The organism is Pseudomonas sp. KB_15 (genome assembly GCF_052114525.1).
Classification (GTDB): Bacteria; Pseudomonadota; Gammaproteobacteria; order Pseudomonadales; family Pseudomonadaceae; genus Aquipseudomonas.
Map to the genome: position 1 here is coordinate 57672 of NZ_JBFREX010000020.1, position 56674 is coordinate 114345.

Below are 56674 nucleotides of genomic sequence, written 5' to 3' on the forward strand. Positions count from 1 at the left end.
TGCCACAGGCCCAGGTACACCAGAATATTCCAGGGCAAGAAGGCCTGGGGCAGTTTGACCAGGTAGTAATAGTACGGCTCGTGATGCCCCGCCTCGACGAAGGAACCGCTGAAGCGACCGACGCTGTTGGTCAATAACACTTCGGTCACGGCATGGGCGCCGCCGCGCTGGTAAAGCATCGCAAGCCAGATCATCAGCGGTACCAGCCCCAGTAGCGTCAGCAGGCCTGGCCGCAGCCAGCCCGCGACGTTCAGGCGTTTGTCCATCAGGCTGGTGGCCAGCAGGTACGCGAAGATCACCACTCCCGGCATGGCCAGGCCCAGCACACCCTTGCTTAAGGTCGCGATGGTGATCCCCGCCACAAATAGCAATCCGTTGCCGATGCTGGCTTGTCGTTGTCCTGCAAGGAACGCCAGCAGCGCTGCGCTCACCCCGAGGGCGAGCAACGCATCCTCACCGACACCGCGCACGTTGCTCCAGTAGCTGGCCATGGTCGCCAGCAGAATCGCCGCTGTCCACGCGACAGTAACGGGCCGGCCGAGCCGGCGCAGCATGGCGTACAACAGCATCACACTGAACAGCCCGGCGAATGCAGACGTCAGGCGAACGGCCCACGGCGTACCGCCAAATGCGCGAATCGCCCCGGCACCGAGCCACAGGCTCAGGGGCGGTTTTTCCAGAAACGGTTCGCTGAAAAGTCGCGGCGTCACCCAGTCATTATCCAGGTGCATTTCCATGGCAATTCCGGCGACCCGCGCTTCGGTGGAGCCTTGTAATTGGTGGTTGCCCAGGGCGAAGAAAAACAGCAGGCAACACAGTGCAAACAGCAGTGGGACAGGGCGCGACATGACTTCTGGTTACCGGTAAAGGACGGCTGAAAAAAATCAGGCAGAAAAAAGTATACGGAACGATTTCTTAACGAAGCATGAACAACTGTTGTGATCTATTGGGGGGGAAGGTCGACCTTCATTTCGCCAGCCAATCTGACATTCGATGCCCGGTGAGTCCCTGATTGAATCGCACAAATTCCCCCTCGACATTTGTAAAACGCCTGGTGCTCCGGAGGGTCGTGCTCGGCTCAAGCATTGCCTTCGCTCTACTGCTGACCGCGGGCAGTTACTGGCTGCTCACGCCGCCTTCACCCTATGTTCCGCTGAGCGGCCTGGACCCCGCGTCGGTGTCGTTGATCGCCGTGGGCGATCAAGGCAGCGGTGACTTGCAACAGTGGCGAGTGGGGCAAGCCATGGAGCGCGTCGCGACCCGAGAGGGGCGCCTGGACATGGTGGTATTCCTGGGCGACAACTTCTACGGCAAGCCATTGACCAGTACCCACGATTTCCACTGGGAAACCCGATTCGAGCGTGTCTATTGGGGACGCTGGCTCAGCCATGTGCCGTTTTACGCGGTGCTGGGTAACCACGATTACCCGGTGTCGCAAAAATACGAGATTGAGTACGGCCAACAGCACAAGGGGTCAGGTCGCTGGCAGATGCCGGCGAATTTCTACGTCAGGGATTTCGGTAATGCTGACGGGCGGCCATTGGTGCGGATGGTGTTCCTCGACACCTCGGCGCCACGTGAACGTTTGCAGCAGCAAATCGACTTTATCGATCAGGCGTTCCAGGCACCCGGGCCGGCTCCGGTATGGCGAATAGCCGCGTCCCATCACCCGGTGCGCAATCAAGGCGAGCATGGCGAGGAGTCGGATCTGGTCACCCGGCTCTTGCCAGTGCTGGAACGCAACCACGTCGATATGCTTTTGTCAGGTCATGATCACAACCAGCAATTGCTGTTACGTGCAGGTGAACCCGCGTGGGTCATTTCCGGGGCGGGTGGCCAGAGGCTGAGTGCTCTGAACGAGCCAACACCGGATAGCACGTTTACTGCCTCGCGGGCTGGTTTTGCCAAACTCGACCTGAGTGCCACTCAACTCAGGCTGGGGTATTACAACGACCGAGGCGAGCTGGAATCCGGTTATCGCTGGGCCAGAGACTGCCAGTGGATGGCCAAAGGCTGTTTGCTGCCCGAGCAGTCGCAAGGGAGCGTCGTGCAGTCGGCACAGTGATGGACGGTGTCGGCCAGATACAACCAGCGGTGGTCGTCAGGCAAATTCGCAGGCAAAAAAGGTTCTTCACGCAATCCCGGGAAACTGTAGGAGCCAGCCTGCTGGCGATGGACTCAAGTGCGCCGCGTTCATCCAGTTCATACGCGTTATCGTTAACGACCATCGCCAGCAGGCTGGCTCCTACAAGGGGCCGTGCCCATGCTTAAACCCGTGCCTGCAATCGACCCTTGCGACAGGCTTGCTGGAATCGCTCGAAATCGCGCTCGTTCTGCTCGGTATAACCCCGGGCATATTTATAGAGCGCGTCGGCCAGTGCCTCGCTCTTGCCGATGTAGCCGCTGATCACCGCCGCGCGCCCGGAAGACTTGGCATGGGCACGAGCCAGGGCCCGGCCGCAGAGCCGGCCATAGGCCGCGAATGCGTCGCCATCGAAAGTCTCGAGTTCGGCGGAGATTTTCATATCGCGCAATTGCCGCACATAGAAATGCCGCCCGCTGGGGCCGGTGGTCCAGCCGAGGAACAGGTCGCTGGCCGATTGCATCAACCGCTGACCGTCGACCACCCGCTGCCCTTCATGCCGCACTCGTGACTTGGCTTTCACGTAGCCTGCGAGCACCGAGCGCCGCGCTTCCTTGAATTGCAGGAATAACGGGAACTCCTGATCGTCGGTCAACAGTGCCACCAGACAACGGGTGCCGACACTGCCGACGCCCACCACTTTGAACGCCATGTCCTGAACATGAAACCGCGACACCAGATCGCGGCGGTCCGCTTGCAGGGTGCCGCGATAGTCGCGCATGAAGGTGTCGTAGAGCGGGCGCCAGTCCGAGAGGCGCAACCAGTCATCATCGGCGTCCAGCAGCGTGGTGTTTTTGTGCAGGTGGAAAATTTCCGGTAGGTCATCGCGAATGATCAGACGACCATGGGCGTCGCGTTCGCTGATTTTTGGCAGCAGTTCGGCATGGGTGCGACGCTCGGCTTTTTCGATGGCCCGTTCCACGTGTTCCAGGGTGCTTTTGTTGGCCTGCGCCAGCAGGTCGTCATAGCTGATGGACTCGTACCAGGTTTCCAGCGCACTTTGTTCGGCGCATTCGAGCATGGTTTTCTGATAGGCGCCCACGACCTGATGGCAAACCGTTTCTTCAACCGTTTCCCCATGACGCAGATCGCGAGCCGCCACCAGGAAACTTGCCACCAGACGTTTCAAGTCCCACTCCCACGGCCCGGGATGGGCTTCGTCGAAGTCGTTGACGCTGAACAGCAAATTGCGTTCAGGCGTTGCGAAACCACCGAAATTCATCAGGTGGCTATCACCGCAAATCGGCGAATCAAACCCCATGTTCGAGGTGCCCGCCAGGTCGTGGGCCTGCAGCAGCGCATTGCCGCGATAGAAGGTGAAAGGTGACACCAGCATTCGCCCGTAGCGCAACTCCACCAGCGATTTGACGCGTCCTTCACTCGACGCCTTGATCAGCGCTATCGGGTCGCGGGCGACATTTCCCAAGGAGGCTTGCGAACTGCGCGAACACTTCTTGCGCGCATCCTTGCCTTGCTTCAAGCGATCGGTGAGGGTGGTCATGAGGGCCTATTCGACAGGTGTTGTAGGGCATATGCGGATTGAGTGTAGAAGGGCTTTACGGGGGCATCCCAAGTGTTTGCGCAACGGCTAGTCTCTCTCTCAGGCATCGGCGCGATGTCACTGACCGGAAACAGGGAGGCCTGTGCTTTCACTGCTCATTTCGCTGGTGTTGGCGTTCCTTGTCGGCTGGGTGTCCCAACGCATGGGCATGTGTCTGGTCAACGCCATGGGGCTGCTGCTCAAGCGCCGGCCGACCCTGTTCGTGTCGTTGGTCAGTTGCGGTTTGTTCGGCCTGTTGCTCGCGCCGTTCTACGCCTTGTTTGGCGTCAGTCAGCCGTTGTTCATTCCCGAGGTCGGCTACATGTCGCTGGTCGGTGGCGGGCTGTTGTTCGGCCTCGCCTCGGTGCTCAATGACGGATGCAGCGTCGGCACCCTGACCAAACTCGCCAGCGGCAACCTGAACAAGGTCTTCACCATCCTCGGCTGGGTGCTGGGCATCGTGCTGTGGCATCACTTGAACATGCTGACCGAACACCGGGCTCTGCAAATGCCGATGATTTCCAGCCGTCATTACTGGCTGGTCATCGGCATCGTGCTGCTGATTTTGCTGTTTTTAATCCGGATCCACGGCGACAAACACCTGGTGCTGTCGAGCCTGTTGCTGGGCGCGCTGACCAGCGCCCTCTACACCTTCGAACCGCAGTGGACGCCCAGCGTGTTCTTTTACGATCTCTCGCAAATGTTCTGGTTACCGGGCGAAAACATGCTGACCCAGCAACGTGTCGCGGTGTTCAGCCTGTTGCTGGTGGGCATGCTCTGTTACACATTGCATCGTCGTACGTTCAACTATCAGCGGTTCGAAGCGATGACGGCGGGCAGGCATTTACTGGCTGGCGTACTCATGGGGACCGGTGCCTCGATGATGCTGGGCGGGAATGACTCGCAGATATTGTTGGTGTTTCCGACACTGACCTGGGTAGGCGCTGTGCCGTTGGTGTCGATTGTGTTGGGGATATTGGTGGGGGTTGGGGCGAGGCGGTTGCGTGGTTGAGTGATAGCGGCTCTGAGTTGGACGATCTCAATGAGACCGTCCATGTTCAAGGATCAAACCTGCATCTGCAACCGCCGCCCAACCACATCCAGCAAATCGCAACCATCGCGCAGGGAAGTGACCAGCACCCGCGCCTGTTCGCTGTAAACGCCTTCGTCAGCCGCGAAGCTCTCCAGCAATTGCGTCGCGGTTCGAATGCGATAGGCCGCTGTTTCGTGCAGCACATCCAGCGGTGCCTCGGTGTCGATCAGCAGCGAAGCAATAGTGCAGTCGATACCGGTCATCGGCATGTATCGATCCATCTCAAGCCTCCACTTCATCGAGTGGCGCGATGTTGTCCAGCGCCCGGTTCACCAGTAATTCAGCCAACACTGCCAGTTGCTGGATCGCCAACGCGATGTTGCGACGTGAGCTCTCAAGCTCACAGGCCAGGTCAGTGCTCATGACGTTGAGCGAGGCGAGGGTTTCGCTGGCGTGGGTGAGCAGGGACGGTGTGTCGATGTTGGGGCGGATGGTGAAGACGTGGCTGATGGGGTCGAGGTGGTTGGGGTTGCGGAAGCGGGCGCTGATGGCGGGTTCGGTGGTTTCGGAGAGTTTGGATAAGTCGGGTGTTTTGTTGGTTGGATCAGATGAAGAGTTTTGTGGAGTGGGGCTGTGTTGTTTCATGATGGAGATTCTGGTCTATTCATAGGAGCTGCCCCGGTTTTCAGTCTGTCAAAACTGATCGCTGATGTTCAGCGACCCCAGAAGGCTATCTTCGAGAATCAGCGTCCGCCAGTTCATGAAAGGCGATGCGTCTTGCGGGAAATTTCCTAGGAAGTGAGGGAGATGTCGAGATAGGTAACTGCCTGGGTGCTGAGTCAAATCGATTTGCAGTAATGTCCTGTATGCAATACATCTGGCCACCAATGTCACGGTAACCGAACATGGATCAATCACTTCTATTGTCCCGCCTCGGGCGTCAAATACTTGAAGCGCGTAAGAATCACGGTCTGACGCAAGCAAGAGTTGCCGAGCTTTCCGGATTGCCACGACAGAAAGTCATTGCGGTGGAACAGGGGGCTTCCACCGTTGCCATGGTCGCGTATGCCCGAGTCTTGTGCGCGTTGGATTGTGAACTTTCGGTCATTCCTGCTGCATTGCCGACGCTTGAAGAGCTAGGCGAATTGTTCGAGTGATACGACTTCTTTAGCGTGAATAAAACAGCTTACAAATCCACCAATTTTACCGTGTGCTTGAAATGATGCTCCCAAAGCCTGACCCCCAACCCGCCCGTCCGGTCCAGCGACGACCCCACCGTCAAATCCGTAATCAACGTCGGCTGCAAACCCGCATCAAACAGCGCAAACCCTGCCGCCAGGCAGCAGGTCTCCGTCTGAAGGCCGCAGACCAATACCCGGTCCACCTTCAGGCTTTTTAGGTACTCGATGGTCTCGGGCGACGGCGCGTATCCGTGCTTGATGAAGATGCGGTCAGCCTGGATCAGACAGTCGTCGTCCGGGGCGGGGTGCCAGCCGAGCTGTTTCTGGAAGGGGGTTTTGGATTCGTCGTGGCGTTCGACGGTGGCGACGCTGGGCAGGGTGCCGATGAGTGTCTGGATGCCATCGATGAGCCATTGGGGTGGGGCGAAACTGGGCTGGAGGTCGATGATCAGGAGGGCTTGGCGCATGGGCGTCTCCGGGGTAGGTCGCGGTGACGGTGGCTTCTGTGGCCGCTGGGTATTTGTGTTGATCTGGCTGGCCTCTTCGCGGGCAAGCCCGCTCCCACAGGGGGGAGGTGTGGCATGGATTGTAGAGTCCCGGATGCAACAAAACCCGCACTTGGCGGGTTTTGTTTTGCTTCGTATTTGGTGGAGCCGGGGGGATTTGAACCCCCGTCCGCCAGTACTCCGCTGTCGGTACTACATGCGTAGCCGTGTCTATTAAGTTAACCCTCAGCGACCCGACGGGCAGGGTGCTTTGGGCGAGTTGTGTAAGTTTTAGCCGCTTCGTCCACAACGTACTGCACGGCGATTCTGTTCTATATGACAATCACTTTGGGTTTACAGACATCCCCTGATGATTGCTGGACCCGAAGGTACCAGGAGGGAAGGGCTAAGGCTGCTTACGCAGCGAGAGCGTATTCCCCGTAGGTTTCGTCATTGGCAACTATAGGAAGTTGCAACAGTGGATTTACGAGTTCTGTTACCAACTCGGCATGCACCTAAAGTTTCGCAACCGGCGTCGAATCCTAAACGGCCCCGAGCCTGATGCTCTGTGAATCAAGTGAGCAACAAGCCTGTACAGTGTACGTCAACGTGACTCAGAAGGCCAACCCGAAGGTTGGCCACCACAAATTATGGGTTGGGCTCGTTGCTCTGTCTGTCAGCGAGTGCCAATGCCTGGGTGGCCTCGGTGACGCATTTTTTGTCGTCTCCGGAGGCTTGTGAGGCTTCGGCGCTGGACATCAGTCTTTTGATCTCCATTGTGGTGTTTCCGGAGGTCGCCGGCAGCGCATTCACTTTGCCTTTGAGCTCTTGCAGCTTGCTCGTACAGAGGTTGTTGTCCACAGCAAATACAGGAGTGGCCAGCATTGCAGCAGAAATGAACAGGCCAGCGAGTGCGGTACGTTTCATGGATATCTCCTGGATCGGATGGTCTCGGTGCTGACGTATGAGCGGGCGGCCAGGCCGAGCCCGAAAAACAGCCACGATTGATGGGGCCTGTCTAAAAGACTACGACGTAACGCAAGAATTCGGTTTTTTCAGAAAACGTGTCGAGCTTTTTCCAGAGATGCGCACGGTTACACATTTCCAGACCCCGGATGCAACAAAACCCGCAACTGGCGGGTTTTGGTTTGCTGCGTATCGGACGCAGCCGGGCTTTGAACTCCCGGCTGCCAGTACTTCGTTGTTGATTTACGCCAACAAGGCCCAGGAGGCCAACCCGAAGGCTGGCCCTGAGTTGAGAGTTACTTCCCGCCTTTGCTCGCGTTCTTGAGGTCCTGGATGGTTTGGTTGGTCTCGGCGACGCAATCATCAATACCTTTTTTGGTGCCTTTTGCATGGTCGGCTTGGGCTTTCTCGACAGAGTCCGCTACTTGCTCAGCCATTTCGGGAGGAATCTGTGCCTTTGCGTTTTCGATGGTTTTCAGATTGACCGCGCATTGATCTTTTTCGGCGGCAAACGAGGGGGAGGCCAGCATTGAGGCAGTAACGAACAGACCAAACAGTACAGAACGTTTCATGAGTATCTCCTTGAACTGAGTGGCCAGGCATCGCTGACCATCAGGACGGGCTGCCGAGTTTTGGAAAGGTCCCACGTTTGCAGGACTTGATCTGTGGACTGCGGCGGCACGTCAGGGTTCTATTTATTGCTGTAATGCTGTCGGTTCTGGCAGGAAGCACTAAAAAAGGCGCATGAATGCGCCTTTCGTGAGGTTCTGCTCAGGTCGCCCTAGCCTGGGTAACGCGGTCCACCAGATAGACTAGTCCGTGGTAGTCAATGCCGCCATGTTGCGTTAGCCCGATCTCACAGGTGCGGCTGGTAGATATCCCTTCGCTGCATTGTTGCACCGCGTCCTTGAGCGTGCGCAGCGAATGGGCGTTCAACTCGGGCGTGGTGAAGCCCTTGTCACCGGCAAACCCGCAACAGTGAATGCCTTCAGGAATGACCACGTTTTTGCTGCATTTGCGCGCCAGGTCGATCAGCGCCTGACTTTCGCCAAGGTGCTGAGTGCTGCAAGTGACGTGTACCGCAATCGGCGCTTCCTGCGGTGTGAAGTCGAGGCGATCCACCAAGTGCGTGCGGATGAAACGCACCGGGTCGTAGAGGTCCAGTCGAACTTCGCCAAGGTCTTGAGTGAGCCGTAACGTACACGGGCTGGTGTCGCAATAAATCGGGTCGAGCCCGCCGCGACTGGCGTGCAGCAAGGCGCCGATCAGTTCCTGGCGTTTGTGTTCGGCTTGTTCGGCGTAGCCTTTGGAGGCGAATGGCTGGCCGCAGCACAGGTTGTCCAGATTGTCCGGGAAGACCACCTGGTAACCGGCCTTTTCCAGCAGCCCGCGGGTTTTGTCGTACAACGACACCTGCTCCTTATCTCCCGCCGTTGGCCCCATGACCCGCGACACACACGCCGCCAGGTACACTACCCGAGGGCGTTCGTCCGACACGGCGGGACTGAAGCGGATGGCTTTTTCCGGCTGCGGCATGGCGTTGGTCCATTGCGGGACCTGACCTTTGGACAGCTTCGTCAGCGCCGCCGAGAGTTTTGCCAGGCGTGGCGCGCCCAACAACATCCGTGCGCCATTGGCGACGTGCAGGGTGAACCGCGCCCCTTGTAGCGCCGTGGCGAAATTTCCTTCAAGCCAGTTGGCGGTTTTCGTATGGGTTGCCGTGCGGCTACGGAGTTTTTTCACCAGCTCGCCGGTGTTGATGCCGACCGGGCAACGTTGCGCGCACAGGCCGGTGGCGGCGCAGGTATCGATGCCCTGATATTCGTACGCGGCTTCGAGTTCGGTGGTATCGATGCCGGCGCGTTTTCGCGCCTGAATGTCGCGCCAGATCACGATGCGTTGGCGTGGACTCAGGGTCAGGCCCTTCGACGGGCAGACCGGTTCGCAGAAGCCGCACTCGATGCACTTGTCCACAATCTCGTCGGCGGCCGGCAAGGGCTTGAGGTGCTTGAGGTGGATCTGCGGATCTTCGCTGAGCACCACGTCCGGATTGAGAATGCCGTTGGGATCGAGCAGACGCTTGAGCTGCCACATCAACTGGTAAGCATCGCTGCCCCATTCCAGCTCGACGAACGGCGCCATGTTGCGCCCGGTGCCGTGTTCGGCCTTCAGTGAACCGCCAAATTCCACCGCCACCAGTTGCGCCACGTCATCCATGAACGCCTGGTAGCGTGCGACTTCTTGCGCGTTGTTGAAGCCTTGGGTGAAGACAAAGTGCAGATTGCCTTCCAGCGCGTGTCCGAAAAGGATTGCTTCGTCGTAGTGATGTTTGTCGAACAGCTCGATCAGGCGGTTGACGCCGATGGCCAGTTGTTCGACCGGGAAGGTGACGTCTTCGATGATCACTGTGGTGCCGGTCTTGCGCACCGCGCCGACGGCCGGGAAGGTGTCTTTGCGGATTGCCCAGAGACGGGCGTTTTCCTGAGGGTCTTCAGTGAAATCGACCTGCTTCTCCACCGGGAACGCCTTCAGCGACGCCATGATCTGCGCCAGTTGCTCGTGCAGCAATGTGGGCGATGCGGCGCGGGATTCGATCAGCAAGGCGCAGACATTGTTCGACAGATGCTGTACGAAAGGCGGCATGCCGGGTTTGTTCTGCACTGAACGCAGGCTGCGTCGGTCCAACAGTTCCACGGCCGACACCGGTTGGCTTTTCAACACGGTGACCGCGTTGCAGCAGGTCTCGACATCCGGGAACACAATCAGGGCCGAGGCCTTGTTCGGGTGGTCGATCACCGTGTCATAGGTCACGGCACTGATGAACCCGAGCGTGCCCTCGGAGCCCACCAGCAAGTGGCTCAAGATATCCACAGGCTCGTCGAAATCCACCAGGGCATTGAGCGACAGGCCGGTGGTATTTTTCAGACGGTATTTGTGGCGGATTCTCGCAGCCAGCTCAGCGTTTGCCCGGGTCTCACGACCAAGAGTCGCCAAGCGCTCCAGCAGGGGGGCGTGGCTTTGGCGAAACGCCGCAACGCTGGCGGCGTCTTCAGTGTCGAGACGACTGCCGTCGGCCAGCACCAGACGAATGCCGGCCAGGGTGTGATAGGTGTTTTGTGCCGTGCCGCAGCACATCCCACTGGCATTGTTGGCGACGATTCCGCCGATCTTGCAGGCGTTGATCGAGGCCGGGTCCGGGCCGATCTTGCGTCCGAACGGCGCCAGCCAGGCATTTGCCTGGGCGCCGATCACCCCCGGTTGCAGGCGGATTTGCGCGCCTTGCCCGCGGATTTCGCGACCGTTCCAGTTATCCCCCAGCACGATCAGCACCGAATCGCTGATCGCCTGGCCAGACAGGCTGGTGCCGGCGGCGCGGAAGGTCACCGGCACCCGATCGCGTTGCGCCAGTTGCAGCAGTGCCACCACTTCGTCTTCGGACTCGACGCGAATCACCAGTTGCGGAATCAATCGATAGAAACTGGCATCGGTGCCGAAGGCCAGGGTCGACAGCGGGTCGTCGAAACGTCGTTCTTGAGGAATCAGTTGTTGTGCATCGCGCAGAAAAGCGGCCGGTAGACTCATTGGTCCTCCAGGATCAGCACCACCAGGTCTTTCGGACCGTGGGCGCCGTACGCCAGGACTTGTTCGATGTCGGCGGTCTTCGACGGGCCGGACACCAGCAACGCGTTGGTCGGCATGCCCTGGGCCCATTCGAATTCCTGTTGCACCTGATAGAAGTTGTCGCGGATTTCGCTGGCCTTGAGCAGGGCGAAATGTACCGGTGGTGCCAGGCTCATCAGGCGTGGTTCTTCCCGCGTCGGCCAGAGAATCAGGCTGCCGGTCGCCGCGATGGCGCCGAGGGTGGTGGTCAGGCTCGCCGGGGTATCGTTGAACAGCTCGGCTTTCCATTCTTCAACAGGGCGGTCGTAGGCCTTGAGCATTGGCAGGCCAGGATTATTCGCCCAGTGTTGTGTGATGCGTTGACCGTGGGGTGTTGTCGGTGCGATCAGCAGACTCGGCAACTGGCGGTCCCGTAGCAACTGCGCGAGTAGCGTCGGCCACTCTTCGCCGGACGTCAGATGAATTTCCGTGTGCACCGCTTCCATCAGCTTGCGCAGTTGCGCAATGCGTTGCTCAGGAGCGTAGGTGTAAGGCTGGGTCACCAGTTCGACATCAAAGTTGTCGGCCACCGGTGTGGTGCCTGTCAGACTTTTACGCAGTTTGGCGAGGATATTTTGCTTGGCGCTCATCAGCGATCTCCCTTGGCAAAGTGCTCGCGGGCCATGTCATGCAGTGAGCGGGCAGCGGGTTTCGGTGCGCTGTGATTTTGCGTCCACGGGCCGACATTGCTCGGCGTGAGGGCACGCAAACGGGTGGCGAAAAAACCGAACAGGCGATACAGCGTCGGCGAACTGTTGAGCTTCGCCCAGGCGTTCCAGATGAACCGTTCCTTGCGCGAATACTTGCTGCCCTGACCGCGCATCACTTGATGGGGGCTGTCCGGGGCCTTGACGTTTTCTTCACGCAGACGTCGCAGCAACGCAGGGATCGGGATTTTTACCGGGCATACTTCCCCGCAGGCTCCGCACAGCGAAGAGGCGCTCGGGTGATCCGGGACTTTCGCCAGGCCGACCATGTGCGGGGTGATTATTTTTCCGATAGGCCCGGGGTAAACCTCCCCATAGGCATGGCCGCCAATTCGGGTATACACCGGGCAATGATTCATACAGGCGCCGCAGCGGATGCAGTTCAGGGTCTGACGCAATTCGCTGTCGGCAAAGGCCTGGCTGCGGCCGTTATCGAGCAGTACGAGGTGCACTTCCTGCGGGCCGTCGAGTTCATGTTCCTTGCGCGGGCCGGAGATCATGTTGACGTAAGTGGTGATCGGGATGCCCAGCGCCGAGCGGGTCAGCAGCGACAATAGCGGCACCACGTCGCGCAGGTTTTCCACGACTTTTTCGATACCGGTGACGGCGATGTGCACGGGTGGCACCGTGGTGGTCATGCGACCGTTGCCTTCGTTTTCCACCAGCAGCAGGGTGCCGGTTTCGGCCACGGCGAAGTTGACGCCGGAGACGCCGATGTCCGCTTCGAAGAATTTCTGCCGCAAGACCTTGCGACCGATCTGAATGAGTTGGTCAACGTCCTTGGTGTATTCCACTCCAAGCTTGTCGTGGAACAAGGACGCGACCTGACCGGCGTTCTTGTGGATTGCCGGCATGATTATGTGTGAAGGCTTCTCGTGGTCGAGCTGGACGATGTACTCGCCCATGTCCGATTCCAGGCATTCAATGCCCCGATCAGCAAGGAAATGGTTCATCTCCATTTCTTCGCTGACCATCGATTTGCCCTTGATCACTTGCCGCCCCTCGTGAGCGCGGATGATCGAGAGGACGATGCCATTGGCCTCGTCCACCGTTTCCGCCCAGTGCACTGTCACACCGTTGCGGGTCAGGTTCTGTTCCAGTTGCTCGAGCAGGTCGGGCAACTTGGAGAGCGCGCGGGCACGGATTGCATTGCCCAGTGCGCGCAAGTGTTCTCTTTCGTGGGCATCGCTGAAAGCTGCTGCCCGTTTGGTCATCAGTGAATCCATCGCCTTGCGAAAGTTGCCTCGCAATTGCGCGTCACCCAGCGCGTTGTGGGCGCGGGTGCGGAAATCTTCTTCTACGGCAACCGTAGGAATAATCGTGGAAGTGCTCATCGGGCACCCCCGGTACGCTGCCAGAGGAAGCTGGCCAGATGCTGACCACGCAACGCTTCCTGCTGTTTTTCCAATGAGCCGTTGATGTTCATCAAACAGCCGCAGTCGGCACTCAATACCTGGTGCGCGCCGGACTCCTTCAACGCCCGGGTCTTGTCAGCCACCATCGCGCCGGAAATGTCTGGCATACGGACGCTGAATGTCCCGCCAAAGCCACAGCATTCACTTTCGTGATCGTGATTGACCCGCTCCACATTGCTCAACTGCGACAACAATTCGCGGCCGTGCAGGTGGGTGTTCATTTCACGGCGTGCCGAACACGAGGTGTGCAGCGCCACTTTCACCGGTTCGCCGCTGTCTTTGAGCTGCACCTTGCAGACAAACAACAGGAACTCGGCCAGCTCAAAGGTTCTGGCGGCCAGCGCCTGAACCTGTTTCAACGTTTCCGGCTCGTCCTTGAACAAGTCGGCATAGTGTTCGCGCAACATCCCGGCGCAAGAGCCCGAAGGCACCACCACCGGATAATCCCCGGCAAACAACGCCAGTTGCGAGCGCGCCACGGTCCGTGCCTGCTCGGTGTAACCCGAGGTGTAGGCCGGTTGTCCGCAGCAGCTTTGCCCTTGCGGGTACTCGACACGAATGCCCTCGCGCTCCAGCAGGTGGATCGCGTCCATTCCGGCTTCGGGGTAGAACAAATCCACCACGCAGGTTCCGAACAGATAGACCCGTGACGGTTTCTCGCTGGGGTATTGCCGAGGCTCGGGCAGTGGCGGGGCGACACGGGTCGCATTCGGCACAGCGTTGTAAAAAAGCTCGCTCATCAGGCGTGTCTCCGGGTAGTCCCGGTTATTCGTCCGTTGAGGCCGCTGAATATAGTGAGGGAAGCTTTCAGCAGCCTTACAGACCGGGGTGTGAGTAGCGGACGCCGGGGGCGTGGCCCGGCGTCGGTTTTTATCGTGTTGCTTGTGGTCCTTAGTGCACCAGCATCCCGGTGAACCAGTAGGCTTGGGCCAAGGTGATAAGTCCGACAATCGTTGCAAAGAATAGGCTGTGCTTGAGGGTGAAGCGGAACAGATCCGATTCTTTGCCCACCAGGCCGGTCGCGGCACAAGCCACGGCGATCGATTGTGGCGAGATCATCTTGCCGGTCACGCCGCCGCTGGTGTTCGCCGCCACCAGCAAGGTGTCGTTGACACCGATCTGGTGCGCGGTGGTCGCTTGCAGCGAGCTGAACAGGGCGTTGGACGAGGTATCGGAACCGGTGAGGAAAACCCCCAGCCAGCCGAGAAACGGCGAGAAGAACGGGAACGCTGCGCCCGTTGCCGCCAGTACCAGGGCCATGGTCGAGGACATGCCCGAGTAGTTCGTCACGAAGGCAAACGCCAACACCATGCCGATGGACAGGATCGGCCAGCGCAGTTCATAAAAGGTCTCTTTCAAAGTGGTCAGACCAGTTTTGAAATTGACCTTCAGCACCAGCATCGAGATCAGTGCCGAAAAGAATATCGCCGTGCCGGTCGCGGAAATCGGGTCCAGTTTGAAAACCGCCGGGATGGCGGTCGGCGCGGCCACGATGGGTGCAACCTTGATCACCATCTGGTCCAGGTGCGGAATGGCAAAGTTGAACACGAAGCTGTACATCGAGCCGCCAGCGGCAAACATGGCCTTGAACGGTTTCAGGGTCCAGATGGTGACCAGTACGGTGAGAATCAAAAACGGCGACCAGGCTTTGAAAATTTCCCCGAGGCTGTAGGGTGATGCCACGGTTGTGCGTTTCTGGCCGAAACCACCGACGCTGGCGCTCACCACGGAGGCCGAGACGGCGCCCACAATGTGTTGGCCGGCGGCGCGTTTTGGTTGCCAGACTTTCAGGAACAGGGTCAGGGCAATCAGGCTGGCCAGGGCCGAGGTGATGTCCGGTAGTTCCGGACCGATGAAGTTCGAGGTGAAGTACTGGGTCACGGCAAAGCTCAAGCCGGCCACCAGTGCTGCAGGCCAGGTTTCCCGCACGCCGCGCAGGCCATCCATCATGAACACCAGCCAGAACGGCACGAACATCGACAGTAGCGGCAGTTGACGGCCGGTCATGGCGCCGATCTTGAATGCGTCGATACCGGTCACTTGCCCGGCAACGATGATCGGAATGCCGAGAGCGCCGAAGGCTACTGGCGCGGTGTTGGCGATCAGGCACAGGCCGGCGGCATACAACGGGTTGAAGCCAAGCCCTACCAGCAGGGCGGCGGTAATCGCTACCGGCGCGCCGAAACCAGCCGCGCCTTCGAGGAAGGCGCCGAAGCAGAAACCGATCAGCAGAACCTGCAGGCGCTGGTCATCGGTGATCGACAGAACCGAACTGCGGATGACTTCAAACTGGCCACTCTTGACCGTCAGTTTGTAGAGGAACACCGCTGCCACAATGATCCAGGCAATCGGCCACAGGCCATAAGCGAAGCCATACCCGGCGGCGGCGAACGCCATATCGACGGGCATCTGGAAAGCGAAGATCGCCACCAGAATCGACAAAGCCAGGGTGATGCTGCCGGCTACATGGCCCTTGAGGCGGAATACGGCCAGGGCCAGGAAGAAAAACACGATGGGGATGACGGCGGCGAGTGCGGACAGGCCGAGGCTGCCGAGCGGGGTATAGAGCTGTTGCCAGGTTTGCATATGGGGTGGCCCCTAATTGTTGTTGGTCAGGCACTGATCAGCGTTCTTGGATAATTGGTAAGACCAATTTACAATCGCTGTTGGCTAGGGTAAAAGCCTTGTAGGCGGTGTGTCAATTTGCCGCCCTAAAACTTTTGTCGAATGCAAAGTGCGCAGGTCGTCTGCCTGGTATGACCAAATGCGTTGTGACAGGTGCTGGCGCGGCGCCGATAGGCCAGAATAGAGCCCCGGCGAGCCGTCGGGTCGTGGAGTAATCGAGTTATGGGGTTTGATCAGATTCGTCAGCGCCGTTTGTCTGACGATATTGTCGAGCAGCTTGAGGGCATGATCCTCGAGGGCACGCTGAAAGCGGGTGAGCGCTTGCCGGCCGAGCGCGCACTGGCCGAGCAATTTGGTGTGTCACGCCCTTCGTTGCGCGAAGCCATTCAGAAGCTGACCGCCAAGGGTCTGCTGGTCAGTCGCCAGGGTGGCGGCAACTATGTGGTGGAGTCGCTGGGTAGCACTTTCAGTGATCCCTTGTTGCATCTGCTGGAAAGCAACCCCGAGGCGCAACGCGATCTGCTGGAGTTTCGCCATACGCTGGAAGCGTCCTGCGCCTACTACGCGGCGCTGCGTGCTACGGATGTGGATCGCGAACGGCTGACCGCGGCGTTCAACGAGTTGCAGGACTGCTATTCGCGTCACGAACAGGTGAGTCGTGCCGAAGAGGGGGCCGCGGACGCAAGCTTTCACCTGGCGATCGCCGAGGCCAGCCACAATGCCGTGCTGCTGCACACCATTCGCGGGCTGTTCGACCTGCTCAAGCGCAACGTGGTGACCAACATCGGTGGCATGTACAAGCAGCGCACGGAAACCCGCGACATGCTGATCACGCAGCATCGGGAGTTGTACCAGGCGATTATCGAAGGGCGGGCGGAGCAGGCACGGGAAGTTTCCAGCCGACACATTTTGTATGTGCAGGAGGTGCTGGAAGAAGTGCGTCAGGAAGTGCAGCGCATGGCCCGGGCGGAGCGGCGCAAGGGGATGTAGCGACAGGCGCTTAGTGTGGCGAGGGAGCTTGCTCCCGTTCGGCTGCGCAGCAGTCGCCAGCAGGCTTGATGCCGCCAAGCCAAGGGGCGCTTCGCACCCCGGCGGGAGCAAGCTCCCTCGCCACAATGCCGCAATCCGGCAGAAGAATTACTCTTCCTTGCCCTTGTTGCGCACCGCACGCTGCAACTCCCGACCGGCGTCGCGTTCGCGCTCGGTATCGCGCTTGTCGTATTCCTTCTTGCCCTTGCCCAGAGCGATCTCGCACTTGACCATGTGCTTGCTCCAGTACCAGGACAGGCACACGCAGGCGTAACCCTTCTGCTGCACGGCCGCGGCCAGCTTTTCCAGCTCGCGCCGGTTGAGCAGCAATTTACGGGTGCGCACCGGGTCAGCGATGACGTGGGTGCTGGCGGTCGTCAGGGGCGTAATGTGGCTGCCGAGCAGCCAGGCTTCGCCATCCTTGAGCAGTACGTAGCTGTCAACCAGCTGCAGCTTGCTTGCCCGCAGACTTTTTACTTCCCAGCCGGCCAGGACCAGACCAGCCTCGAACCGATGTTCGATGAAGTAATCGTGTCGCGCCTTTTTATTTTGCGCGATGGTCCCTGTTGGGTGTTTCTTCTGTTTAGCCATAGGGGCGGCATTATAGGGAGTTGCACGCGAGTCGGCTACGGTGTTGCTGCGTGCTTGAGCAGGTTGATTGAATCCCGGACAATGCGGCCTCTTTTTTGAACGCTTGGGCGTGATAACGATGTCGACAGACAAGGTTTCTGTCCACGGCAGTTGGGCTAGCCGCTGGGTCTTCATACTCGCCGCGACCGGTTCGGCCGTGGGGCTGGGTAGTATCTGGAAATTTCCGTACATGGTCGGTGTCTATGGCGGCGGCGCCTTCGTGCTGATGTTCCTGGCCTGTATTGCATTGATCGGCGTGCCGGTCATGCTGGCGGAAACCCTGATCGGCCGGCGTGCCCGGCAGAGCCCGGCCAATGCCTTGAAGATGCTGGCGGTCGAGGCGGGGCACTCGGCGAAATGGTCCTGGGGGGCATTTGCCGGGATGATCACGGCGTTGCTGATCCTGTCTTTCTATAGTGTGGTGGGCGGCTGGTCGCTGGATTACATCATCGACATGGGGCGTGGCGACTTCCAGGGAGCGACGCCGGACCAGGTGGGTGCCTACTTCGGCAATGTGATCGCCGATCCGTGGCGCCTGACACTTTGGCACACGATTTTTATGCTGTTGTCAGCGGTAGTGATCGCCAAGGGCGTGGTTGCCGGGCTTGAACGCAGTTTGCGCATCATGATGCCGTTGTTGTTCGTGATGGTTCTCGTGCTGCTGGGCTACAGCATGACCACCGGACATTTCATGGAAGGCGTGCATTTCATGTTCGACTTCCATCCGGAAAAAGTCCTCGACGGTTTGCTGCCCGCCATGGGCCACGCGTTCTTTTCCCTGAGCGTGGGCGTCGGCTCGATCATGATCTACGGCGCCTACATGCCGAAGCACTCGTCGATTTCAGGCACGATTGTCGGCGTGGCGCTGCTCGATACCTTTGTTTCCCTGGTGGCCGGTCTGGCATTGTTTCCGATTGTTTTCGCCGCGGGCCTGAACCCGAGCGAAGGGCCGGGGCTGATGTTCGTCAGCCTGCCGTTTGCCTTCGGTAACGTGGCGTTCGGGCAGTTGATGGGGGTGGTGTTCTTCGTGCTGGTGGCGGTTGCTGCCTGGAGTTCGGCGATTTCCCTGCTCGAGCCGATGGTGGCCTACCTGGTCGAACGCACTAAGGTGAGTCGTGCATGGGTCACCTTCTGGTTGGCTTTCAGCTGCTGGTTTGTTGGTCTGGGCACGGTGTTCTCCTTCAATATCTGGAAGGAGGCCAAGTTCTTCGTGAACGAAGGCGGGATGTTCCACCTCTACCAATGGGGAGCAACCGGTGGTCTCGACTTCTTTGGCGTGATCGATTTCTTCACCTCGCGACTCATGTTGCCGCTTGGCGGTTTGTGTTTCGTGGTGTTCGCGGGCTGGATCATGGGGCGCGAAGCGGTGCGCGACGAATTGTCGATCCGCAACCCTGCGCTGTTTGACCTGTCCTTGTTCTTGATGCGCTATGTGGCGCCCATCGGCATTCTCGTAGTGTTTGCCGCCCAGCTGTGGAAGTGACGCTGACATGACGACACACATTTCACGTTCGGCCTTGCTGCCGTACCCGGCACAAGCGCTGTATGACCTGGTCAACGACGTGGCACGCTATCCGGAGTTTCTGCCGTGGTGCTCGTCGGCCGAAGTCCTGGAGAGCTCCCCTGAGCATATGCGGGCGAGTGTCGGGGTGGCGAAGGGCGGCCTCAGTCAGCATTTCGTGACGCGTAATACTCTGGTTCCCGGGCAATCGATCGAAATGAACCTTGAGGAAGGTCCGTTCAATCAGCTGCATGGCGTGTGGGTGTTCAAGCCACTGGGCGAGAAGGCCTGCAAGATCAGTCTTGATCTGTCGTTCGATTATGCCGGGCCGTTGGTTCGTGCCACCCTGGGGCCGCTGTTCAACCAGGCGGCCAATACCCTGGTGGATGCGTTCTGCCAGCGTGCCAAGCAGATACATGGTTGAGGTCATGGGTGATGATTGAAGTCGAGGTGGTTTACGCGGCCGTAGACCGTCAGGTGCTGTTGACGGTGGCGGTGCCTGCCGGAACGACTGTGCGGGCGGCCTTGCTTGGGTCGGTCCTGGCTCAAGAGTTTCCAGAGCTGGATCTGACCCAATGCCCTGTGGGTATCTTTGGCAAGGTTGTAGCCGATCCAGAGAGTCGGGCAGTCCAGGCTGGGGATCGCATCGAGGTTTACCGACCTTTGCTGGCCGATCCCAAAGAGGTTCGCCGACTGCGCGCGGCAAAGGCTGCCGAGGCCAAAGCCCGTAATCAGTGAGTGGCTTGAACGCCAGACAATAAAAAGCCCGGGCATGCCGGGCTTTTTATTGCGTCGCAAATTATTGCGGCGAGGTTTCCAGTGGTCGCGGCGTCGGGACCGGAACGGTTTCTACACCGTCGACGTCCTTCTGGATCTGATCCAGCAACGAACCTGGCTTGACCGGTTTTTCCGGTTTTGGCTTCTCGACGTTTTCTGCCGGGGCAGCCACTGTCGTGCCGCTGTCCTTGCCGAGAATGGCTTCATCACGGCTCACGCCTGGCATGAAATCGCCGGAGAGGCTGACAAGCTGATCATTTGGGTTGAAGATAACGCTGATGCGTTCCTGTTGGCGTTCACCGCCACCAGGTTGCAGGCTGTACAGATAATCCCAGCGATCGGCATGGAACGTGTCAGTCAGCAGAGGGTTGCCCATGATAAACCGTACTTGCTTACGGGTCATTCCCGGGCGTAACTGGTCTATCATGTCCTGCGTGACGACATTGCCCTGCTGGATGTCGATTTTGTAAACCCCGGGGAATGAACAACCGGCGAGTGCGAGCAGTCCCACAAAGGTGAAACTGGTTAGCAAGAGCTTGGTGTTTTGCATCGGTGGGCGACTTCCACTATCTTGGCTGGGACAACGTAAACGCCGATCATACCCGCATTAAGAGAAGCTGCGAAGCAGCATCGCGAGAAAGCTGACCATGGTTGAAAATAGCGAACTACGCAAAGCCGGCCTCAAAGTGACCCTGCCACGGGTCAAGATTCTGCAAATGCTCGATTCCGCCGAGCAGCGCCACATGAGTGCCGAGGATGTCTACAAGGCCCTGATGGAGGCTGGTGAGGATGTCGGTCTGGCCACGGTTTACCGTGTTCTGACCCAGTTCGAGGCAGCTGGCCTTGTGGTGCGGCACAACTTCGACGGAGGCCATGCGGTCTTCGAACTGGACGACGGAAAGCATCACGACCATATGGTCAACGTCGAAACCAGTGAAGTGATCGAATTCTTCGACGAAGAAATCGAGCGGCTTCAGAAAGCAATCGTCGACAAGTATGGCTTCGAGATGGTTGATCACAATCTGGTGCTGTACGTGCGCAAGAAAAAGTAAGCATGTCGCGCGAACATCCGTTCGCGAAACGAGCGAAGGCGACCCCAGGGTCGCCTTCGTGCTTTCCGGCTTTACTCAAGCTTTGGCGGCAACCACCATTTTTTTCGCGTGAGCCAGGGATTCCTTGGTGAGATCGATGCCGCCCAGCATCCGTGCGACTTCTTCGACGCGGTCATTCTTGCTCAATTTGGAAACGGCCGTACGGGTGGCATCTTCTCCGCGTACTTTATGCACAAATAGATGCTGATGACCTTGCGCTGCGACTTGCGGCAAGTGGGTCACGGTCAGTACTTGCCCACGCACGCCGAGCCTGCGCAGCAACTGGCCGACGATTTCTGCAGTCGGGCCGCCGATGCCGACGTCGACTTCGTCGAATACCAGGGTCGGTACACGGGAGGTCTGCGCGGTGATCACCTGAATCGCCAGGCTGATCCGCGACAGCTCGCCACCGGATGCCACTTTCGCCAGGGCTTTCAGTGGCTGGCCAGGGTTGGCGCTGACCAGCAACTCTACCTGCTCGAGGCCATTTGGCAGCAGTTCATCGCTGCTGTTTGGGCGCAGTTCAATGGTGAAGCGACCGCCGGGCATGCCCAGTCGCTGGATTTCCTGCTCCACGGCGCTGGCCAGGCTATTCGACGCTTGATGCCGTAGATCGCTCAGTTCCCGTGCCTTTTCCTGATAGTGCCGGGCATAGGACGACAGCTCATCGCTCAGTCGCTCGATGGATTCGTCGTTGGCGTTGAGGGTTTCGATTTCATCCAGCAGTTTCTGTTGCATCTCGGCAACTTCAGTCGGCTGGATGCGGTGTTTGCGCGCCAGGGTGTAGATCGCGTCGAGGCGTTCTTCAAGGTATTGAAGACGCGACGGATCGGCATCGAAATTGTCGAGGAAGCGGTTCAGTTCACCCACGGCCTCTTCAACCTGGATCTGTGCACTGGTCAACAAGCTGCTGGCTTCACCCAGCGCGCCGATCGAGCTGTTCACGCTCGACAGGCGGTTGAGGCTGGCGGTGAGGGCGTTCAGTACATTCCCGGAATCACTTTCACTGCATTGCTCGACGACTTGTCGGCAAATGCCGAGCAAGGTCTCGGCGTTGGTCAGGTTCTTGTGTTCCTGTTCCAGTTGCTCCAGCTCATTGTCACCGAGGCCAAGGTTTTCCAGTTCTTCGAGTTGATAGCTGAGCAATTGATGGCGGGCGCGTTGCTCGTCACCGGAATTGGAGAGTCGCTCCAGTTCCTGGCGGGTCTGGCGCCAACGCTGGGCGGCGAGCTGAACCTGCCGGGCAAGGTCGGTCGCGCCGGCATATTCATCGAGCAGGCGACGGTGGGTGTCGGTCTTGAGCAGGGATTGGTGTTCGTGCTGGCTGTGAATGTCGATCAACAGCTCGCCCAGCGCCTTGAGATCGCCAAGCGGGCAGGGCGTGCCGTTGATGTAGCCACGCGAGCGCCCTTCGGATGTGATCACCCGGCGCAGGATGCACGGGCCGTCGTTTTCGAGGTCGCGCTCGGCCAGCCAGGCGCTGGCTTCCGGAATGTCGGCCAGATCGAAGGTGGCCAGGATATCGGCCTTGTCGGCGCCGGGGCGGACCACGCCGCTGTCGGCGCGATCACCCAGGGTAAGGCCCAGCGCGTCGAGCATGATCGACTTGCCCGCGCCGGTTTCCCCGGTGATAACGCTCATCCCGCGATCGAGTTCGAGATCGAGATGTTCAACGATGGCGTAGTTGTGTACGGACAGGTGCACCAGCATATGGGCCGCTCCCAGGTGTTATGTCTGGTTATTTATACAGTGTTTTGTTTCGGGCTGACAATGCCTCTCGTTAGCTCGATTCGCTTGGTCCGACGAAACCCTTATCGCGAGCGGGAATGACAAAGCGGTTGTTTTTTGTAGGGTTAATCGTCGGCCCCCCTTGAAGCCGGATTTTGCGGCCCCATATAGCTGGGCAGAAGCGCGAGTTGAGCTCGCGGACGATATTGAAAGGAGAAATCTATGGCTGACGAACAGACAGTGGATACGCAAAACCCAGACGCCAACCAGGCGCCCGAGGCTTCGGGTGAAGACCTGGCGGCTCGTGTACAAGTGCTCGAAGAGCAACTGGCAGGCGCTCAGGATCAGGCTTTGCGTGTAGCCGCCGATCTGCAGAACGTCCGCCGTCGCGCCGAGCAGGATGTGGAGAAGGCTCACAAGTTCGCGCTGGAAAAATTCGCCAGCGACCTGCTGCCGATCGTCGACAGCCTGGAGCGCGGCCTGGAACTGTCCAGCCCGGACGACGAAAGTATCCGTCCGATGCGCGAAGGCATCGAGCTGACCCTGAAAATGTTCCACGACACTCTCAAGCGTTATCAGCTTGAAGCGATCGATCCGCATGGCGAACCGTTCAACGCCGTTCACCATCAGGCAATGGCCATGCAGGAAAGCGCCGACGTCGAGCCGAACAGCGTTCTGAAGGTGTTCCAGAAGGGCTATCAGCTCAATGGTCGCCTGCTGCGCCCGGCGATGGTCGTGGTCAGCAAGGCGCCTGCGCCGGTTTCGCCTTCGATTGACGAGCAGGCTTGAAATCCGCCGCAAGGCCCCCATTTATAAGTCAAGCGTTTAAGTGCTACCGCAGTTAGCCACCACTGCTGCGGCAACCAAATCCAAAGTTTCGGGAGAGTGAACATGGGCAAAATTATCGGTATCGACCTGGGGACTACCAACTCCTGCGTCTCCGTGCTGGAAAACGGCAAGGCAAAAGTTATTGAAAACGCTGAAGGCGCGCGTACCACGCCGTCGATCATCGCTTACGCCAACGATGGCGAAATTCTGGTTGGCCAGTCGGCCAAGCGTCAGGCTGTGACCAATCCGCACAACACCCTGTACGCGGTGAAGCGTCTGATCGGTCGTCGTTTCGACGAAGAAGTCGTGCAGAAAGACATTCAGATGGTCCCTTACAAGATCGTCAAGGCTGACAACAGCGACGCCTGGGTTGAAGTGAACGGCCAGAAAATGGCACCGCCACAAATCTCGGCTGAAATCCTGAAAAAAATGAAGAAGACCGCCGAAGACTACCTCGGCGAGACCGTGACTGAAGCGGTGATCACCGTTCCGGCCTACTTCAACGACAGCCAGCGTCAGGCGACCAAAGACGCCGGCCGCATCGCCGGTCTGGACGTAAAACGTATCATCAACGAACCGACCGCAGCTGCTCTGGCTTACGGTATGGACAAGGCCAAGGGCGATCACACCGTGATCGTTTACGACCTGGGCGGCGGTACTTTCGACGTTTCCGTGATCGAGATCGCTGAAGTCGATGGCGAGCACCAGTTCGAAGTACTGGCCACCAACGGTGACACGTTCCTGGGCGGTGAAGACTTTGACATTCGTCTGATCGACTACCTCGTCGACGAATTCAAGAAAGAAAGCGGCATGAACCTCAAGGGCGACCCGCTGGCCATGCAGCGCCTGAAAGAAGCTGCTGAAAAAGCCAAGATCGAACTGTCTTCGAGCCAGTCGACCGACGTGAACCTGCCGTACATCACTGCAGACGCCACCGGTCCTAAACACCTGAACGTGAAGATCTCCCGCGCCAAGCTCGAAGCATTGGTGGAAGACCTGGTTCAGCGCACTATCGAGCCTTGCCGCATCGCGATGAAAGATGCCGGTATCGACGTTGGCGCGATCAACGACGTGATCCTGGTGGGCGGTCAGACCCGTATGCCACTGGTTCAGAAGCTGGTAACCGAGTTCTTCGGTAAAGAAGCTCGTAAAGATGTGAACCCGGACGAAGCGGTTGCCATGGGTGCTGCCATCCAGGGCGCGGTACTGGCCGGTGACGTGAAAGACGTTCTGCTGCTCGACGTCAGCCCGCTGACCCTGGGTATCGAAACCATGGGTGGCGTGATGACTGCGCTGATCGAGAAAAACACCACGATTCCTACCAAGAAATCGCAAGTGTTCTCGACTGCCGACGACAACCAGGGCGCCGTGACCATTCACGTGCTGCAGGGCGAGCGTAAGCAAGCCGCACAGAACAAGTCCCTGGGCAAGTTCGACCTGGCCGACATCCCACCGGCTCCACGTGGTGTGCCGCAGATCGAAGTGACCTTCGACATCGACGCCAACGGCATCCTGCACGTAGGTGCGAAAGACAAGGCTACCGGCAAGACTCAGTCGATCGTGATCAAGGCCAACTCCGGTCTGTCCGACGAAGAAATCGAGCGCATGGTGCGTGATGCCGAGGCTAACGCCGAGGAAGACCGCAAGTTCGAAGAGCTGGCCACTGCCCGTAACCAGGGTGATGCACTGGTTCACTCGACGCGCAAAATGGTTGCCGATGCCGGCGATAAAGTGACCGCTGAAGAGAAGACTGCAATCGAGGCGGCAGTCGTTGCCCTGGAAGCCGCCGTCAAAGGCGACGACAAGGCTGCTATCGACGCCAAGGTTGAAGAGCTGTCGAAAGTCTCCGCTCCGGTGGCGCAGAAGATGTACGCCGAACAGGCTCAGCCTGCTGAAGGCGCAGCACCGCACGCTGAATCGGCTGAAAAGGCTGACGACGTTGTCGACGCCGAGTTCGAAGAAGTCAAAGACCACAAGTAAGTTGTTGGTCGGCCGGTTGACTGCCTTTAGGCGGTGACTGGTAGGATGTCGCCGCGCGGGAGCTTGCTCCCGCGTTGGCGTATCTGGAATACGCGAATTTTTACAGCATGCGACAGCGTTCGGATGCTGGCGGTATGGCCGGAAATGCTCCTGCTTTTCGAGTCGCAAGTACCGCAAGAATCAAAGACCAGGATCGTTGAATTGACGTGAGTTGGGTCCGGGCCTGTATTGGGGCTCAACGAGTTCGGCAGACTCAGGAGGGTTGTGTCGGACGTCCTTAAGAGTGCAAAGACTTATGGCAAAGCGTGACTATTACGAAGTGTTGGGTGTTGAGCGTGGCTCAAGCGAAGCGGACCTGAAAAAGGCCTACCGTCGCCTGGCAATGAAGCACCACCCGGACCGTAATCCCGATGACAAGGCGTCGGAAGAAATGTTCAAGGAGGCCAACGAGGCCTACGAAGTGCTGTCGGATTCCAGCAAGCGCGCGGCATACGACCAGTACGGCCATGCCGGTGTCGACCCGAGCATGGGTGGCGGCGGTGCCGGGTTCGGTGGTCAGAACTTCTCCGACATCTTTGGCGATGTCTTCAGTGACTTCTTCGGTGGCGGTCGCGGCGGTTCCCGTGGCGGCGCTCAGCGCGGCAGTGACTTGCGCTACACCCTGGAGCTGGACCTTGAAGAGGCGGTGCGCGGTACGACCGTGAACATCCGCGTTCCGACGCTGGTCAACTGCAAGCCTTGCGACGGCTCCGGTGCCAAGAAAGGTTCTTCGCCGGTGACCTGCCCGACTTGCGGCGGTATCGGTCAGGTGCGCATGCAGCAAGGCTTCTTCTCGGTGCAGCAGACCTGCCCGCGCTGCCATGGCCAGGGCAAGATCATTTCCGATCCGTGCGATTCCTGTCACGGCGAAGGTCGTGTCGAAGAGTACAAGACCCTGTCGGTGAAAGTGCCGGCCGGTGTCGATACCGGTGACCGCATTCGTCTGTCCGGCGAAGGCGAGGCGGGCGCTCAGGGTGGCCCGACTGGCGACCTGTACGTGGTGATCAACGTGCGTGAGCACTCGATTTTCCAGCGCGATGGCAAGCATCTGTTCTGCGAAGTGCCGATCAGCTTCGTCGATGCGGCGCTGGGTGGCGAGCTGGAGATTCCGACCCTTGATGGCCGGGTCAAGCTGAAGATCCCTGAGGGGACGCAGACCGGCAAGCAGTTCCGTGTTCGTGGCAAGGGTGTCGCGCCTGTGCGTGGCGGTGGTGCGGGTGACTTGATGTGCCGTGTGGCGGTCGAGACTCCGGTCAACCTGAGCCGTCGCCAGCGCGAAATGCTCGAGGAGTTCCGTAGCTCCCTGGCGGACGACAACAGCCATTCACCGAAAACCACTGGTTGGTTCGAAGGCGTGAAGCGCTTCTTCGGCGATTTGTAAGGAGACAGGCATGCGACGTATTGCAGTGATGGGCGCCGCCGGGCGCATGGGCAAGACCCTGATTGAGGCGGTGCAGCAAACCCCGGGCGCCGGTCTGACGGCGGCAGTGGATCGTCCTGACAGCACGTTGGTCGGCGCGGATGCCGGCGAGCTGGCTGCGCTGGGTCGTATCGGTGTGCCTCTGTCCGGCGATCTGGATCGGGTGGTCGACGAGTTCGACGTGCTGATCGACTTCACGCACCCGACGGTGACCCTGAAGAACCTGGCCTTCTGCCGTAAACACGGCAAGGCGATGATCATCGGTACTACCGGCTTCAGTGTTGAAGAAAAGCAGTTGCTGGCGGAAGCGGGCAAGGACATTCCGATCGTCTTCGCGGCCAACTTCAGCGTGGGCGTCAACCTGTGCCTGAAGTTGCTCGACACGGCAGCTCGCGTGTTGGGTGACGATGTCGATATCGAAATCACCGAGGCTCACCATCGGCATAAGGTCGATGCGCCGTCCGGCACTGCCGTGCGCATGGGCGAGGTGATTGCAGATGCCCTGGGTCGTGATCTGAAGAAGGTGGCGGTGTATGGTCGTGAAGGCCAGACCGGTGCTCGCGAGCGCGAGACCATTGGTTTTGCCACTGTGCGCGCCGGCGACATCGTTGGCGATCACACGGTGCTGTTCGCTGCCGATGGCGAGCGTGTCGAGATCACCCACAAGGCGTCCAGTCGCATGACGTTCGCCAAGGGTGCGGTGCGTGCTGCGTTGTGGCTGGATGGGCGTGAGCCTGGCCTATACGACATGCAAGACGTGCTCGAACTGCGTTAAGATGCACCCGAAATCGGGCTCGCGCACAGCGTTTGAGCCCGGTTTTGTTCCGCCAAGCGACGTCCTGTCGCATTCTCCAGCCTTTAAGGCTCATTGGCGGTAGACCAAAAATGCCTTTTTCTGTAAGCTACAGCTTTAGTGTGTCCACTAAAAGCGCGCAGAATAATTCAGTGAAGAAGCGGGGTGACGTGTCCATACGTCACTCCGCTTTTTTACAACCTGCGATCGCCCTTTCAGGCTTTATTTACGGGAGGTCTTCTTGACTAAGCCAGCCATACTCGCCCTTGCTGATGGCAGCATTTTTCGCGGCGAAGCCATTGGAGCCGACGGTCAAACCGTTGGTGAGGTGGTGTTCAACACCGCAATGACCGGCTATCAGGAAATCCTTACCGATCCTTCCTACGCCCAACAGATCGTTACCCTGACTTACCCGCACATCGGCAACACCGGCACCACGCCGGAAGACGCCGAGTCGAACCGCGTCTGGTCCGCTGGCCTGGTCATCCGTGACCTGCCACTGGTGGCGAGCAACTGGCGTAACACGATGTCCCTGTCCGACTACCTGAAGGCCAACAACGTTGTGGCCATCGCCGGTATCGACACCCGCCGCCTGACGCGCATCCTGCGTGAAAAAGGCGCGCAGAACGGCTGCATCATGGCCGGTGACAACATCTCCGAAGAAGCTGCCATCGCCGCCGCCCAGGGCTTCCCAGGCCTCAAGGGCATGGACCTGGCGAAAGTCGTCAGCACCAAAGACTCCTACGAATGGCGTTCGACTGTCTGGGATCTGAAAACCGACAGCCACGCGACCCTCGACGCGTCCGAACTGCCGTACCACGTGGTTGCCTACGACTACGGCGTCAAGGTGAACATCCTGCGCATGCTGGTCGAGCGCGGTTGCCGCGTGACCGTTGTGCCTGCTCAAACCCCTGCTGCCGATGTGCTGGCGCTGAAGCCGGACGGCGTGTTCCTGTCCAACGGCCCTGGTGACCCGGAGCCTTGCGACTACGCGATCCAGGCGATCAAGGACGTGCTGGAGACCGAGATCCCGGTCTTCGGTATCTGCCTCGGTCACCAGCTGCTGGCCCTGGCCTCCGGCGCCAAGACCCTGAAAATGGGTCACGGCCACCACGGTGCCAACCACCCCGTCCAGGACCTGGACAGCGGCGTGGTGATGATCACCAGCCAGAACCACGGTTTTGCCGTAGACGAAGCGACCCTGCCAGCCAACGTCCGTGCGATCCATAAATCGCTGTTCGACGGCACCCTGCAAGGTATCGAGCGTACCGACAAGAGCGCCTTCAGCTTCCAGGGTCACCCGGAAGCCAGCCCTGGCCCGAACGACGTAGCGCCATTGTTCGATCGCTTCATCAACGAGATGGCCAAGCGACGCTGATCGCTCGCCCTGATGTTGCAAAGCTTGAGGGTGGTCCCGACACCGGTGGCCCCCTCAAGTCTTCAGAGATTGAACAAGACGGCTTGCCGACTGACCTGCGGATTTGAGTGACAAACCCATGCCAAAACGTACAGACATTAAAAGCATCCTGATTCTCGGTGCTGGCCCGATCGTGATCGGCCAGGCCTGCGAATTCGACTACTCCGGCGCCCAGGCCTGCAAAGCCCTGCGCGAAGAGGGTTACCGCGTCATCCTGGTGAACTCCAACCCGGCCACCATCATGACCGACCCGGCCATGGCCGACGCCACCTACATCGAACCGATCAAGTGGCAGACCGTTGCCAAGATCATCGAGAAAGAGCGTCCGGACGCGCTGCTGCCAACCATGGGCGGCCAGACTGCTCTGAACTGCGCCCTGGACCTGGAGCGCGAAGGCGTTCTGGAGAAGTTCGGCGTAGAGATGATCGGTGCCAACGCCGATACCATCGACAAGGCTGAAGACCGTTCGCGTTTCGACAAGGCCATGAAGTCCATCGGCCTGGCGTGCCCGCGGTCCGGTATTGCCCACAGCATGGAAGAGGCCAACGCGGTCCTCGAGAAGCTCGGCTTCCCGTGCATCATCCGTCCGTCCTTCACCATGGGCGGCACTGGCGGCGGTATTGCTTACAACCGTGAAGAATTCGAAGAAATCTGCGCCCGTGGTCTGGACCTGTCGCCGACCAAAGAGCTGCTGATCGACGAATCCCTGATCGGCTGGAAAGAGTACGAGATGGAGGTTGTCCGCGATAAGAAGGACAACTGCATCATCGTCTGCTCCATTGAAAACTTTGACCCGATGGGCGTGCACACCGGTGACTCGATCACCGTGGCTCCGGCACAGACCCTGACCGACAAGGAATACCAGATCCTGCGTAACGCCTCCCTGGCGGTACTGCGCGAGATCGGCGTGGAAACCGGCGGTTCCAACGTTCAGTTCGGTATCTGCCCGAACACCGGCCGCATGGTCGTGATCGAGATGAACCCGCGTGTATCCCGTTCCTCGGCCCTGGCTTCGAAAGCTACCGGTTTCCCGATTGCCAAGGTCGCGGCCAAGCTGGCTGTGGGCTACACCCTGGACGAGCTGTCGAACGACATCACCGGCGGCAAGACCCCGGCGTCCTTCGAACCGTCCATCGACTACGTCGTCACCAAGCTGCCACGCTTCGCTTTCGAGAAGTTCGCCAAGGCTGACGCGCGCCTGACCACTCAGATGAAGTCGGTAGGCGAAGTCATGGCCATCGGCCGTACCTTCCAGGAATCCCTGCAGAAAGCCCTGCGCGGTCTGGAAGTCGGTGTTTGCGGTCTGGACGAGAAGGTTGACCTGGCCAATCCGGAAAGCATGAGCGTGCTCAAGCGCGAGCTGACCGTGCCGGGCGCCGAGCGTATCTGGTACGTGGCGGACGCCATGCGCGCCGGCATGAGCGTTGAAGACATCTTCGGCATGACCATGATCGATCCTTGGTTCCTGGTGCAGATGGAAGATCTGATCAAGGACGAAGAGAAGGTCAAGACCCTGGGTCTGACCAGCATCGACCGCGATCTGATGTTCCGCCTCAAGCGCAAAGGCTTCTCCGATATGCGCCTGGCCAAGTTGCTGGGTGTGACCGAGAAGAGCCTGCGCGCTCACCGTCACAAGCTGGAAATCTTCCCGGTCTACAAGCGCGTCGATACCTGCGCTGCCGAGTTCGCCACCGACACCGCGTACCTCTACTCGACGTACGAAGAAGAGTGCGAAGCCGCACCATCGGGTCGCGACAAGATCATGATCCTGGGCGGCGGTCCGAACCGTATCGGCCAGGGCATCGAGTTCGACTACTGCTGCGTACACGCGGCACTGGCGCTGCGCGATGACGGGTACGAGACCATCATGGTCAACTGCAACCCGGAAACCGTTTCCACCGACTACGACACTTCCGATCGCCTGTACTTCGAACCAGTGACCCTGGAAGACGTGCTGGAAATCGTTCGCGTCGAGAAGCCGAAAGGCGTGATCGTCCAGTACGGCGGCCAGACCCCGCTGAAACTGGCGCGTGCCCTGGAAGCCGCTGGCGTGCCGATCATTGGCACCAGCCCGGACGCCATCGACCGTGCCGAAGACCGTGAGCGCTTCCAGCAAATGGTCCAGCGCCTGAACCTGCGTCAGCCGCCAAACGCCACCGTGCGCAGCGAAGATGAAGCCATTCGTGCCGCCGCCAAGATCGGTTATCCGCTGGTGGTGCGTCCGTCCTATGTACTGGGCGGTCGTGCGATGGAAATCGTCTACGAAGAAGAAGAACTCAAGCGCTACCTGCGCGAAGCGGTTCAAGTGTCCAACGACAGCCCGGTACTGCTGGACCACTTCCTCAACTGCGCCATCGAAATGGACGTGGATGCGGTCTGCGACGGCAAGGACGTGGTAATCGGCGCGATCATGCAGCACATCGAGCAGGCCGGCGTTCACTCCGGTGACTCCGCATGTTCGCTGCCGCCGTACTCGCTGCCGGCGCACATCCAGGACGAGATGCGCGAACAGGTCAAGAAAATGGCCCTGGAACTGGGTGTAGTCGGCCTGATGAACGTTCAGTTGGCGCTGCAAGGCGAAGACATCTACGTCATCGAAGTCAACCCGCGCGCTTCCCGTACCGTACCGTTCGTGTCCAAGTGCATCGGTGTTTCCCTGGCGATGATCGCTGCTCGCGTGATGGCCGGTAAAACCCTGAAAGAACTGGGTTTCACCAAGGAAATCATTCCGAACTTCTACAGCGTGAAAGAGGCGGTGTTCCCATTCGCCAAATTCCCTGGCGTTGACCCGATCCTCGGCCCTGAGATGAAGTCCACCGGCGAAGTGATGGGCGTGGGCGACACCTTCGGTGAAGCGTTCGCCAAGGCCCAGATGGGTGCCAGCGAAGTGTTGCCGACCGGCGGTACTGCGTTCATCAGCGTACGTGACGACGACAAGCCGCTGGTTGCGGGCGTGGCCCGTGATCTGATCAACTTGGGCTTCGAAGTGGTCGCCACTGCCGGTACTGCCAAGCTGATCGAAGCGGCAGGCCTGAAAGTGCGCCGTGTGAACAAGGTGACCGAGGGTCGTCCGCACGTGGTCGACATGATCAAGAATGACGAAGTCACGCTGATCATCAACACCACCGAAGGTCGTCAGTCGATCGCTGATTCGTACTCCATTCGTCGTAATGCCCTGCAGCACAAGATTTACTGCACCACCACCATTGCTGCTGGCGAAGCCATCTGCGAAGCGCTGAAGTTCGGTCCCGAGAAGACCGTACGCCGCTTGCAGGATCTACACGCAGGATTGAAGGCATGAGCATAACGAAGTACCCAATGACCGTTCAGGGCGCTCGCGCCCTGGAAGAAGAGCACACTCACCTGACCAAGGTCGTTCGTCCGAAGCTCAGCCAGGACATCGGTACGGCCCGCGAGTTGGGTGACTTGAAGGAAAACGCCGAATACCACGCTGCCCGTGAGCAGCAGGGTATGGTCGAGGCGCGGATCCGTGATATCGAAGGCCGCATGCAGAATGCGGTGATTATCGATGTGACGACCATTCCTCACAGCGGCAAGGTGATTTTCGGTACCACCGTGGAAATCGCCAACGTCGAAACCGATGAAAGCGTGACTTACCAGATCGTTGGTGAGGACGAGGCTGACATCAAGCTTGGCAAGATCTCTGTCGGCTCGCCGATTGCCCGCGCCTTGATTGCCAAGGAAGAGGGTGATGTGGTTGCAGTCAAGACGCCTGGCGGCGTTATCGAGTACGAGATTGTCGAAGTTCGCCACATCTGAAGGCCAGCGCCCGTTTCGAGCGGGCGCCACGCTTTGGCAGCTGACCCAGATGTTGTGGGTCGGCGGCTTGTGGCTATTGCAAATCGGTCTGTTGCCGGTGCTGGGGCGAATTGGCCTGGCGCCGCTACTGATCGACGAAATCGCAGGCATGCTCAATACGCTGGTAGTGGGGTTCGCTACGGCGTGTGTGATATTTCAGGCTTTGGTGCTGATAAAGGCCGAGGGCCTTGTCAGTCTATGGCGGGATATTCGCGGGCAACTGCTGCTGATGGCGCTGTATGCGTGTGCGATGTACTTCGCGGTGCGTTTCGGCTGGCCGGATGCCGTGCGTTGGCAGTCGTTCAGCTATCTTGTTCTGGGTTTTTCCGGGCTGGTGCTGGTGTTGCAGCCGATACCGGGATGGAGTGGCAGGGTGCGCGAAGCACACCCTTGACCCTTGCCATCACTTGAAGCGATGGACGTTCGACAGCTGCTTGTTGACGCTGAAGTTCTTGCGGTAGATCAGTGCCATCTTGCCGATGACCTGAACCAGATCCGCTTTGCCGACCTTGCACAGCTCTGCAATGGACGCCAGGCGCGATTCGCGATCGAGGATGTTGAGCTTGATCTTGATCAGCTCGTGATCCGCCAAAGCGCGTTCGAGTTCGGCTAACACACCTTCAGTCAAACCATTGTCTGCCACAATCAAAACTGGTTTCAGATGGTGGCCAATGGATTTGTACTGTTTCTTCTGCTCTTGAGTGAGCGGCATAATCTGACCCCTGCGTCTGATCTTGTAAAAAGCGGCGGCCAGTTTACCCGAGCGAGTCCGGGACCGCCCAGTTAATCACGACCCGTTTTATTTCCGAGGTATCCCGTGGCCCGTTCCAAGACAAGCCTTAAGTGGCTGCAAGAACATTTCAACGACCCATTCGTCAAAATGGCACAAAAAGACGGGTACCGTTCCCGCGCCAGCTACAAGCTGCTGGAGATCCAGGAAAAGGATCGCCTGATCCGCCCTGGTATGAGCGTAATCGACCTTGGTGCGGCGCCCGGTGGGTGGTCCCAGGTGACCAGTCGTCTGATTGGTGGGCAGGGCACACTGATCGCTTCTGACATTCTTGAAATGGACAGCATCCCCGACGTCACCTTCATTCAAGGCGACTTTACCGAGGATGCCGTGCTGGCCCAGATTCTCGACGCCGTCGGAAATAAAGAAGTAGACCTTGTGATTTCCGACATGGCCCCCAATATGAGTGGATTGCCGGCCGTTGATATGCCGCGCGCGATGTTCCTGTGCGAATTGGCACTGGATCTGTCGACGCGGGTGCTCAAGCCCGGTGGTGATTTTTTGATCAAGATCTTCCAGGGCGAAGGTTTCGACGAATTCCACAAGAGCGTTCGCCAGCAGTTCGAGAAGGTGCAGATGCGCAAACCGACCTCGTCGCGCGACCGTTCTCGCGAGCAGTACCTGCTGGGCCGCGGTTTCCGCGGTCGCAGTGAGGAATGAGTGAATTTTCGATCAGGGTGATAGGATTTTTGTATTACGCCTTGTCAGAATTAGCGAATATTGTGTAGGAAGTGTTTCACAAAGGGTTACAGACGGCGCCTGCCAAGTTGTAGGTAATGTAGTAAGTTAGGCCGGTGAATATCATGCGAAGCGCGCGCCAGTAGCGGAGCTTGCTTCAGAGGGTAGTTAATTGAACGATATGGCAAAGAATCTGATCCTGTGGTTGATCATCGCGGCTGTCCTGGTGACGGTGATGAACAACTTCTCCAGCCCTAACGAGCCGCAGACCCTCAACTATTCCGACTTCATCCAGCAGGTCAAGGATGGCAAGGTCGAGCGCGTGGCGGTTGATGGCTACGTGATTACCGGCAAACGCAACGATGGCGACAGCTTCAAGACCATTCGCCCGGCGATCCAGGACAACGGCCTGATCGGCGACCTGGTGGATAACCACGTCGTGGTCGAAGGCAAGCAGCCTGAGCAGCAAAGCATCTGGACTCAACTTCTGGTCGCCAGCTTCCCGATCCTGGTGATCATCGCCGTGTTCATGTTTTTCATGCGGCAGATGCAGGGCGGTGCAGGTGGCAAGGGCGGACCGATGAGCTTCGGTAAGAGCAAGGCGCGCCTGCTCTCCGAAGATCAGGTGAAAACTACCCTGGCTGACGTTGCCGGTTGCGACGAAGCCAAGGAAGAAGTCGGTGAGCTGGTCGAGTTCCTGCGTGATCCGGGCAAGTTCCAGCGCCTCGGTGGCCGCATTCCTCGCGGTGTCCTGATGGTCGGTCCTCCGGGTACCGGTAAAACCTTGATCGCCAAGGCCATCGCTGGCGAAGCCAAGGTACCGTTCTTCACTATTTCCGGTTCCGACTTCGTCGAAATGTTCGTCGGTGTGGGTGCCAGCCGTGTTCGCGACATGTTCGAACAGGCCAAGAAGCACGCTCCATGCATCATCTTCATCGACGAGATTGACGCCGTCGGTCGCCATCGTGGTGCCGGAATGGGTGGTGGTCACGACGAGCGCGAGCAGACTCTCAACCAGTTGCTGGTCGAGATGGACGGCTTTGAAATGAATGACGGCATCATCGTGATTGCTGCCACCAACCGTCCTGATGTGCTGGACCCTGCGCTGCTGCGTCCAGGTCGTTTCGACCGTCAGGTTGTGGTTGGTCTGCCAGACATCCGTGGTCGCGAACAGATTCTCAAGGTTCACATGCGCAAAGTGCCGATGGGCGACGACGTTGCTCCGGCCGTGATCGCTCGTGGTACTCCGGGGTTCTCGGGTGCCGATCTGGCCAACCTGGTGAACGAGGCATCGCTGTTCGCTGCCCGTGCCGGCAAGCGCATCGTCGAGATGAAGGAATTCGAACTGGCGAAAGACAAGATCATGATGGGCGCCGAGCGCAAATCCATGGTCATGTCCGAGAAAGAAAAACAGAATACGGCTTACCACGAAGCGGGCCACGCCATTGTGGGGCGTGTCGTGCCTGAGCATGATCCGGTGTACAAGGTGTCGATCATCCCGCGCGGTCGTGCGCTGGGTGTGACCATGTTCCTTCCGGAAGAAGATCGTTACAGCCTGTCCAAGCGTGCATTGATCAGCCAGATCTGCTCGCTGTACGGCGGTCGTATCGCTGAAGAAATGACCCTGGGCTTCGATGGCGTGACCACCGGTGCTTCCAACGACATCATGCGCGCCAGCCAGATTGCGCGGAACATGGTGACCAAGTGGGGTCTTTCGGAAAAGCTCGGCCCGTTGATGTATGCCGAAGAAGAGGGTGAAGTGTTCCTCGGTCGCGGCGGCGGTGGTCAGAATGCAAGCTTCTCGGGTGAGACAGCCAAGCTGATCGACTCCGAGGTGCGCAGCATCATCGATCAGTGCTATGGCACGGCGAAGCAGATTCTCACGGACAACCGTGACAAGCTCGATGCAATGGCTGATGCCTTGATGAAGTACGAAACCATCGATGCCGAGCAGATCGACGACATCATGGCGGGTCGTCCGCCTCGTGAACCGCGCGACTGGTCGGGTGGCACGGGTACTTCCGGCACCCCTCCGGTGGTGCAGGATGAGCGTCCGGAAACGCCGATCGGCGGTCCTGCTGCTGACGTATAAGGTTTGAAATGACTTCTGTTCAGTCCTCGACCCGGTTGCCTTGCGGCAACCGGGTTCTTGATTTGGCCCAGACGCATGTCATGGGTATTCTCAATGTCACTCCTGATTCTTTCTCCGATGGTGGCCAATACAGCCAGCTCGACGCGGCCATGCGCCATGCCGAGGCCATGGTGGCGGCCGGCGCGACGCTGATCGATGTCGGTGGCGAATCCACTCGTCCTGGTGCCAGGGCGGTGTCGCCACTGGAGGAGCTGGAGCGCGTAGCGCCCATTGTCGAGCGCATCAGTCGCGAGTTGGACGTCATCATCTCGGTCGATACCTCCACGCCAGCGGTCATGCGTGAAACTGCGCGCCTGGGTGCCGGGTTGATCAATGATGTGCGTTCGTTGCGTCGCGATGGCGCACTGGATGCAGCGGCAGCCACCGGACTACCGGTTTGCCTGATGCATATGCTGGGAGAACCAGGCGATATGCAGGACAATCCGCAGTATCAGGACGTTACAAGGGAAGTCGGTGAGTTTCTCGCCGAGCGCATGCATCAGTGTTCAATGGCGGGTATTCCAGCTGAGCGGATCATTCTTGACCCCGGCTTTGGCTTCGCCAAGACCTTGCAGCACAACCTGAGCTTGTTCAAACATATGGAAGCCCTGCATGCCTTGGGGCGACCCCTGTTGGTCGGGGTTTCGCGAAAGAGCATGATTGGTCAGGCATTGAATCGTCCGGTGGAAGACCGACTGTATGGTGGTTTGGCGCTCGCGGCACTGGCTTCGGCGAAAGGTGCGCGTATATTGCGCGTCCATGATGTAGCCGAAACAATGGATGTGGTCCGGATGATCGCCGCAGTGGAATCAGCCGAATAAGAATGATGGAGCACTTATGAGCAAAAAATATTTTGGCACCGATGGTATTCGTGGGCGCGTCGGTGAATACCCGATTACTCCTGATTTCATGCTCAAGCTTGGCTGGGCTGCAGGTATGGCGTTCCGCAAGATGGGCGCCTGCAAGGTCCTGGTAGGTAAGGACACCCGGATCTCCGGCTACATGTTCGAGTCTGCACTTGAGGCGGGGCTTACTTCCGCAGGTGCCGATGTAATGCTCCTTGGTCCGATGCCGACCCCGGCGATTGCCTACCTGACGCGCACCTTTCACGCCGAGGCCGGCATCGTGATCAGTGCGTCGCACAATCCGCATGATGACAACGGCATCAAGTTCTTCTCCGGCAAGGGCACCAAGCTTCCGGATGAAGTCGAGCTGATGATCGAAGAGTTGCTCGATACGCCAATGACCGTGGTGGAGTCGAGCAAGATCGGCAAGGTGTCGCGAATCAACGATGCGTCGGGGCGTTATATCGAATTCTGCAAGAGCAGCGTGCCGACCGGCACCAGCTTCTCGGGTATGAAAGTCGTGATCGACTGCGCCCACGGTGCGACTTACAAAGTGGCGCCGAGCGTGTTCCGCGAGTTGGGCGCTGAGGTCGTCGTGCTGTCGGCGCAGCCGAATGGTTTGAATATCAACGACAATTGCGGCTCGACCCATATGGGGCAGCTGCAGGCTGCCGTCGTCGCTGAACAGGCCGATCTGGGTATCGCCTTCGATGGTGACGGTGACCGCGTTCAGATGGTCGATCACACGGGGGCGGTGGTGGATGGCGACGAATTGCTGTTCATCATTGCCCGTGATCTGCATGAGCACAACAAGCTGCAGGGCGGCGTAGTTGGAACCCTGATGAGTAACCTGGGGCTGGAGCTGGCCCTTGCTGATCTGGGTGTTCCATTCGTGCGTGCCAATGTCGGTGACCGCTATGTCATTGCCGAGCTGCTGGAGCGCAACTGGATTGTGGGTGGTGAAAACTCCGGACACATCGTGTGTTTCAGCCACACCACCACGGGTGATGCAATTATCGCGGCGCTGCAGGTGTTGATGGCGCTGAGCAGGCGTAACGAAGGTCTGGCGCAATCCCGGCAGGCGCTGCGCAAGTGCCCTCAGGTGCTGATCAATGTGCGTTTCGGTGGTGGCGCAAGCCCTCTCGACCATCCGTCGGTCAAGGAAGCCAGCGAGCGTGTGACCAAGGCCATGGCGGGGCGTGGGCGGGTGCTGTTGCGCAAGTCCGGAACCGAACCGCTGGTGCGTGTGATGGTCGAAGGCGAAGACGAAACGCAGGTTCGTGGCTATGCCGAAGAGCTGGCAAAACTGGTTACTGAAGTTTCTGCCTGAATTCGGCTTGCCAGCCTTGATTGTGTTGGGTAACATCTGCGCCCACTTTGACCGACGAGGTACAGCATGCGTCGCCCTATGGTAGCTGGTAACTGGAAGATGCACGGTACCCGCGCCAGCGTCGCTGAGCTGATCAACGGCCTTCGTGACTTGGCCTTGCCGAGCGGTGTTGATGTCGCGGTATTCCCGCCTTTCCTGCATATCAATCAAGTGATTGATGGTTTGAAAGGAAAGTCGATTTCGGTCGGCGCGCAGAACTCTGCGGTGGAATCCGGGCAAGGTGCGTTGACCGGTGAAGTTGCACCGAGTCAGTTGGTGGATGCAGGTTGTTCCCTGGTGCTTGTCGGGCACTCCGAGCGCCGCCAGATCATGGGCGAGCAGGACGCAGTGCTGATCCGCAAGTTCGCAGCGGCGCAGGCATGTGGCTTGATTCCGGTGTTGTGCATAGGGGAAACCCTTGAGCAGCGTGAAGCCGGTAAGACTCTTGAGGTTGTCTCGCGTCAGCTGGGCAGTATCATTGAGGAGCTGGGTGTCGGTGCCTTTGCCAAGGCGGTGATCGCTTACGAGCCGGTCTGGGCCATTGGCACCGGGCTGACTGCTACGCCACAACAGGCGCAGGATGTGCACGCAGCCATTCGCGCCCAGTTGGCGGCAGAGAATTCTGAGGTCGCACAAGGTGTGCGGCTTCTATACGGCGGCAGCGTGAAGGCGGCCAATGCGGTCGAACTGTTCGGCATGCCGGATATCGATGGGGGTCTCATTGGTGGGGCTTCCCTGAATGCAGATGAGTTCGGTGCGATTTGTCGCGCCGCGGGAAACTGAAAAAATGCTGGAAACAGTCGTAGTCGTTTTTCATCTGCTGGGTGCATTGGGCGTAGTAGCTCTGGTTTTGCTGCAGCAGGGTAAAGGTGCGGACGCTGGCGCGTCTTTCGGAGCAGGTGCTTCAAATACTGTGTTCGGAAGCCAAGGTTCCTCTACCTTTCTTAGTAAGTTTACTGCTATACTTGCCGCAGGTTTTTTCATAACCAGCTTGGGGTTAGGTTACTTTGCTAAAGAGAAGGCTCACCAGCTGACTCAAGTAGGTCTCCCAAACCCGGCGGTACTGGAAGTTCCAAAGCAACAACCGGCTTCTGATGATGTCCCGGTGCTTCAAGAGCAAAAGTCGGCTACTCCAGCGACTGACGTACCTCCAGCTCAAGAGCAGAAGTAAGAAGGGTTTCAAACGTAGTATTGCCGAGGTGGTGGAATTGGTAGACACGCAACCTTGAGGTGGTTGTGCCCATAGGGTGTAGGGGTTCGAGTCCCCTTCTCGGTACCAATTAGTCAGGAGAGCCCGCTGTTGCGGGCTTTCTTGCAGGTGGAAGGTTACATTGACCCTGTAGGGGATCGGTCGTATACTTCCGCCCCAGCTTTGTCGCGGGGTGGAGCAGTCTGGTAGCTCGTCGGGCTCATAACCCGAAGGTCGTCGGTTCAAATCCGGCCCCCGCAACCAGTTTAAGGAGCCCCTTTTAAGGGGCTTTTTGTTAGCTGGACACTTTCAACGCCGCTGTTCGACGGCGTTTCAAGGATGGGCGTTTAGCCCATTTTTTTATTTTGCATAGCATGCACATACATGCACTAGGGGGTTCAGGTGTCGAGCAAGCTAGAAGAGTTGCAGGCCTTGCTGGCCCCGGTGGTCGTGGCCCTAGGCTATGAATGCTGGGGTATTGAGTTTTCGGCCCAGGGTCGCCACTCAATGTTGCGCGTTTATATCGATAAAGAAGGCGGCGTGCTGGTGGACGATTGCGCCATCGTCAGCCGTCAGATCAGCGGTGTGCTGGATGTTGAAGATCCAATCGCCGTTGAATACACCCTTGAAGTTTCCTCGCCTGGCATGGAACGCCCGCTGTTCACTCTTGAGCAGTTTGCAAAATTTGCCGGTGAACAAGTGAAGATCAAGCTGCGCTCGCCTTTTGAAGGACGACGCAACTTTCAGGGCCTTCTGCGCGGCGTAGAAGAGCAGGATGTCGTGGTGCAAGTAGAAGACCATGAGTTCCTGTTGCCGATCGATATGATCGACAAGGCCAACATTATTCCCAGTTTTGACTGAGGCGTGCCAGATACTGCGGATCCCGCGGATCCAATGGCTTGCGAAAGGCGAGGCGTACGATGAGCAAAGAAGTACTGCTGGTTGTTGAGTCGGTATCCAATGAAAAGGGCGTACCGGCAAACGTGATTTTTGAAGCGCTGGAGCTGGCTCTGGCCACTGCGACCAAAAAGCGTTTTGAAGACGAAGTTGATCTGCGTGTGGAAATCAATCGCCACACTGGCGCTTACGAGACTTTCCGTCGCTGGACGGTCGTCGAGGAAGCAGACCTGGACGATCCGGCCATCGAAACCTGGCCGAGCAAGGTTGCCGAAACGCATCCTGGCGCCAAGGTCGGTGACGTTGTCGAAGAGAAAATCGAATCCATCGAGTTCGGCCGCATTGCTGCACAGACTGCCAAGCAAGTCATCGTGCAGAAAGTACGCGAAGCCGAGCGCGCTCAGGTTGTTGACGCTTACCGCGAGCGCCTGGGTGAAATCATCTCCGGCACCGTGAAAAAAGTCACCCGCGACAACGTGATCGTCGATCTGGGCAACAACGCTGAAGCGTTGCTGGCCCGTGAAGACATCATTTCTCGCGAAACATTCCGGGTTGGCGTGCGCCTGCGTGCGCTGCTCAAGGAAATCCGCACCGAGAACCGCGGCCCGCAGTTGATCCTGTCGCGTACCGCGCCGGAAATGCTGATCGAGTTGTTCCGCATCGAAGTGCCGGAAATTGCCGAAGGCCTGATCGAAGTGATGGCTGCGTCCCGTGATCCGGGTTCGCGCGCCAAGATCGCCGTTCGCTCCAAGGACAAACGCATCGACCCGCAAGGCGCTTGCATCGGTATGCGCGGTTCGCGCGTCCAGGCAGTGTCGGGTGAGTTGGGCGGTGAGCGTGTTGACATCGTTCTGTGGGACGACAACCCGGCTCAGTTCGTGATCAACGCCATGTCCCCGGCCGAGGTTGCGGCAATTATCGTTGACGAAGATGCCCACGCAATGGACATCGCCGTTGGCGCAGACAATCTGGCTCAGGCCATCGGTCGCGGTGGTCAGAACGTGCGTCTGGCCAGCCAGTTGACTGGCTGGACCCTGAACGTGATGACCGAATCGGACATCCAGGCTAAACAGCAAGCAGAAACCGGCGACATCCTGCGCAACTTCATCGACGAGCTGGAAGTCGACGAAGAGCTGGCTCAGGTGCTGGTTGATGAAGGCTTCACCAGCCTGGAAGAGATTGCCTACGTACCGTTGGAAGAAATGCTCAACATCGACGGCTTTGACGAGGAAATCGTCAACGAGCTTCGCGCTCGTGCCAAGGATCGCTTGTTGACCAAAGCCATCGCTACTGAGGAAAAGCTGGCAGACGCCCATCCGGCCGAAGACCTGCTCTCGCTTGAGGGTATGGACAAGGATTTGGCGATGGAACTGGCGGTGCGCGGCGTAATTACCCGCGAAGACCTGGCCGAGCAGTCTATTGACGACCTGCTCGACATCGACGGCATTGACGATGATCGTGCCGGCAAGTTGATCATGGCCGCCCGAGCCCACTGGTTCGAGTAATTAGGCGCGGCCTGAGGAGAGAAGTGCATGACGCAAGTCACGGTGAAACAACTGGCCGATGAGGTCAAAACACCGGTAGAGCGCCTGTTGCAGCAGATGCGTGAGGCAGGTCTGCCGCACACCGCCGCCGAAGAACATGTGACTGACAGTGAGAAGCAATCGTTGCTGACTCACTTGAAAAGCAGTCACAAGGCGAAAGTGGAAGAACCACGCAAGATTACGCTGCAGCGTAAAACCACCAGCACCCTGCGGGTTGCTGGCAGCAAAAGCATCAGCGTTGAAGTACGCAAGAAGAAAGTCTTCGTACAGCGCAGCCCGGAAGAAATCGAAGCCGAGCGCAAGCGTGAACTGGATGAACGTCGCGCAGTAGAAAATGCTGCACGTCAGAAGGCTGAAGAAGAAGCCAAGCGTCGCGCCGAAGAAGAAGCGCGCCGCCAGCCTGCTGCTGCGCAGACCGCTCCTGCCGAACCTGTTGCAGCGCCTGCTGTGGTAGCCGAGCCAGTGCGTGAAAGCGCACCGGTCGTGGCAGCCGCTCCGGCGCCTGCGGCAGACACTCGCAAGCGTGACGAACAGCGTCGTCCGGACAAACCACGTGCCGACGACAACAGTCGTCGCGGTGGCGGCGATGGCGAGCGCAAAAACGCTCCGCATCGTGCTTCGGTCAAGGAAAAGGCGCCGGCTCCACGCGTTGCTCCACGTACTACCGACGAAGAAAGCGATGGCTTCCGTCGTGGTGGTCGCGGCAAGGCCAAGCTGAAGAAGCGCAACGCTCACGGTTTCCAGAGCCCGACCGGCCCTGTCGTGCGCGAAGTGAAGATCGGCGAAACCATCACTGTTGGCGATCTCGCTCAACAGATGTCGGTGAAGGCTGCTGAAATCATCAAGTTCATGTTCAAACTGGGTACTCCAGCGACCATCAACCAGGTACTGGATCAGGAAACTGCTCAGCTTGTGGCTGAGGAGTTGGGCCACAAAGTGACCCTGGTCAGCGACACCGCCCTGGAAGATTCCCTGGCCGAGTCCCTGAAGTTTGAAGGCGAGGCAGTTTCCCGTGCGCCGGTCGTGACCGTAATGGGCCACGTTGACCACGGTAAGACTTCCCTGCTCGACTACATCCGTCGTGCCAAGGTTGCTGCTGGCGAAGCCGGTGGTATCACCCAGCACATCGGTGCGTACCACGTTGAAACCGACCGTGGCATGGTGACGTTCCTCGACACCCCAGGTCACGCCGCGTTCACCGCGATGCGTGCCCGTGGTGCCAAGGCGACCGACATCGTGATCCTCGTGGTTGCAGCGGACGACGGCGTGATGCCGCAAACCATCGAAGCTGTTCAGCACGCTCAGGCTGCTGGCGTTCCGCTGGTTGTCGCGGTGAACAAGATCGACAAGCCAGGTGCTGACCTCGATCGTATCCGTAGCGAACTGTCGGTTCACGGCGTGACGTCGGAAGAGTGGGGTGGTGACACGCCATTCGTACCGGTTTCGGCGAAGATGGGTACCGGTGTAGACGAACTGCTCGAAGCCGTTCTGCTGCAAGCCGAAGTCCTGGAACTGACTGCAACCCCATCGGCTCCTGGCCGTGGTGTCGTGGTTGAATCCCGCCTGGACAAGGGCCGTGGCCCAGTGGCTACCGTGCTGGTTCAAGACGGTACCCTGCGTCAGGGCGACATGGTCCTGGTCGGTTCGAACTATGGCCGTGTTCGCGCCATGCTCGACGAGAACGGCAAAGCCATCAAGGAAGCCGGTCCTGCCATCCCTGTCGAGATCCTCGGCCTGGACGGTACTCCGGATGCCGGCGACGAGATGAGCGTGGTTGCCGACGAGAAGAAAGCCCGTGAAGTGGCTCTGTTCCGTCAAGGCAAGTTCCGCGAAGTCAAACTGGCTCGCGCTCACGCCGGCAAGCTGGAAAACATCTTCGAAAGCATGGGTCAGGAAGAGAAGAAGACGCTCAACATCGTCCTCAAATCCGACGTCCGTGGATCGCTGGAAGCGTTGAACGGTGCCTTGAACGGCCTGGGTAACGACGAAGTGCAAGTGCGTGTGGTCGGTGGCGGCGTCGGTGGTATCACCGAGTCCGATGCCAACCTGGCGCTGGCCTCCAACGCTGTACTGTTCGGCTTCAACGTGCGTGCCGATGCCGGCGCGCGCAAGATCGTCGAGCAGGAAGGTCTGGACATGCGTTACTACAACGTGATCTACGACATCATCGAAGACGTCAAGAAAGCCCTGACCGGTATGCTCGGCAGCGATGTTCGCGAGAACATCCTGGGTATCGCCGAAGTGCGTGACGTGTTCCGTTCGCCGAAGTTTGGCGCGATCGCAGGTTGCATGGTGATCGAAGGTGTCGTTCACCGTAACCGTCCAATCCGTGTACTGCGTGAAGACATCGTTATCTTCGAAGGCGAGCTGGAATCCCTGCGCCGCTTCAAGGATGACGCTTCCGAAGTACGTGCCGGCATGGAATGCGGTATCGGCGTGAAGAGCTACAACGACGTCAAGGTCGGTGACAAGATCGAAGTCTTCGAGAAGGTGCAGGTTGCTCGCAGCCTCTAACTCGCGCACTTCAGGAGCCGTGACGGGTAGCCGCATGCAAATGCGCAGCTCGTCACCAGGACTCTAAACGCAACGCCCGGTCTGGCTTTTGTCAGGCCGGGCGTTTGCCGCTTTCAGACCTTGCGGGTTTCACCGTGGGGCAGTAACAGGTAACAATACATGGCAAAAGAATATAGCCGTACCCAGCGTATCGGCGATCAGATGCAGCGTGAGCTGGCACAACTGATCCGTCGTGAAGTCAAAGACCCGCGCGTCGGCCTGGTCACCATTACCGCAGTGGAAGTCAGTCGTGACGTCGGTCACGCCAAGATCTTCATCACCGTGATGGGGCAGGACAGCGCCGAAGAAATCGCACAAAGCATCAAGGTGCTGAACTCCGCCGCCGGCTTCCTGCGCATGCAGCTGGCTCGCGAGATGAAGCTGCGCAGCGTTCCACAGCTGCACTTCCACTACGACGAAAGCGTCGTGCGTGGTGCGCACCTGTCGGCATTGATCGAGCGCGCAGTGGCTGAAGACAATCAGCATCCGGTTGCGGCAGAAGCCGAAGACACCAAGGAGTAATCGGTGGCTCAGGTCAAACGTATCCGTCGTAACGTCAGTGGCATCATCCTGCTCGACAAGCCGCTGGGGTTCACCTCCAACGCGGCCTTGCAGAAGGTTCGCTGGTTGCTCAATGCCGAGAAGGCCGGACACACCGGCAGTCTCGATCCCTTGGCCACAGGCGTGTTGCCGCTGTGCTTCGGCGAGGCCACCAAGTTCTCGCAGTACCTGCTCGATTCCGACAAGGGTTATGAAACCCTGGCGCAACTGGGCAAGACCACCACCACGGCGGATGCCGAAGGTGAAGTTTTGCAGGAGCGTCCGGTGACCGTTGGTCGCTCCGATATCGAGGCTGTACTGCCGAAATTTCGTGGGCAAATCAGTCAGATACCGCCGATGTACTCGGCACTCAAGCGTGATGGGCAGCCGCTGTACAAGTTGGCCCGTGCTGGTGAAGTAGTGGAGCGCGAACCGCGTTCTGTTACTATTACGCGCTTGGAATTGCTGGCCTTCGAAGGCGATACTGCGCGGCTGGCGGTGGATTGCAGCAAAGGCACCTATATCCGTACCCTGGTGGAGGATATCGGTGAGCAACTCGGTTGTGGCGCTTACGTTGCAGAACTGCGACGTACCCAGGCCGGGCCATTCACCCTGGCGCAGACGGTTACCCTGGAAGAGCTGGAAGCGGTACATGCCGAAGGCGGCAACGAAGCGGTCGATCGCTTCCTGATGCCATCGGACAGCGGCCTGCTGGATTGGCCACTGTTGCAGTTCTCGGAAGCGAGCGCGTTCTACTGGCTCAACGGCCAGCCGGTACGTGCCCCGGATGCTCCGAAGTTCGGCATGGTACGGGTACAGGATCACAATGGTCGCTTCATCGGTATCGGTGAAGTGAGCGAAGACGGGCGCATCGCGCCGCGTCGACTGATTCGGTCAGAATGACCGGACGAGGGTGGCTGTTAACAGGCACGGTCACTACTCATTTTTAGATACAGGGATTTGTCCCTGGCCTGTTGAAACTGTTTCTGAAACAGTTTCCTGATAAAAGGATTGCCTCATGGCTCTCGACGTTCAAGAAAAAGCTCAAATCGTAGCTGACTACCAGCAAGCTGTTGGTGACACTGGTTCGCCAGAAGTGCAAGTTGCACTGCTGACCGCCAACATCAACAAACTGCAAGGTCACTTCAAGGCCAACGGTAAAGATCACCACTCCCGTCGTGGTCTGATCCGCATGGTTAACCAGCGTCGTAAGCTGCTGGACTACCTGAAAGGCAAGGACGTGAGCCGTTACAGCGCTCTGATCGCTCGCCTGGGTCTGCGTCGCTAATAAGCGATTGCGCTAGAGGTTGGTTGTCTGTCGTGCGTCAGCGGGTTTCCCGCCGGCGCATGGCAGGCTCCCAGCCTCAAGTTTTATCTGGATGTCTGCTTTACCGTATTACCTGTGTGAGTACACCCCGGACAACCGGTCGGGCCGATTCCCGGCGTTGCCCAAGAATTTCGCAAGAAACCAGTTCCCCCAAGAGCCACAAAGAAGGTAGGACACCGTGAACCCGGTAATCAAAAAATTCCAGTTCGGTCAGTCGACCGTTACCCTCGAGACTGGCCGTATCGCCCGTCAGGCCTCCGGCGCAGTATTGGTCACCGTTGACGACGACGTCAGCGTATTGGTGACCGTAGTCGGTGCCAAGCAAGCCGATCCAGGCAAGGGCTTCTTCCCTCTGTCTGTTCACTACCAGGAAAAGACTTACGCTGCCGGCAAGATCCCCGGCGGTTTCTTCAAGCGCGAAGGCCGTCCTTCCGAGAAAGAAACCCTGACTTCCCGACTGATCGACCGTCCGATCCGTCCGCTGTTCCCGGAAGGCTTCATGAACGAAGTGCAGGTTGTCTGCACCGTCGTTTCCACCAGCAAGAAGACCGATCCGGACATCGCTGCGATGATCGGTACCTCGGCTGCCCTGGCCATCTCCGGCATTCCTTTCGATGGCCCGATCGGCGCTGCCCGCGTTGCGTTCCACGAAAGCACCGGCTACCTGCTGAACCCGACTTACGAGCAACAGGCTGCTTCGAGCCTGGACATGGTCGTTGCCGGTACTTCGGACGCTGTGCTGATGGTTGAGTCGGAAGCCAAAGAGCTGACCGAAGACCAGATGCTGGGCGCGGTACTGTTTGCTCACGACGAATTCCAGGTTGTGATCAACGCTGTCAAAGAACTGGCTGCCGAAGCTGCCAAGCCAACCTGGACCTGGGCTCCACAGCCTGAAGCTACCGAACTGCTGGGCGCTATCCGTGCCGAGTTCGGCGAGGCGATCTCCCAGGCTTACACCATCACCGTCAAGGCCGACCGTTACGCTCGCCTGGGTGAGTTGAAGGATCAGGTCGTTGCCAAGCTGTCCGGTGAAGAAGGCCAGCCTTCTTCCGGTGAAGTCAAAGCGGCTTTCGGCGAAATCGAATACCGCACCGTTCGCGAAAACATCGTAAACGGCAAGCCACGTATCGACGGTCGTGACACTCGCACCGTGCGTCCGCTGAACATCGAAGTCGGTGTTCTGCCAAAGACCCACGGTTCGGCACTGTTCACCCGTGGCGAAACCCAGGCCCTGGTAGTCGCGACTCTGGGCACCGCCCGTGACGCGCAGCTGCTGGACACCCTGGAAGGCGAGAAAAAAGACCCGTTCATGCTGCACTACAACTTCCCTCCGTTCTCGGTGGGCGAGTGTGGTCGCATGGGTGGCGCCGGTCGTCGCGAAATCGGTCACGGCCGTCTGGCCCGTCGTTCGGTTTCGGCCATGCTGCCTGCCGCTGACGTGTTCCCGTACACCATCCGCGTGGTTTCGGAAATCACCGAATCCAACGGTTCGAGCTCCATGGCTTCCGTTTGCGGTGCTTCCCTGGCCCTGATGGACGCCGGCGTGCCGATGAAGGCGCCGGTTGCCGGTATCGCCATGGGTCTGGTTAAAGAAGGCGAGAAATTCGCCGTCCTGACCGACATCCTGGGTGACGAAGACCACCTGGGCGACATGGACTTCAAGGTAGCCGGTACCGCCAAAGGCGTCACCGCGCTGCAGATGGACATCAAGATCAAGGGCATCACCGAAGAAATCATGGAGATCGCTCTGGGCCAAGCCCTGGAAGCGCGCCTGAACATCCTCGGCCAGATGAACCAGATCATTGGCCAGTCGCGTACCGAACTGTCGGCCAACGCTCCGACCATGATCGCGATGAAAATCGACACCGACAAAATCCGTGATGTCATCGGTAAAGGCGGCGCGACCATTCGTGCGATCTGTGAAGAGACCAAGGCTTCGATCGACATCGAAGACGACGGTTCGATCAAGATCTTCGGCGAAACCAAGGAAGCGGCAGAAGCTGCCCGTCAGCGCGTTCTGGGCATCACCGCTGAAGCCGAAATCGGCAAGATCTATGTCGGTAAGGTTGAGCGCATCGTCGACTTCGGCGCATTCGTCAACATCCTGCCGGGCAAGGACGGTCTGGTTCACATCTCCATGCTGAGCGATGCTCGCGTTGAGAAAGTGACCGACATCCTGAAAGAAGGCCAGGAAGTGGAAGTACTGGTACTGGACGTGGACAACCGCGGCCGTATCAAGCTGTCCATCAAAGACGTGGCAGCTGCCAAGGCTTCGGGCGTTTAATCACGCCCCACGCCTGACCGCTTCAACGTTTTAAAAAATGCCCCGCCGTGAAAACGGTGGGGCATTTTTTTGTCTGTAGATCACTGAGATGATTGGCGAAGTTGCCGGAGTCGAAACTCAGTGCTAGGTTTAGCCCACCGCCCGTGTAGCTCAGCCGGTAGAGCAGCGCACTCGTAACGCGAAGGTCGCAGGTTCGATTCCTGTCTCGGGCACCATATCCCCCTTGGTCATTTCACCTTTCTGCTCAGGTCCTCGACGGTACGCTTGAGGTTCTCGAGTTCGCGGTCCCGATCGCTGTTTGAATTTATATTCCCGCCATCATCAAAACATCGTGTGCACAACTTTTTGCGGGGAGATGCAAAGAGACGTGTAAATCCGCGGCCAAACGTCCTATATTCGGAGCCTGCCTGAGCAACGCCCAGCAGTTTTCAGATGATCCAGAATGGTTCTGAAGGCCAGATAAACCGGGTCTGATCCGGTTTTTGTGTCAGAGAGATCCTTGAAGATCCAGATCCATCTTCCATTCCCAGATCAGCGAGAACGCCATGACCGATAAAGAGATGACCCAGGAAGCCCGACACGAAGAAGCGCTGAAGAAATACGTGCTGGATGCCCCCGAGCTGATGGACGAGATCAAGGACTTGAGTCCCGATGATCAGAAAGACCAGATTCAATGGGCGTTCGAGGACGAGGCGGAGGCCCAGGGCTTGCAGCCGTGGGAACTGACGCTCAAGTACACCTCAACGCCGCAGGAGTACGAGACAGAACGCCTGAAGCTGCACAAGGAGGCGGCCGAGGTGTTGGGCGTCGAGTGGGAAGAGTACTGCGAGATGAACAATCTGGTGGTGTGACACTCATGTAGGAGCGAGCTTGCTCGCGATGATGGCGTGTCAGCTTGCACATTTCTTGAATGTGCCACCCTCATCGCGAGCAAGCTCGCTCCTACAGTTTTGGCAACTCACATCCGTGTGATCAGAGACTCAGGCGCATCGATAGATCGACCGCCTTCACATCTTTGGTCATCGCACCGATCGAAATGTAATCCACCCCGGTCTGTGCAATCGGCAGCAACGTGCTTTCATTGATCCCGCCGCTGGCCTCCAGCTTGGCTTTGCCGGCATTCAGGCGCACGGCTTCGCGCATGTCGTCCAGGCTCAGTTCGTCGAGCATGATGATGTCGGCACCGGCCGCCAGTGCTTCTTTCAGTTCCTCCAGGCTTTCCACTTCAATCTCTACCGGTTTTCCCGGGGCGATCTTGTGCGCGGCAGCGATGGCCTGCGCGATGCCGCCACTGGCGGCGATGTGGTTTTCCTTGATCAGGAAGGCGTCATACAGGCCGATGCGGTGGTTGTGGCAACCGCCGCAGGTCACGGCGTACTTCTGCGCCAGGCGCAGCCCCGGCAAGGTTTTGCGGGTGTCGAGCAGCTTGACCTGAGTCTCGGCCACGAAGTCCGCCAGGTATTGAGCGCGGGTTGCCACGCCGGAGAGCAATTGCAGGAAGTTCAGGGCGCTGCGTTCGCCGGTCAGCAGTGAGCGCGCAGGTCCTTCGAGGTGGAACAGCACCTGATTGGGCGTCACCCGTTCGCCGTCGGCAACCTGCCAGTGCACCGCCACCCGTGGGTCCAGTTGCCGAAACACGGTATCCACCCAGGCGGTGCCGCTGATGACGGCGGCGTCGCGGGTAATGATGGTGGCTTTGGCCAGGCGTTCGGCCGGGATCAATTGCGCGGTGATGTCGCCGCTGCCGATGTCTTCGCGCAACGCACGGCGCACGTTGGCTTCGATTTCGGCGGTCAGATCGGCGAGACGTAGATTCGGCATAACGGACTCCACAAACAAAGTGGCTAGATTATAGGGCCATGGCACGGACCAACCCAAGGCATCAGAGCGTTACGTTTGCGCTGGCACCTGTATTTGGTCGAATCCTTTACATTGTCGGCATTGGCGGTCGATTCCGAACAAGCGCCTGTTTGAGATCGGCATCCTCCAGCGTCTCAAACGCGGCAAGTGATCGCGCCTCGGGGGATTATCGCGGCATACTGTGCCAACACAGTCGACGTTGAAGGAGTCGGTATGCAGTTGGACCCCGCGAGCGGTTGGTGTCAGGGTGTGCATTTATGCCCTTCGCCCAACTTCAATGCGCGCCCCGAAGGCGAGATTTCCCTGCTGGTGATCCACAATATCAGTCTGCCGCCCGCGCAATTTCAGACCGGCAAGGTGCAGGAATTTTTTCAGAATCGTCTGGATGTCACCGAACATCCCTATTTTGAAGGGATCGCGGATTTGCGGGTGTCCGCGCACTTTCTGATCGAACGTGACGGTACCGTCACCCAGTTTGTTTCATGCCTTGAGCGTGCATGGCATGCGGGTGTTTCGAGCTTCGAGGGGCGGGAAACCTGTAACGATTTTTCCGTGGGCATCGAGCTCGAAGGCACGGATGATCTGCCGTTCACCGATGCGCAGTACAGCGCGTTGACAGCCCTGACCCGCCAGTTGCAGCAGGCGTTCACGGCGATTACCACAGAGCGCATCTGCGGGCACAGCGACATTGCACCGGGGCGCAAAACCGATCCAGGGCCGGCGTTCGACTGGGCACGCTATCGTGCCGCCCTGGCACAAGAGGAAGGACGATGAGTTTTCTGGTGTTGCTGTTGGCGGTGTGGATCGAGAAGTTCTCGGCCTTGCGTCATCGGGTTCAGCGAGACGGCGGCTGGATACACGAGCTGAACAAGCTTGAGACCAGCCCGCGACTTTCGGGTCGGCCATGGCTGGTGTTGTCGATACTTGTCTTGTTGCCGGTAGCGTTGCTGGGTTTGCTGTTGGTGGTCATCGAGCCGGTGGCCTACGGGTTGCTGGCGTTGCCGATCCATTTGCTGGTAGTGATTTACAGCCTGGGGCGCGGTGATCTGCTGGGTGATCTCGGGCCGTTCCGCGATGCCTGGCGTCGTGAGGACCTGCAAGCCGCGGCCCTTGTCGCCAAGCGCGATCTGGATATTTGCGCAGACAGTGGCGAGCAGCTGCTGGAGCAGGTCGAAGGTCATTTGCTGTGGGAGGCCTACCAGAGTTTTTTCGCGGTGATTTTCTGGTACTTCCTGCTGGGTCCGGTCGCGGCGCTGAGTTACAGGCTGCTGGCGCTGGCCGAAGAACACGGGAAAAGCCCTGCGGTGGTCGAGCGCGCCGGGCAACTGCGTCACGCCTTCGACTGGGTGCCGGTACGCCTGCTGGCGGCGAGCCTGGCGTTGGTCGGCAATTTTGTCGCGGTCAGCCGGGTCATGCTGCATGAACTGCTGAACTGGAACATCAGCGCCGCGCAACTGATCGAGAAAGTCGGGATGGTGGCTGGTGAAATTCCGGCGCCGGTGGCCGGCGCGGAAGGTATCAACAACCTGGACCGCATCTGGGAACTGCTGCTGCGTGCCGCGGTGCTCTGGTATGCCGGGTTTGCGTTGTGGACGGTCCTGCATTAGGCCGGCATTGAGCCATTGTGGCGATCCGGCAAGCCCCCTCGCCACAATGGTTCATCCGCCTGCGCGGATGAAACCTGTCGTTAACCTTAAGTTACAAAACCTCCTGCCGATTTAAGTTATACAGAGATAGCGCCGAATAGTGGCTATCTGCTCTCGGTCTGCGCCTGCCAATAAAAAAAATAAGAAATCGAAGGGAGACATCCAGTGAAGAGCTTGCTCTATCCCGCTGTCGCGCTGATGAACCGCCTGAGCTTCGGCATGAAGTTCAGTCTGATCAGCGTACTGTTCCTGGTGCCGATGCTGGTGACCAACTTCTATCTGGTGCGCGACTCCTATCGCGAATTCCACGGCACGCGTGTCGAACTGCAGAGCCTTGATCTGTTGGGCAGCAGCCTGGCGTTACGACGCGATCTGGAAACCCTGAACAACCTGGTACAGATCAATGTCAGCCTCGGCCAGTCCGGCAAGGCCGGCAATGTCGAGTCGAAAATCAGCGCGCTTGAGCAAAACATTCTGACTCGCCTGCAAGGGCTGACGGCGATGACCAGCGACCCGGAGCAGGTCGCGGTGTTCGATGGCAAACGCGATGAAATGATCGCCGCGTTCAAGGCCCAGCAAACGGAAAACTCCCTGCAAAGCAAGAGTGCACTGATTGGCAAGCTGGTGGGTAGCGCGCAGATTTTCAGCCAGCTCATCACCAGCCAGGCCGGCCTCAGTCGCGACAACCAGAGCGACATGCGCCAGTTGAGCGAGCTCGTCACTCTCGTCACGCCACGGGTCACCCAGATCCTGGGCGAAGGTCGGGCAATGGGTTCTTATTCGTTGGGGCAGGGTTTCATCAACTCGGCGTCAAGTACGCGTTTCGATGAATTGCTGGCGCAGATTGAAAAGCTCCAGGCCGAATATGGCCTGAAGTTGCAGGATGCCCTGGGTTCCAGCATGGCCGCCCGCGATACCCTGGTCGCTCAGGCCGATAGCAGCCGGGCATCCTTGAAGAAAGCCAGCGAGCTGTTCGAAGAACAAGTGGTCATGGCCGATACCCTCGATGCGCCGTGGCAGGGCTTTTACGATCAGGTCAGCACCCTGATGGACCAGACTTACCAACTCAATGAGGCGGTCCTGAAGTATCTCGGCCCGCAATTGCAGCAGCGGCTTGAGCAGAATCGCACGCATATGTTCTTGCAGGCCGTGGCGTTGTCAGTCGTATTTGTGTTGATCTTTTATCTCTACGGCGCTTTCTATGCCTCGACCCGCACCACGCTCAAGCGTCTGGGGGCGGTGATGGACAAGGTGGCGGCCGGCGACATGACCGTGACCTTCAGCGCTCATAGCCGCGATGAGCTGGGGGAGCTGGGCGAGGTGTTCAACGGCACCGTGAAAAAAATTCATGACCTGATCGAGCGGGTGGGGCAGACCGTCAGCGAAGTCGAGCGTCAGGCCGGGCAAGTGGAAAATGTTTCCGCGCAAAGCAACCAGGCCGTCGCCGGGCAGCGCACGCAGATCGAACAAGTGGCCACGGCCATGAACCAGATGTCGGCCACTTCCCAGGAAGTCGCGCGCAGTGCCGCCGCAGCGGTGAGCAGTGCCCACAGTGTCAACGATGAGACCATCAGTGGTCGCAGTCTGGTGGAGTCTCAGCAAGGCAGCATTGCCGCGCTGGCCAGCGAGATCGATCAATCGGTGCTGGTGATCAATCAACTGGCCAGCGACAGCCAGTCCATCAGCCGCGTTCTGGAAGTGATCAAGAGTATCGCCGAGCAGACCAACCTGCTGGCACTCAATGCCGCTATCGAAGCTGCACGGGCCGGTGAACAGGGGCGTGGTTTCGCGGTGGTAGCCGATGAAGTCCGGACCCTGGCCAAGCGTACCCAGCAATCGACCGAAGAAATCGAGCAGATGATCGCCAAACTCCATGGCGGTGTCGGCGCGGCGGTCAAGGCCATGGGCACCAGCCATGAAATGGCCAACGGTACGGTGGGGCAGTCGGAAAAGGTTCAGCGGGCGCTGGAAAACATTCTGGGAGCGGTCGGCATGATCGTCGACCAGAACCAGCAGATTGCCGCCGCGGTGGAGCAACAAACCGCCGTGGCCCACGACATCGACCAGAATATCGTCGAGATCAATCGCGCCGGCGAGCGTACCGCTGAAGGTGCACATCAGACCGAAGATGCCAGTCGGGCGTTGTCGGCCCAGGTCGTGGAGTTGAAACAGTTGATCAGTGCATTCCGGGTCTGAAAGAATCCTCGGGACCCAGTGGGAGCGGGCTTGCCCGCGAAGACGGCGGCACATCCAACATTCATGTGACTGAACGATCGCTTTCGTCGGATCGCCGCCCGGAGCAAGCCCGCTCCCACAGTTTTGGTGTACTGTCGGAAGGTTTCGTAATAATTTTTCCCTTTCCGGGCGGGAGTTCTCCTTATTCTCTCCGTGCGCTGGCTTTTGGATTTCAATCAAGGAAGATTTACGTGGCTTACCCCATGGAGGAGGTTTGGTTATGTCTGTTGTAACAACAGGAGTTCAGGGGCGCTGTGCGCATTGTCAGCGCACATTGCTGCTTCAACCCTGGCAACTCAATGCCATTGCGATAAATGAAGCGTTTGCCTGTGCCCACTGCCAGAAACACGTTCAGTTATGTTGTCCGGAACAGTTCAAGCGCTTCAAGTCGCTCGATTCTTTTTCGCTGTTGCGCGCCAGCCTGCGGTTGATGGTCTGCACCGCGTTGCTGGTGGCGTTGATGATGGAGTGGCTGGGAATGCTCAGTGTCATCGAACAGCTGAATGGTTCGATGATCGCCATATTCGTGTACTTCGCGGTGATCCGTTACTTCCGCCGACGCCAGCACCTGACGCTGATCCTGGAAGCCGCCAGGGCTCACGCCGACTGATTACCAGCCGAACACTGCGCAGCTGTTGGCGGTGCTGGCAGCCGCCAGTTGTTCCGGGCTGATCGCCATCCGATGCGCCAGTGCCTCGCAGATCGCCGGCAAGTGTGCCGGGCTGTTGCGCTGGCCTGGAAACATGGCCGGGGCCATGTCCGGCGAGTCGGTTTCCAGCACCACCGAATCCAGCGGCAGTTCGCCGAGCACGCGGTGCATGCGCAGCGCCTGCGGCCAGGTCGGGGCGCCGCCAAGGCCGAGCTTGAAACCGAGCTTGATGTATTCCCGTGCCTCTTCCTTGCTACCGGCGAAGGCGTGGATGATGCCGGCCCGCTTCAGGCGAAACCGTTTGAGCGTGGCAATCACCGCCGCATGGCTACGTCGCACATGGATCAATGCCGGAAGATCGAAATCCGCCGCCAGTTGCAATTGCGCATCGAACAATGCCTGCTGGCGGTCGCGGTCCAGAGTCTCGATGAAGTAATCCAGGCCGATCTCGCCCACCGCACACAATTGCCGATGGCCGGCCAGACGAGTCAGCCAGTCACCGAGTTCGCTCAGGTGTTGCGGGCGATGATCGTCCAGGTACACCGGATGCAAACCGAAGGCGGCGTGCAGGTCGGGATCACTCTGCACCAGCTCCCAGACACGTTGCCAATTGGCCTGACAAACCCCCAGCACCACGATTCGCCGCACCCCGAGGGCGCGGCTGTCGGCCAGCAGCGTCTGGCGGTCGTTGTCGAAGTCTGGAAAATCCAGATGGGTGTGGGTGTCGATCAGCTCCACGGTTCAATCCTGGAGAATACGTTGCTTGAACGTCCGCGCGATGGCTTGCACGCCGGGCCGGTAATCCGACTGCTCGATGGCCGCCAGGGCCAGTGCGAGGGCCTTGTCGGCGATCAACTGGTGTTGCTGGGCCATGGCGTTGACCGGTAGCGGCAGGAAGTCCAGCAACTGGGTGTCACCGAATGTGCCGAGGCGCAACGGGCGGTTTTTCAGCGGGAAGTCGTGCAGCGCATCGAACACGCCCTGAAGCAGCACGTAGGAGGTGGTCACCAACGCATCGGGCAAATGGCCCAGGCGCAGAAGCAACTCTTCCATTAATTGTTTACCGCACTCGCGGCTGAAGGATTCGCCTTCTTCGATCAGTACTTCGCCGTTGAACCCGGTGAGGGCCTCTTTGAAGCCAGCGGCACGTTCCCGGCTGATGCTCAGCTCCGGGCGGGCGCCGATCAACGCGATCTGCCTGGGCAACGGCTCCAGCAGGCTGCGGGTCAGTTGCAGGCTGGCCTCGCGGTCGTCGCTGATCACCGAACAGAAATGCTCGGGTTCCATGACCCGGTCGATGGCGATGATCGGAATGCCCTTGGCCTGCAAT

Annotated in this window: 53 protein-coding genes, 3 tRNA genes, 1 other RNA gene and 1 pseudogene (2 of these 58 only partly in view); 38 read left to right on the plus strand and 20 right to left on the minus strand. The window is 58.8% G+C overall.

Features of this window, described 5'->3' with window-relative positions; all coding sequences use genetic code 11:
- Positions 1–848, minus strand: partial view of an ArnT family glycosyltransferase gene (locus tag AB4Z35_RS17510; RefSeq protein ID WP_442098338.1) — the 5' portion only. The gene continues 592 nt to the left of window position 1, outside the view; only the first 848 of its 1440 coding nucleotides appear in the window; it begins with the start codon at positions 846–848; its stop codon lies beyond the left edge, outside the window.
- Between the two features lie 221 nt (positions 849–1069).
- Here AB4Z35_RS17510 and AB4Z35_RS17515 point away from each other — a divergent pair, with 221 nt between their 5' ends.
- A complete protein-coding gene (locus AB4Z35_RS17515; protein WP_442098339.1) occupies positions 1070–2065 on the plus strand; it encodes a metallophosphoesterase in 996 nt (331 codons plus the stop codon).
- A 202-nt stretch (positions 2066–2267) separates the two neighbouring features.
- Here AB4Z35_RS17515 and AB4Z35_RS17520 read toward each other — a convergent pair whose 3' ends face one another.
- Positions 2268–3644 (minus strand): DUF2252 domain-containing protein, encoded by a 1377-nt coding sequence (locus AB4Z35_RS17520; RefSeq protein WP_442098340.1) that lies wholly within the window; start codon positions 3642–3644, stop codon positions 2268–2270.
- 142 nt (positions 3645–3786) lie between these two features.
- Here AB4Z35_RS17520 and AB4Z35_RS17525 point away from each other — a divergent pair, with 142 nt between their 5' ends.
- Entirely contained in the window at positions 3787–4695 is a 909-nt protein-coding gene (locus tag AB4Z35_RS17525) for a YeeE/YedE thiosulfate transporter family protein (protein WP_442098342.1), read from the plus strand.
- 53 nt (positions 4696–4748) lie between these two features.
- On the opposite strand, the gene AB4Z35_RS17530 is transcribed toward AB4Z35_RS17525, so the two are convergent.
- Together AB4Z35_RS17530 and AB4Z35_RS17535 are read right to left on the minus strand one after the other, a co-directional pair.
- Complete coding sequence (locus tag AB4Z35_RS17530) at positions 4749–4997, minus strand: hypothetical protein (protein ID WP_442098343.1); 249 nt, start codon at positions 4995–4997, stop codon at positions 4749–4751.
- A 1-nt stretch (position 4998) separates the two neighbouring features.
- The gene (locus tag AB4Z35_RS17535) at positions 4999–5361 is read right to left on the minus strand and encodes a DUF6124 family protein (protein ID WP_442098345.1); all 363 of its coding nucleotides are present in this window, start codon (positions 5359–5361) and stop codon (positions 4999–5001) included.
- A gap of 260 nt (positions 5362–5621) precedes the next feature.
- On the opposite strand from AB4Z35_RS17535, the gene AB4Z35_RS17540 reads away from it, so the two are divergent.
- Positions 5622–5873, plus strand: coding sequence for a helix-turn-helix transcriptional regulator (locus AB4Z35_RS17540; RefSeq protein ID WP_442098346.1), 252 nt, complete (start codon positions 5622–5624; stop codon positions 5871–5873).
- A 29-nt stretch (positions 5874–5902) separates the two neighbouring features.
- Here the strand turns inward: AB4Z35_RS17540 and AB4Z35_RS17545 are convergent, their stop codons facing one another.
- The 9 genes from AB4Z35_RS17545 to AB4Z35_RS17585 all read right to left on the minus strand — a co-directional run bounded on the left by AB4Z35_RS17545 (position 5903) and on the right by AB4Z35_RS17585 (position 15716).
- Positions 5903–6364, minus strand: a complete 462-nt coding sequence (locus AB4Z35_RS17545) for an isochorismatase family protein (protein WP_442098348.1) — start codon at positions 6362–6364, stop codon at positions 5903–5905.
- 178 nt (positions 6365–6542) lie between these two features.
- Positions 6543–6936, minus strand: a transfer-messenger RNA (tmRNA) gene (ssrA, locus tag AB4Z35_RS17550).
- 94 nt (positions 6937–7030) lie between these two features.
- Positions 7031–7309, minus strand: a complete 279-nt coding sequence (locus AB4Z35_RS17555; protein WP_442098350.1) for a hypothetical protein — start codon at positions 7307–7309, stop codon at positions 7031–7033.
- Positions 7310–7644: 335 nt separating this feature from the next.
- Positions 7645–7920, minus strand: a complete 276-nt coding sequence (locus tag AB4Z35_RS17560) for a hypothetical protein (RefSeq protein WP_442098351.1) — start codon at positions 7918–7920, stop codon at positions 7645–7647.
- 199 nt (positions 7921–8119) lie between these two features.
- Positions 8120–10930, minus strand: a complete 2811-nt coding sequence (locus tag AB4Z35_RS17565; protein WP_442098352.1) for an FAD-binding and (Fe-S)-binding domain-containing protein — start codon at positions 10928–10930, stop codon at positions 8120–8122.
- Positions 10927–11598 (minus strand): LutC/YkgG family protein, encoded by a 672-nt coding sequence (locus AB4Z35_RS17570; RefSeq protein WP_442098353.1) that lies wholly within the window; start codon positions 11596–11598, stop codon positions 10927–10929. Before AB4Z35_RS17570 ends, AB4Z35_RS17565 begins: the two co-directional genes overlap by 4 nt.
- Entirely contained in the window at positions 11598–13049 is a 1452-nt protein-coding gene (locus AB4Z35_RS17575; RefSeq protein ID WP_442098354.1) for a LutB/LldF family L-lactate oxidation iron-sulfur protein, read from the minus strand. Before AB4Z35_RS17575 ends, AB4Z35_RS17570 begins: the two co-directional genes overlap by 1 nt.
- The gene (locus AB4Z35_RS17580; protein WP_007993564.1) at positions 13046–13870 is read right to left on the minus strand and encodes a (Fe-S)-binding protein; all 825 of its coding nucleotides are present in this window, start codon (positions 13868–13870) and stop codon (positions 13046–13048) included. Before AB4Z35_RS17580 ends, AB4Z35_RS17575 begins: the two co-directional genes overlap by 4 nt.
- Before the next feature lie 151 nt (positions 13871–14021).
- Positions 14022–15716 carry a lactate permease LctP family transporter gene (locus AB4Z35_RS17585; protein ID WP_007993566.1) on the minus strand — a complete coding sequence of 565 codons (1695 nt, stop codon included), beginning with the start codon at positions 15714–15716 and terminating at the stop codon, positions 14022–14024.
- A gap of 261 nt (positions 15717–15977) precedes the next feature.
- On the opposite strand from AB4Z35_RS17585, the gene AB4Z35_RS17590 reads away from it, so the two are divergent.
- A complete protein-coding gene (locus AB4Z35_RS17590; RefSeq protein ID WP_442098355.1) occupies positions 15978–16745 on the plus strand; it encodes an FCD domain-containing protein in 768 nt (255 codons plus the stop codon).
- A gap of 147 nt (positions 16746–16892) precedes the next feature.
- On the opposite strand, the gene smpB is transcribed toward AB4Z35_RS17590, so the two are convergent.
- Entirely contained in the window at positions 16893–17375 is a 483-nt protein-coding gene (smpB, locus tag AB4Z35_RS17595) for an SsrA-binding protein SmpB (RefSeq protein WP_007993569.1), read from the minus strand.
- A gap of 118 nt (positions 17376–17493) precedes the next feature.
- Between smpB and AB4Z35_RS17600 the strand changes: the two genes are divergently transcribed.
- From AB4Z35_RS17600 to AB4Z35_RS17610, 3 genes are read left to right on the plus strand one after another with little or no spacing between them, the layout of a single operon-like run.
- Positions 17494–18897, plus strand: coding sequence for a sodium-dependent transporter (locus AB4Z35_RS17600; RefSeq protein ID WP_007993571.1), 1404 nt, complete (start codon positions 17494–17496; stop codon positions 18895–18897).
- Between the two features lie 7 nt (positions 18898–18904).
- Positions 18905–19339 carry a type II toxin-antitoxin system RatA family toxin gene (locus AB4Z35_RS17605; RefSeq protein ID WP_103394085.1) on the plus strand — a complete coding sequence of 145 codons (435 nt, stop codon included), beginning with the start codon at positions 18905–18907 and terminating at the stop codon, positions 19337–19339.
- Positions 19340–19350: 11 nt separating this feature from the next.
- Positions 19351–19653 (plus strand): RnfH family protein, encoded by a 303-nt coding sequence (locus AB4Z35_RS17610; protein WP_116260293.1) that lies wholly within the window; start codon positions 19351–19353, stop codon positions 19651–19653.
- 61 nt (positions 19654–19714) lie between these two features.
- On the opposite strand, the gene AB4Z35_RS17615 is transcribed toward AB4Z35_RS17610, so the two are convergent.
- Positions 19715–20242 (minus strand): outer membrane protein assembly factor BamE, encoded by a 528-nt coding sequence (locus tag AB4Z35_RS17615; protein WP_007993578.1) that lies wholly within the window; start codon positions 20240–20242, stop codon positions 19715–19717.
- A 97-nt stretch (positions 20243–20339) separates the two neighbouring features.
- Here AB4Z35_RS17615 and fur point away from each other — a divergent pair, with 97 nt between their 5' ends.
- Positions 20340–20744: a ferric iron uptake transcriptional regulator gene (gene fur / locus AB4Z35_RS17620; RefSeq protein WP_003197684.1), complete on the plus strand. Its 405-nt coding sequence runs from the start codon at positions 20340–20342 to the stop codon at positions 20742–20744.
- A 75-nt stretch (positions 20745–20819) separates the two neighbouring features.
- Here the strand turns inward: fur and recN are convergent, their stop codons facing one another.
- Positions 20820–22493 (minus strand): DNA repair protein RecN, encoded by a 1674-nt coding sequence (gene recN / locus AB4Z35_RS17625; RefSeq protein WP_442098357.1) that lies wholly within the window; start codon positions 22491–22493, stop codon positions 20820–20822.
- 240 nt (positions 22494–22733) lie between these two features.
- On the opposite strand from recN, the gene grpE reads away from it, so the two are divergent.
- The 8 genes from grpE (at position 22734) to AB4Z35_RS17665 (ending at position 33201) form a co-directional block, all read left to right on the plus strand.
- A complete protein-coding gene (gene grpE / locus AB4Z35_RS17630) occupies positions 22734–23300 on the plus strand; it encodes a nucleotide exchange factor GrpE (protein ID WP_007993584.1) in 567 nt (188 codons plus the stop codon).
- A gap of 102 nt (positions 23301–23402) precedes the next feature.
- Entirely contained in the window at positions 23403–25319 is a 1917-nt protein-coding gene (gene dnaK / locus AB4Z35_RS17635) for a molecular chaperone DnaK (protein ID WP_007993585.1), read from the plus strand.
- A gap of 295 nt (positions 25320–25614) precedes the next feature.
- Entirely contained in the window at positions 25615–26739 is a 1125-nt protein-coding gene (gene dnaJ / locus AB4Z35_RS17640) for a molecular chaperone DnaJ (protein ID WP_007973132.1), read from the plus strand.
- Between the two features lie 10 nt (positions 26740–26749).
- Complete coding sequence (gene dapB / locus AB4Z35_RS17645; protein ID WP_277534474.1) at positions 26750–27553, plus strand: 4-hydroxy-tetrahydrodipicolinate reductase; 804 nt, start codon at positions 26750–26752, stop codon at positions 27551–27553.
- 259 nt (positions 27554–27812) lie between these two features.
- Positions 27813–28949: a glutamine-hydrolyzing carbamoyl-phosphate synthase small subunit gene (gene carA, locus AB4Z35_RS17650; RefSeq protein ID WP_277534476.1), complete on the plus strand. Its 1137-nt coding sequence runs from the start codon at positions 27813–27815 to the stop codon at positions 28947–28949.
- 118 nt (positions 28950–29067) lie between these two features.
- Entirely contained in the window at positions 29068–32289 is a 3222-nt protein-coding gene (carB, locus tag AB4Z35_RS17655) for a carbamoyl-phosphate synthase large subunit (protein WP_007993593.1), read from the plus strand.
- A 2-nt stretch (positions 32290–32291) separates the two neighbouring features.
- Positions 32292–32768: a transcription elongation factor GreA gene (gene greA / locus AB4Z35_RS17660; RefSeq protein ID WP_033051914.1), complete on the plus strand. Its 477-nt coding sequence runs from the start codon at positions 32292–32294 to the stop codon at positions 32766–32768.
- A 49-nt stretch (positions 32769–32817) separates the two neighbouring features.
- Complete coding sequence (locus AB4Z35_RS17665) at positions 32818–33201, plus strand: MFS transporter (RefSeq protein WP_442098393.1); 384 nt, start codon at positions 32818–32820, stop codon at positions 33199–33201.
- A gap of 9 nt (positions 33202–33210) precedes the next feature.
- Here AB4Z35_RS17665 and AB4Z35_RS17670 read toward each other — a convergent pair whose 3' ends face one another.
- Positions 33211–33519 (minus strand): YhbY family RNA-binding protein, encoded by a 309-nt coding sequence (locus AB4Z35_RS17670; RefSeq protein ID WP_007942889.1) that lies wholly within the window; start codon positions 33517–33519, stop codon positions 33211–33213.
- A 105-nt stretch (positions 33520–33624) separates the two neighbouring features.
- On the opposite strand from AB4Z35_RS17670, the gene rlmE reads away from it, so the two are divergent.
- The 17 genes from rlmE (at position 33625) to AB4Z35_RS17755 (ending at position 49805) form a co-directional block, all read left to right on the plus strand.
- Complete coding sequence (rlmE, locus tag AB4Z35_RS17675) at positions 33625–34257, plus strand: 23S rRNA (uridine(2552)-2'-O)-methyltransferase RlmE (RefSeq protein WP_007988685.1); 633 nt, start codon at positions 33625–33627, stop codon at positions 34255–34257.
- Between the two features lie 199 nt (positions 34258–34456).
- A complete protein-coding gene (gene ftsH, locus AB4Z35_RS17680; RefSeq protein ID WP_033051913.1) occupies positions 34457–36367 on the plus strand; it encodes an ATP-dependent zinc metalloprotease FtsH in 1911 nt (636 codons plus the stop codon).
- Positions 36368–36375: 8 nt separating this feature from the next.
- On the plus strand, positions 36376–37227 hold the full coding sequence (gene folP / locus AB4Z35_RS17685; protein ID WP_442098360.1) for a dihydropteroate synthase: 852 nt from the start codon (positions 36376–36378) through the stop codon (positions 37225–37227).
- A 16-nt stretch (positions 37228–37243) separates the two neighbouring features.
- Complete coding sequence (gene glmM / locus AB4Z35_RS17690) at positions 37244–38581, plus strand: phosphoglucosamine mutase (RefSeq protein ID WP_442098362.1); 1338 nt, start codon at positions 37244–37246, stop codon at positions 38579–38581.
- A gap of 66 nt (positions 38582–38647) precedes the next feature.
- Positions 38648–39403 (plus strand): triose-phosphate isomerase, encoded by a 756-nt coding sequence (tpiA, locus tag AB4Z35_RS17695; RefSeq protein ID WP_442098363.1) that lies wholly within the window; start codon positions 38648–38650, stop codon positions 39401–39403.
- Between the two features lie 4 nt (positions 39404–39407).
- The gene (secG, locus tag AB4Z35_RS17700) at positions 39408–39791 is read left to right on the plus strand and encodes a preprotein translocase subunit SecG (RefSeq protein ID WP_017336473.1); all 384 of its coding nucleotides are present in this window, start codon (positions 39408–39410) and stop codon (positions 39789–39791) included.
- A gap of 22 nt (positions 39792–39813) precedes the next feature.
- Positions 39814–39899, plus strand: a tRNA-Leu gene (locus tag AB4Z35_RS17705).
- A 97-nt stretch (positions 39900–39996) separates the two neighbouring features.
- Positions 39997–40073 (plus strand) — tRNA-Met (locus tag AB4Z35_RS17710).
- A gap of 138 nt (positions 40074–40211) precedes the next feature.
- Entirely contained in the window at positions 40212–40670 is a 459-nt protein-coding gene (gene rimP, locus AB4Z35_RS17715) for a ribosome maturation factor RimP (protein ID WP_007993601.1), read from the plus strand.
- Between the two features lie 59 nt (positions 40671–40729).
- Positions 40730–42211, plus strand: coding sequence for a transcription termination factor NusA (nusA, locus tag AB4Z35_RS17720; RefSeq protein WP_007988680.1), 1482 nt, complete (start codon positions 40730–40732; stop codon positions 42209–42211).
- A 27-nt stretch (positions 42212–42238) separates the two neighbouring features.
- The gene (gene infB, locus AB4Z35_RS17725) at positions 42239–44764 is read left to right on the plus strand and encodes a translation initiation factor IF-2 (RefSeq protein WP_442098364.1); all 2526 of its coding nucleotides are present in this window, start codon (positions 42239–42241) and stop codon (positions 44762–44764) included.
- Positions 44765–44923: 159 nt separating this feature from the next.
- Positions 44924–45325 (plus strand): 30S ribosome-binding factor RbfA, encoded by a 402-nt coding sequence (gene rbfA, locus AB4Z35_RS17730; RefSeq protein WP_007973108.1) that lies wholly within the window; start codon positions 44924–44926, stop codon positions 45323–45325.
- Between the two features lie 3 nt (positions 45326–45328).
- Positions 45329–46246 carry a tRNA pseudouridine(55) synthase TruB gene (truB, locus tag AB4Z35_RS17735; protein WP_007993603.1) on the plus strand — a complete coding sequence of 306 codons (918 nt, stop codon included), beginning with the start codon at positions 45329–45331 and terminating at the stop codon, positions 46244–46246.
- Positions 46247–46361: 115 nt separating this feature from the next.
- Positions 46362–46631, plus strand: coding sequence for a 30S ribosomal protein S15 (rpsO, locus tag AB4Z35_RS17740; protein WP_011332409.1), 270 nt, complete (start codon positions 46362–46364; stop codon positions 46629–46631).
- Positions 46632–46848: 217 nt separating this feature from the next.
- Positions 46849–48954, plus strand: a complete 2106-nt coding sequence (gene pnp, locus AB4Z35_RS17745; protein WP_442098365.1) for a polyribonucleotide nucleotidyltransferase — start codon at positions 46849–46851, stop codon at positions 48952–48954.
- A gap of 139 nt (positions 48955–49093) precedes the next feature.
- Positions 49094–49169 (plus strand) — tRNA-Thr (locus tag AB4Z35_RS17750).
- A gap of 330 nt (positions 49170–49499) precedes the next feature.
- Complete coding sequence (locus tag AB4Z35_RS17755; RefSeq protein ID WP_442098366.1) at positions 49500–49805, plus strand: DUF6388 family protein; 306 nt, start codon at positions 49500–49502, stop codon at positions 49803–49805.
- Positions 49806–49926: 121 nt separating this feature from the next.
- Here the strand turns inward: AB4Z35_RS17755 and nadC are convergent, their stop codons facing one another.
- Complete coding sequence (nadC, locus tag AB4Z35_RS17760; protein WP_108229182.1) at positions 49927–50775, minus strand: carboxylating nicotinate-nucleotide diphosphorylase; 849 nt, start codon at positions 50773–50775, stop codon at positions 49927–49929.
- 252 nt (positions 50776–51027) lie between these two features.
- Here nadC and ampD point away from each other — a divergent pair, with 252 nt between their 5' ends.
- The 5 genes and pseudogenes from ampD to AB4Z35_RS17785 all read left to right on the plus strand — a co-directional run bounded on the left by ampD (position 51028) and on the right by AB4Z35_RS17785 (position 55305).
- Complete coding sequence (gene ampD, locus AB4Z35_RS17765) at positions 51028–51588, plus strand: 1,6-anhydro-N-acetylmuramyl-L-alanine amidase AmpD (protein WP_442098369.1); 561 nt, start codon at positions 51028–51030, stop codon at positions 51586–51588.
- Positions 51585–52421 (plus strand): regulatory signaling modulator protein AmpE, encoded by an 837-nt coding sequence (gene ampE, locus AB4Z35_RS17770; protein WP_442098371.1) that lies wholly within the window; start codon positions 51585–51587, stop codon positions 52419–52421. The genes ampD and ampE overlap by 4 nt, the downstream gene beginning before the upstream one ends.
- Before the next feature lie 1173 nt (positions 52422–53594).
- A pseudogene (locus tag AB4Z35_RS17775) lies at positions 53595–53798 on the plus strand (HAMP domain-containing protein); the annotation flags it as partial.
- Between the two features lie 153 nt (positions 53799–53951).
- The gene (locus AB4Z35_RS17780; RefSeq protein WP_442098394.1) at positions 53952–54656 is read left to right on the plus strand and encodes a methyl-accepting chemotaxis protein; all 705 of its coding nucleotides are present in this window, start codon (positions 53952–53954) and stop codon (positions 54654–54656) included.
- A 259-nt stretch (positions 54657–54915) separates the two neighbouring features.
- The gene (locus AB4Z35_RS17785; RefSeq protein WP_442098373.1) at positions 54916–55305 is read left to right on the plus strand and encodes a hypothetical protein; all 390 of its coding nucleotides are present in this window, start codon (positions 54916–54918) and stop codon (positions 55303–55305) included.
- Here the strand turns inward: AB4Z35_RS17785 and AB4Z35_RS17790 are convergent, their stop codons facing one another.
- Positions 55306–56082 (minus strand): TatD family hydrolase, encoded by a 777-nt coding sequence (locus tag AB4Z35_RS17790; RefSeq protein ID WP_442098375.1) that lies wholly within the window; start codon positions 56080–56082, stop codon positions 55306–55308.
- 3 nt (positions 56083–56085) lie between these two features.
- A protein-coding gene (gene cra, locus AB4Z35_RS17795) for a catabolite repressor/activator (protein ID WP_033052572.1) crosses the window boundary here: on the minus strand, positions 56086–56674 show its 3' portion. It continues 407 nt past the right edge of the window; the window shows 589 of its 996 coding nt (coding positions 408–996); the start codon falls outside the window, past its right edge — the gene reads right to left on this strand; the stop codon is at positions 56086–56088.

Coding starts and splice junctions, on each gene's coding strand:
- AB4Z35_RS17520 (WP_442098340.1), bottom strand. CDS start 3,644: ATGACCACCCTCACCGATCGCTTGAAGCAAGGCAAGGATGCGCGCAAG.
- AB4Z35_RS17530 (WP_442098343.1), bottom strand. CDS start 4,997: ATGGATCGATACATGCCGATGACCGGTATCGACTGCACTATTGCTTCG.
- AB4Z35_RS17535 (WP_442098345.1), bottom strand. CDS start 5,361: ATGAAACAACACAGCCCCACTCCACAAAACTCTTCATCTGATCCAACC.
- AB4Z35_RS17540 (WP_442098346.1), top strand. CDS start 5,622: ATGGATCAATCACTTCTATTGTCCCGCCTCGGGCGTCAAATACTTGAA.
- AB4Z35_RS17545 (WP_442098348.1), bottom strand. CDS start 6,364: ATGCGCCAAGCCCTCCTGATCATCGACCTCCAGCCCAGTTTCGCCCCA.
- AB4Z35_RS17555 (WP_442098350.1), bottom strand. CDS start 7,309: ATGAAACGTACCGCACTCGCTGGCCTGTTCATTTCTGCTGCAATGCTG.
- AB4Z35_RS17560 (WP_442098351.1), bottom strand. CDS start 7,920: ATGAAACGTTCTGTACTGTTTGGTCTGTTCGTTACTGCCTCAATGCTG.
- AB4Z35_RS17565 (WP_442098352.1), bottom strand. CDS start 10,930: ATGAGTCTACCGGCCGCTTTTCTGCGCGATGCACAACAACTGATTCCT.
- AB4Z35_RS17570 (WP_442098353.1), bottom strand. CDS start 11,598: ATGAGCGCCAAGCAAAATATCCTCGCCAAACTGCGTAAAAGTCTGACA.
- AB4Z35_RS17575 (WP_442098354.1), bottom strand. CDS start 13,049: ATGAGCACTTCCACGATTATTCCTACGGTTGCCGTAGAAGAAGATTTC.
- AB4Z35_RS17580 (WP_007993564.1), bottom strand. CDS start 13,870: ATGAGCGAGCTTTTTTACAACGCTGTGCCGAATGCGACCCGTGTCGCC.
- AB4Z35_RS17585 (WP_007993566.1), bottom strand. CDS start 15,716: ATGCAAACCTGGCAACAGCTCTATACCCCGCTCGGCAGCCTCGGCCTG.
- AB4Z35_RS17590 (WP_442098355.1), top strand. CDS start 15,978: ATGGGGTTTGATCAGATTCGTCAGCGCCGTTTGTCTGACGATATTGTC.
- smpB (WP_007993569.1), bottom strand. CDS start 17,375: ATGGCTAAACAGAAGAAACACCCAACAGGGACCATCGCGCAAAATAAA.
- AB4Z35_RS17600 (WP_007993571.1), top strand. CDS start 17,494: ATGTCGACAGACAAGGTTTCTGTCCACGGCAGTTGGGCTAGCCGCTGG.
- AB4Z35_RS17605 (WP_103394085.1), top strand. CDS start 18,905: ATGACGACACACATTTCACGTTCGGCCTTGCTGCCGTACCCGGCACAA.
- AB4Z35_RS17610 (WP_116260293.1), top strand. CDS start 19,351: ATGATTGAAGTCGAGGTGGTTTACGCGGCCGTAGACCGTCAGGTGCTG.
- AB4Z35_RS17615 (WP_007993578.1), bottom strand. CDS start 20,242: ATGCAAAACACCAAGCTCTTGCTAACCAGTTTCACCTTTGTGGGACTG.
- fur (WP_003197684.1), top strand. CDS start 20,340: ATGGTTGAAAATAGCGAACTACGCAAAGCCGGCCTCAAAGTGACCCTG.
- recN (WP_442098357.1), bottom strand. CDS start 22,493: ATGCTGGTGCACCTGTCCGTACACAACTACGCCATCGTTGAACATCTC.
- grpE (WP_007993584.1), top strand. CDS start 22,734: ATGGCTGACGAACAGACAGTGGATACGCAAAACCCAGACGCCAACCAG.
- dnaK (WP_007993585.1), top strand. CDS start 23,403: ATGGGCAAAATTATCGGTATCGACCTGGGGACTACCAACTCCTGCGTC.
- dnaJ (WP_007973132.1), top strand. CDS start 25,615: ATGGCAAAGCGTGACTATTACGAAGTGTTGGGTGTTGAGCGTGGCTCA.
- dapB (WP_277534474.1), top strand. CDS start 26,750: ATGCGACGTATTGCAGTGATGGGCGCCGCCGGGCGCATGGGCAAGACC.
- carB (WP_007993593.1), top strand. CDS start 29,068: ATGCCAAAACGTACAGACATTAAAAGCATCCTGATTCTCGGTGCTGGC.
- AB4Z35_RS17665 (WP_442098393.1), top strand. CDS start 32,818: ATGTTGTGGGTCGGCGGCTTGTGGCTATTGCAAATCGGTCTGTTGCCG.
- AB4Z35_RS17670 (WP_007942889.1), bottom strand. CDS start 33,519: ATGCCGCTCACTCAAGAGCAGAAGAAACAGTACAAATCCATTGGCCAC.
- ftsH (WP_033051913.1), top strand. CDS start 34,457: ATGGCAAAGAATCTGATCCTGTGGTTGATCATCGCGGCTGTCCTGGTG.
- folP (WP_442098360.1), top strand. CDS start 36,376: ATGACTTCTGTTCAGTCCTCGACCCGGTTGCCTTGCGGCAACCGGGTT.
- glmM (WP_442098362.1), top strand. CDS start 37,244: ATGAGCAAAAAATATTTTGGCACCGATGGTATTCGTGGGCGCGTCGGT.
- tpiA (WP_442098363.1), top strand. CDS start 38,648: ATGCGTCGCCCTATGGTAGCTGGTAACTGGAAGATGCACGGTACCCGC.
- secG (WP_017336473.1), top strand. CDS start 39,408: ATGCTGGAAACAGTCGTAGTCGTTTTTCATCTGCTGGGTGCATTGGGC.
- nusA (WP_007988680.1), top strand. CDS start 40,730: ATGAGCAAAGAAGTACTGCTGGTTGTTGAGTCGGTATCCAATGAAAAG.
- infB (WP_442098364.1), top strand. CDS start 42,239: ATGACGCAAGTCACGGTGAAACAACTGGCCGATGAGGTCAAAACACCG.
- rbfA (WP_007973108.1), top strand. CDS start 44,924: ATGGCAAAAGAATATAGCCGTACCCAGCGTATCGGCGATCAGATGCAG.
- rpsO (WP_011332409.1), top strand. CDS start 46,362: ATGGCTCTCGACGTTCAAGAAAAAGCTCAAATCGTAGCTGACTACCAG.
- AB4Z35_RS17755 (WP_442098366.1), top strand. CDS start 49,500: ATGACCGATAAAGAGATGACCCAGGAAGCCCGACACGAAGAAGCGCTG.
- nadC (WP_108229182.1), bottom strand. CDS start 50,775: ATGCCGAATCTACGTCTCGCCGATCTGACCGCCGAAATCGAAGCCAAC.
- ampD (WP_442098369.1), top strand. CDS start 51,028: ATGCAGTTGGACCCCGCGAGCGGTTGGTGTCAGGGTGTGCATTTATGC.
- ampE (WP_442098371.1), top strand. CDS start 51,585: ATGAGTTTTCTGGTGTTGCTGTTGGCGGTGTGGATCGAGAAGTTCTCG.
- AB4Z35_RS17780 (WP_442098394.1), top strand. CDS start 53,952: ATGTCGGCCACTTCCCAGGAAGTCGCGCGCAGTGCCGCCGCAGCGGTG.
- AB4Z35_RS17785 (WP_442098373.1), top strand. CDS start 54,916: ATGTCTGTTGTAACAACAGGAGTTCAGGGGCGCTGTGCGCATTGTCAG.